Origin of the sequence: Edwardsiella sp. A.80236, assembly GCF_044540725.1 — a bacterium.
Taxonomy (GTDB): Bacteria; Pseudomonadota; Gammaproteobacteria; order Enterobacterales; family Enterobacteriaceae; genus Edwardsiella; species Edwardsiella tarda.
Map to the genome: position 1 here is coordinate 1 of NZ_JBIUCY010000013.1, position 57,671 is coordinate 57,671.

Sequence of the window (57,671 nt, forward strand, 5' to 3'; positions counted from 1 at the left end):
ACGGTAGACGGTAGACGGTAGACGGTAGACGGTAGACGGTAGACGGTAGACGGTAGACGGTAGACGGTAGACGGTAGACGGTAGCGGATGCGCTGGACAGGGATGCGCGCGGCACCAGGCCGCGCGTCAGCCCCAACAGACGCCGTCGCGCCTGTTGGGTGGCAAGGCTTATTTCAGGCCGGCCGCTTCGCGCAGCAGCGCCGCTTTGTCGGTCTTCTCCCACGGGAACTGCTCGCGCCCGAAGTGGCCGTAGGCTGCGGTCTGGCGATAGATCGGCTGGATCAGATCCAGCATCTGAATCAGGCCGTACGGGCGCAGATCGAAGCATTCGCGGACCAGTTGGATCAGCTGTTCTTGCGCGATTTTCTCCGTGCCAAAGGTCTCTACCATGATGGAAGTCGGCTCGGCGACGCCGATGGCGTAAGAGACCTGGATCTCGCAGCGGTCGGCTAGGCCCGCGGCGACGATGTTTTTGGCGACATAGCGCGCAGCATAGGCGGCTGAACGGTCAACCTTGGACGGATCCTTACCGGAGAAGGCACCGCCACCGTGACGTGCTGCGCCACCGTAGGTGTCGACGATGATCTTACGACCCGTCAGGCCGCAGTCGCCCATCGGGCCGCCGATGACGAAACGCCCGGTCGGGTTGATGAAGTATTTGGTGGCGGCGGAGAGCCACTCGGCCGGCAGGACCGGCTTGATGATCTCTTCCATCACCGCTTCCTGCAACTCTTTCTGACCGATGCTATCGGCATGTTGAGTGGACAGAACCACCGCATCGATACCGGCGATCTTGCCGTCGTCGTACAGGAAGGTGACCTGGCTCTTGGCATCAGGACGCAGCCACGGCAGGGTGCCGTTCTTACGCACCTCGGCCTGACGCTCCATCAGACGATGCGCGTAGGTGATCGGAGCTGGCATCAGCACTTCGGTTTCGTTGGTGGCGTAACCGAACATGATGCCCTGGTCGCCGGCACCCTGTTCCAGCGGGTCACAGCGATCGACGCCCTGGTTGATGTCCGGAGACTGCTTACCGATGGCGCTCAGTACCGCGCAGGAGTTGGCATCGAAGCCCATGTCGGAGCTGACATAGCCGATATCGGCTACGGTCTTACGGGTCAGCTCTTCGATATCGACCCAAGCGTTGGTGGTGATTTCACCGCCGACCAGTACCATCCCGGTCTTAACGTAGGTTTCACAGGCGACGCGTGCCTTGGGGTCCTGTTCCAGGATGGCATCCAGTACGGCGTCGGAGATTTGGTCGGCGATCTTATCCGGATGTCCTTCAGAGACGGATTCGGAGGTGAAAAGGTGTTTGGCCATTGTGTTCTTTACCTTCAAAAGACGGGTTGATTCTACTGCGCTGCGTTGACACTGCGTGCTGCGTGGGGTGAGTCATCAGGGGGAGACATCGTGCGCCCCCTCTGCTGTCTGATGCTTCCTGCAACGCCCCTCAGGCAAAGCCGTTAAGCAGTTTATCGGTTAAAAAGTATAGATGGATTAACATCTGGACGGCTATTCTAGGTCAAGGCACTAGGTTTTTTCCACCCCTTTTTTTGCGGAAACGCACGATAACGGCGCGTCATCGCCCACGCGATGCCGGTGATCGAGGAATCGATATAATTTCATTTTGCTTTTTTGTCTGGTTGTCGGTATAAACGGCGCGCGGCTTACCGGTACATAACGCTTTAACCGGCTTGTTGCTGTTTTTCGGCGTCGATCGCGACGTCGGGCGGCACACTCCGGGGCGGCTATGTGTCCCACTTCCGGCCGAGGAGGGTATGGGTTATCCCTACTGTCAGTTCTATCATGCTGTTAACTTTGAAGTGCTGTCGTGCCAAATGGCAGCGGTGGAGGTGGTTCAGGTAATGATCCGTGTTGAGGCTGTGGTGAAACGAGCTGCTCCCGGCAGCGTCTTGCGTCATGATGACGCGTTTTGCGCAATGCGCCTTCCTTCCTTTTTATCCTCATTTCTTGCTTTTGCCCGATGTTATTTATCCTTGAGATGAAGGCTTGGGTGTACCTCAGGATTCGTGCGCCGTTTACGGCATCTGATGACTGAACAAGGGTAACCTGTGGCGTTCGCTGCAGGCATTTATTCATAGGGGTTGTGCCGTTACAGGCGGTTTCCCCGACCCACGGAGTCAACGACGTGTTTTGTTCTTATGCTGATATCGGCCCGGCATTTCGTCCGGCGCTGAGCTTTGTGGTCACGCCAAAAATCCCGGCGTGTGGGTTGTTCTATGCAGATGATGCTGCGATAGTGACTGGCGCAAAGGTTAGCCACACTGCCATCGAAGGAGTCGCTCGTGTCTGATCTGATTGCACAGTATCCGCAGGATACGGCGGATACTTCCCCGTTGCGTTCCATGCAGGAGGTCGCCATGAGCGATAGTAATGCCAGCAAGATGCTGAGCACCTACAACGTCGCCTATTGGGGTGGCAACTATTACGATGTGAATGAGCTGGGCCACATCTCCGTGTGCCCCGATCCCGATGTGCCGCAGGCGCGCGTCGATCTGACGGCGTTGGCATTACAGATCCAGGCCGATCGCCAGCAGCGCCTGCCGGCGTTGTTCTGTTTCCCGCAGATCCTGCAACATCGCTTGCGCTCGATTAACGCCGCCTTCCGTCGCGCGCGCGCCTCGTTTGGCTACCAGGGGGATTACTTCCTGGTCTACCCGATCAAGGTGAATCAGCAGCGTCGAGTGATCGAGTCGTTGGTCAACTCCGGCGAACCGTTAGGGCTGGAGGCGGGTTCGAAGGCTGAGCTGATGGCGGTGCTGGCCCATGCCGGGATGACGCGTAGTGTCATCGTCTGCAATGGCTATAAGGACCGCGAATACATTCGTCTGGCGCTGATCGGCGAGAAGCTGGGCCATAAGGTTTATCTGGTCATCGAGAAGCTGAGCGAGATCGACCTGGTGCTGGAGGAGGCGCAGCGCCTGAATGTGGTGCCGCGTCTCGGCGTGCGGGCGCGTCTGGCCTCACAGGGCTCCGGTAAGTGGCAGTCTAGCGGCGGCGAGAAGTCTAAGTTTGGTCTGTCGGCGACCCAGGTGTTGCATCTGGTGGAGACACTACGCCAGGCCGGGCATCTGGAGAGTCTGCAACTGCTGCATTTCCATCTCGGTTCGCAGATGGCCAACATTCGTGACATCGCCACCGGGGTGCGTGAGTCGGCTCGTTTCTACGTCGAACTGCATAAGCTGGGTGTGAACATCCAGTGTTTCGACGTCGGCGGCGGCCTGGGGGTCGACTACGAGGGAACCCGTTCCCAGTCGGACTGCTCCGTCAACTACGGTCTGAACGAGTACGCCAACAACGTGATCTGGGGCATAGGCGATGCCTGTAATGAGCATGGCTTACCGCATCCGACGGTGATCACCGAATCGGGACGGGCGGTGACGGCACACCATACGGTGCTGGTCTCCAACATCATCGGCGTGGAGCGTAATGAATTCCCGCAGCCGCAGCAGCCGGCCAGCGATGCGCCGCGTGCGTTGCAGAGCCTCTGGGCCACCTGGGAGGAGATGCAGACGCCGGGCGGCCGCCGCTCGCTGCGCGAATGGCTGCATGACAGCCAGCTCGATCTGCACGACGTCCACAGCCAGTATGCTCACGGCATTCTCAGCCTGAGCCAACGCGCCTGGGCCGAGCAGCAATATTTGGCCATCTGCAATCAGTTGCAGACTCAGTTGGACCCGAGCAATCGCGCCCATCGCCCGATCATCGATGAACTGCAAGAGCGGATGGCCGACAAGCTGTACGTCAACTTCTCGCTGTTCCAGTCGATGCCGGATGCCTGGGGGATCGATCAGCTGTTCCCGGTCCTGCCGCTCAGTGGCTTGGACAAGGTGCCGACGCGCCGCGCCGTGTTGCTGGACATCACCTGCGACTCGGATGGCACCATCGATCACTATATCGATGGCGACGGGGTGGCGACCACCATGCCGATGCCGGAGTACGATCCGCAGGATCCGCCGCTGGTGGGCTTCTTCATGATCGGCGCCTACCAAGAGATCCTCGGCAACATGCATAACCTGTTTGGCGATACCGCCACGGTCGACGTGTATGTGTTCGAGGACGGCAGCGTCGAGGTGGATGAGTCTTACGACGGCAACTCCGTGGCGGAGATGTTGGAGTACGTGCAGCTCGATCCGCAGGTGTTGCTGACGCACTTCCGCGATCAGGTGCGCGCCGCGCAGCTGGATGAGGGCTTACAGGCGCAATTCCTGGAAGAGTTCGAGGCGGGGCTGTACGGGTATACCTACCTGGAAGAGGAGTAAGCGCCGCCGGCGTGCGGTGTGGCAGCGACGTAGGTTGGCGGGCTTGCAGTCCCGCCAGCTTGCCGCCATAATCGACAGCAATACGCTATTTAGCGAACTGATAATCCCTTCCTCGTCGGGCCAACGACGCGGGAGGGATTTTTTTTTCATCGCGACGCCGCCAGTCCGTCGGGCTTCAGGCCACGGCGGCGGGACTTATAATGAGGAGCGAGTATGTGTACTCTAGGGCATAAACCTGATAACTCTTTGGTATCCAACGCATTCGGTTTCCTGCGCCTACCGCTGGACTTCATGCCGTACGACGGCGACGCCGATTGGGTGATCACCGGGGTGCCGTTCGATATGGCCACCTCTGGCCGCGCCGGTGCGCGTCATGGACCGGCGGCGATCCGCCAGGTCTCGACCAATCTGGCCTGGGAAGGTAAGCGTTGGCCGTGGAACTTCGACATGCGCGACCGCCTGAAGGTGGTGGATTGCGGCGATGTGGTGTTCAGCTTCGGCGACGCCCAGGAGATGAGCGATAACTTACAGGCGCATACCGAGCGTCTGCTGGCCAGCGGCAAACGCTGCCTGACCTTCGGCGGTGACCACTTCGTCACCCTGCCGTTGTTGCGCGCCCATGCCAAGCACTTCGGTAAGATGGCGCTGGTACACTTCGACGCGCATACCGATACCTACGCTCACGGCAGCCAGTTCGATCATGGCACCATGTTCTTCCATGCACCCAATGAAGGGTTGATCGATCCGCAGCATTCGGTGCAGATCGGCATTCGTACCGAATACGATCACGACAACGGCTTCACCGTGCTGGATGCCGCTCAGGTGAACGACAGTGGCGTCGAGACGATCCTGGCCGAGGTGAAACGCATCGTCGGCGACATGCCGGTCTATCTGACCTTCGATATCGACTGCTTGGATCCGGCCCATGCGCCGGGCACCGGCACGCCGGTCATCGGCGGATTGACCTCCGATCGCGCCCTGAAATTGGTGCGCGGCCTGCAAGATCTGAACATCGTCGGGATGGATGTGGTGGAAGTGGCGCCGGCCTATGACCAGTCGGAGATCACCGCCCTGGCGGCGGCGACCCTGGCGCTGGAGATGCTCTATATCCAGGCGGCGAAGAAGTAATCCTGCACCAGAGAACGCAGAGGCCGGGCATTGCCCGGCCTTTTTTATGTCTTGCTCCTCTCCGATTATGCCGGGGAATATGTATTCCCGCGACGCCGCCGAGAGGGCCGAGTCTGGTCGCGGCGGTTAACCCGCGCCGCCGTAGGAGGCGCGAGCCTGGCGGTAGAGCGCAAGCCGCACCTCGCGCGCCTTCTCGAACTCCTTGTCCATGATCAGCGGGCGGATCTCCTTCTGGTAGACCTGAATGCTGGTCTCTCCCCGATGGTGCTGATAGCCGACAGGATGGCTACGCCAGCGTCGATCGATGATCGCCTCCTGGCTGTAGAAGGGATCGACCTGGTTACGCACATAGTCGTCGAAACGCGCACGCAGGGCGCGCCGCTGCTCCTGATGCTGCGGCGAGCGAGCCAGGTTGCGGGTTTCGCCCGGATCCTGCTGGAGATCGTACAGTTCTTCTTCCTCATTCTCTTTATAGATAATGTACTTGTAGCGATCAGTACGCAGCATGCGGGCGGGTTGTACGTCCACGTTGCGATCGGTATTCCACTGGGTAATGACCTCATCGCGCCACGCGGCTGGCTGCTCGCCGCGCAGGATCGGCAGCAGCGAGCGGCCATATAGGCCGGGCGGTGGGGTGATCCCGGCGTAGTTGCACAGCGTCGGCACGAGATCGCACAGGGAGGTGAGATGATCGCTGCTGGCCTGCGGGCGGATGCCGGGGCCGGCGAAGACCAGCGGGACGTTGGTCGACTCCTCATAGAACCAGTTCATCTTGGCCACCAGGCGGTGCGCACCCATCGCGTCGCCATGATCGGCGAAGAAGACCACCAGGGTATCGTCGCCGTGGCCGCTGGCACGTAGCGCCGCCAGCACCTGGCCGATGCAGTCGTCGGCTAAGGCGGTAAAGTGGTAGTAGGCCTTGAGATACTGGCGGAAGTTGAGTTCGTTCCAGTTGGCGGACTGCATCACGCGGTTATGGGTGCAGCAGGCGTACTGGATGGCTTGCGGCCGGTTGGGCAGATCGGCGGCGGTGTCGAAGTTATCCAATAGCGGCGGCAGGGGACCCAGCCCGTCGATCTCGCCATGGGGGCCGGCGAAGGCGCCGGTCCAGCCGTTGATGTTATGGGGATTATTGAATTCGATCGCCAGCATAAACGGCGCATCGGCGCCGCGCCCCTTCAGGGTGTCGATATACTTGAGGCTCTCCTGCAGGCAATAGACATCCTCGCGGGTGTCGTAGTCGACCGGATAGGCGGCGGGGCTGTCATAGGGCAGCTCGATCTGTTCGGCACAGTCGAAGCCCTTGAGCGAGCCGTAGTCATGGCGCTTGCCGAAGTGGCGGCACTCATAGCCGGCCTGGCTGAACAGCTCGCCCAGCGTCACCATATCTTGTGGAATGTTCGGGCTGTCGTTGGCGATCACCCCGGTCTGATGCGGCAGGCGTCCAGTCCAGTAGCAGGCGCGCGATGGCGCACACAGCGGGTAGGGGCAGTAGGCGCGTTCGAAGCGAGTGCCGTGGGCGATCAGGCTGTCGATGGCCGGGGTCGTGACCTGCGGGTTGCCATAGCCGCCAACGGCGCGGCGCGCCAGCTGATCGGCGGTGATGATGACGATGTTACGCGGGGGCGTCGCCCGTTGTGGTGCGTTATCTGCGGCACCGTCAGCGGCCAGCGCCGGTGCGCCGAGGGCGACGCCGGCGATCCCGCCGGCGGTACGCTGCAAAAACGCGCGTCGTGAGAGTGTCATAATCGATTCCTTTTTATTGTTCGAAAGCAAAGATAACAATTTGAAACATTGTTTTACCGCGATTGTGATCGCATAACGTACAATCAAAAGGAAAAGAAAGCTTTTTGCTGAGAAAAACGTGGCGATAAGACAGCGGTGGGAAAACCGCCATTTGCGCAATGCAGGTCAATAAAATGCCGCACTTGCGCAATTGCTGCGCAGCACTCAGCGGCGGGGCGAGGAGAGTATGTTACGCTACGCGTCATACGATAAGCCGTAACACATCGCGCGCTCTACTCGGCGGCGTGCATACGCCGGATCGTGGATTTGTGCTCTCCCTCCCTGGCCGCGCCACGATAAGGATTGCCGTTTTCACTCCGAGTCTGAGACAATACGGCGAACCCTTGTTTTCATACAATCCGACTTGGAGTAGAACATGTCCTCTCGTAAAGAGCTTGCCAATGCTATCCGTGCCCTGAGCATGGATGCGGTGCAGAAGGCCAAATCCGGTCACCCGGGCGCCCCGATGGGGATGGCAGATATCGCCGAAGTCCTGTGGCGTGATTACATGAACCATAACCCGGCCAACCCGCACTGGGCCGACCGCGACCGTTTCGTGCTGTCCAACGGCCATGGTTCTATGCTGATCTACAGCCTGTTGCACCTCACCGGCTATGATCTGCCGATGTCCGAGCTGGAAAACTTCCGTCAGCTGCACTCCAAGACCCCAGGTCACCCGGAATACGGTTATACCCCGGGCGTCGAGACCACCACGGGTCCGCTGGGCCAAGGCATTGCCAACGCCGTCGGCATGGCCATTGCCGAGCGTACGCTGGCGGCGCAGTTTAACCGCCCGGGGCATGATATCGTCGACCACTTCACCTATGCCTTTATGGGTGATGGTTGCATGATGGAAGGCATCTCCCACGAAGTCTGCTCCTTAGCCGGTACCCTGAAGCTGGGCAAGCTGATCGCGTTCTACGATGACAACGGGATCTCCATCGACGGCCACGTCGACGGTTGGTTTACCGACGACACCGCCAAGCGTTTCGAAGCCTATGGCTGGCATGTGGTACGTGGCGTCGATGGCCACGATAGCGCCGCGATTAAGGCCGCTATCGAAGAGGCGCGCAGCGTGAGCGATAAGCCGTCTCTGTTGATGTGCAAAACCATCATCGGTTTTGGTTCACCGAACAAGGCCGGTACCCACGATTCCCACGGTGCGCCGTTGGGTGATGCCGAGATCGCTGCGACCCGCGCGCAACTGGGTTGGAACTACCCGCCGTTCGTCATCCCGCCGGAGATCTACGCGCAGTGGGATGCCAAAGAGGCCGGTCTGGCGAAAGAGCAGGCATGGGACGTGCGTTTCGCCGCCTATCAGGCCGCCTTCCCGCAGTTGGCCGCCGAATTCAAACGCCGTATCAACGGCGAACTGCCGGCCAGCTGGGACAGTGAAGCGCGTAAGTTCATCGAGCAGTTGCAGGCGAACCCGGCTAAGATCGCCAGCCGTAAGGCCTCCCAGAATGCGCTGGAAGCCTTCGCTAAGCTGCTACCGGAATTCCTGGGTGGCTCCGCCGACCTGGCACCGAGCAACCTGACCATGTGGTCCGGCTCCAAGGCCCTGAATGAAGATGCCGCAGGCAACTACATTCACTACGGTGTGCGCGAATTCGGCATGACCGCCATCATCAACGGTATCGCGCTGCACGGCGGCTTTATCCCCTACGGTGCCACCTTCCTGATGTTCATGGAATATGCCCGTAACGCCATGCGTATGGCGGCACTGATGAAGATCCGCAACATTCAGGTCTACACCCATGACTCCATCGGTCTGGGCGAAGATGGCCCGACGCACCAGCCGGTCGAGCAGATGGCTAGCCTGCGCACCACGCCAAATATGAACACCTGGCGTCCGTGTGACCAGGTCGAGTCTGCGGTGGCATGGAAGAAGGCCATCGAGCGTCTGGATGGGCCGTCTGCGCTGATCTTCTCTCGTCAGAACCTGACACAGATGGATCGCTCGGCTGAACAGCTGGCGAATATCGAGCGCGGCGCCTACATCCTGCAGGATTGCGACGCACAGCCGGAGCTGATCTTCATCGCTACCGGTTCCGAAGTGGAGCTGGCGATGAAAGCCGCCGCGCAGCTGAGCGCCGAAGGGCGTCAGGTTCGCGTGGTCTCCATGCCGTCAACCGAAGTGTTCGACAAGCAGGATGCCGCCTACCGTGAAGCGGTACTGCCGTCTGCCGTCAGCGCCCGCGTGGCGGTCGAGGCGGGTATCGCCGACTTCTGGTACAAGTATGTCGGTCTGAACGGCGCCGTCGTCGGCATGACCACCTTCGGTGAGTCTGCGCCGGCCGAACAGCTGTTCGTTGAGTTCGGCTTCACCGTCGATAATGTGTTGGCGAAGGCGCGCGCGCTGTTAGGCTAATGCGTCGTTGACGTCGCAGCATGAGAGAACGGGGCTATGGCCCCGTTTTTTTTGGCTCGCGGGTTATCGCCGGGCTGCCCTTTCCCACTTTTGCGCTAAATTTGTGATGGGATGCACGTTTCTATTCAAATTCTCGCTCAAGTCACGCGCTTTTCTCCTACCGTATTTTCTTTGCCCGAGGTTTGGTTTATTCTTAGCTGAAGCGTTTCAGTTGATGGGGCAAGCGGCGACGAATCGATGGGGACAGTGGTGTTTTTGCTGCATAAAGCGATCCTCATGTCGCGGGCATCGATTACTCTGGATCCTCTTTTGCGGATGAGGAATTGAGTGAGATGTCCTTACGTATCGCCATCAATGGTTTTGGGCGCATCGGTCGCAATGTACTGCGGGCGTTGTATGAGTCTGGGCGCCGGGCGCAGATCCAGGTCGTCGCGATTAATGAGTTAGCGGCGTCGGAAGGGATGGCGCACCTGTTGCAGTATGATAGCTGCCATGGCCGCTTTGCCTGGCCGGTGCGTCAGCAGGATGATTGGTTATGGGTCGGGGACGATCGTATCCGCCTGTTGCATCAACCGCAGATCGCGGCGTTGCCGTGGGACGCGTTGCAGGTGGATGTCGTTCTGGACTGTAGCGGCGTTTATGGCAGCCGGGCGGATGGTGAAGCTCATATTCTGGCGGGGGCTGGGAAGGTGTTGTTTTCCCACCCCGGCGGCCATGACCTCGATGCCACGATAGTGTATGGCGTGAATCAGGAGAGTCTGCAGGCGGCGCATCGCATCGTCTCCAATGCCTCCTGTACCACCAACTGTATCATCCCGGTGATTAAGGTGTTGGATGATGCCTTCGGCATTGAATCGGGGGCGGTGACCACCATCCACTCCTCGATGAATGATCAGCCAGTGATCGATGCCTATCACCCGGATTTACGCCGTACTCGCGCGGCCAGCCACTCGATTATTCCGGTGGATACCAAGCTTGCGGCGGGTATCGCACGTGTGCTCCCCCAGTTTCGCGATCGTTTCGAGGCGATCTCGGTACGGGTGCCGACACTGAATGTGACGGCTATCGATCTCAGCGTCAGTGTGCGGGCGGCGGTGCAGGTCGACGAGGTGAACCACTTGCTGCAAAAGGCGGCATCCACCTCATTTCATGGTATAGTTGACTACACAGAATTACCGCTGGTCTCGACCGACTTTAATCACGACCCGCACAGCGCCATCGTGGACGGTACTCAGACGCGGGTGAGTGGTCGGCATTTGATTAAAACGTTGGTCTGGTGTGACAACGAGTGGGGCTTCGCCAACCGGATGTTGGATACCACGCTGGCGATGTCTCAGGCAGTTTCTAATGCGTCGTAGCCGTGCGCGGCGACACAGCTTAAAGCAACTTTTAGAGAATCAATGAGAGGATTCACCATGTCTGTAATTAAGATGACCGATTTGGATCTGGCGGGTAAACGCGTCCTGATCCGTGCGGACCTTAACGTTCCGGTTAAAGACGGTAAAGTGACTTCTGATGCGCGTATCCGTGCGTCCCTGCCGACCATTGAGCTGGCGCTGAAACAGGGTGCGTGCGTGATGGTGACTTCCCATCTGGGCCGTCCGACCGAAGGCGAGTACAACGAAGCGTTCTCTCTGCTGCCGGTGGTGAATTACCTCAAAGATCATCTGAGCGCGCCGGTACGCCTGGCTAAAGATTACCTGGACGGCGTCGATGTCGCACAGGGCGAGCTGGTGGTGCTGGAAAACGTCCGTTTCAACAAAGGTGAGAAGAAGGACGACGAGGTCCTGTCTAAGAAGTATGCCGCACTGTGCGACGTCTTCGTGATGGATGCCTTCGGTACTGCGCACCGCGCCCAGGCGTCTACCCACGGTGTGGGCAAGTTCGCGCCGATCGCCTGTGCCGGTCCGCTGCTGTCTGGTGAGCTGGAAGCGCTGGGCAAGGCCCTGAGCAACCCGGCTCGTCCGATGGTCGCTATCGTCGGTGGTTCTAAAGTCTCCACCAAGCTGACCGTGCTGGATTCCCTGTCCAAGATCGCCGATCAGCTGATCGTCGGTGGCGGCATCGCTAACACCTTCATCGCGGCCGAAGGCCACAATGTGGGTAAATCTCTGTACGAAGCCGACCTGATCCCGGAAGCGAAGAAGCTGCTGACCACCTGCGACATCCCGGTTCCGACCGATGTACGTGTGGCGACCGAGTTCTCTGAAACCGCACCGGCGACCATGAAATCCGTCAGCGAAATCAAAGATGATGAGCAGGTTCTGGATCTGGGCGACGCCTCTGCCGAGCAGCTGGCCGCTATCCTGAAAAACGCGAAGACTATCCTGTGGAACGGCCCGGTCGGCGTCTTCGAGTTCCCGAACTTCCGTAAAGGGACCGAAATCGTGGCTAACGCCATCGCCGAGAGCGACGCGTTCTCTATCGCGGGTGGCGGTGATACGCTGGCGGCGATCGACCTGTTCGGCATCGCCGACAAGATTTCTTACATCTCCACCGGCGGCGGCGCCTTCCTGGAGTTCGTAGAAGGCAAGAAATTGCCGGCCGTGGTGATGCTCGAAGAGCGCGCCAAGCAGTAATACCCGTTAACGGGAGGCCCTCGCGCCTCCCGTTGTTTTATCGCGCCCTGGCGCGCGGTAATGTTGTTCCGATTGGAAAACACTCACGCCCACGAAACAGGACGATTAGACATGTCTAAAATCTTTGATTTTGTTAAACCGGGTGTCATCTCTGGCGATGACGTTCAGAAAGTATTCCAGGTAGCGAAAGAGAACAAATTCGCTCTGCCGGCAGTCAACTGCGTCGGTACCGACTCCATCAACGCGGTTATGGAAGCGGCTGCTAAAGTTCGCGCGCCGATCATCGTTCAGTTCTCTAACGGCGGCGCTGCCTTCATCGCCGGCAAAGGGCTGAAGCTGGAAGGCCAGCAGGCGGCCATCCTCGGTGCGATCGCCGGTGCACACCATGTTCATCAGATGGCCGAGCACTACGGTGTTCCGGTTATCCTGCACACCGACCACTGCGCCAAGAAACTGCTGCCGTGGCTGGACGGGCTGCTGGATGCGGGCGAGAAGCACTTCGCCGCGACCGGTAAGCCGCTGTTTTCTTCTCACATGATCGACCTGTCTGAAGAGTCTCTGGAAGAGAACATCGAGATCTGCTCTCAGTACCTGGCACGTATGGCCAAGATCGGCATGACCCTGGAGCTGGAACTGGGTTGTACCGGCGGTGAAGAAGATGGCGTGGACAACAGCCATCTGGACAACTCCGCGCTGTATACTCAGCCGGAAGATGTCGATTACGCCTACACCAAACTGAACGCGATCAGCCCGCGTTTCACCATCGCCGCCTCCTTCGGTAACGTACACGGCGTGTACAAGCCGGGCAACGTGCAGCTGACGCCGGTGATCCTGAAAAACTCTCAGGAGTATGTTTCCAAGAAACATAACCTGCCGCACAACAGCCTGAACTTCGTCTTCCACGGTGGTTCTGGTTCAACCGCCGCAGAGATCAAAGAAGCGGTCAGCTACGGTGTGGTGAAGATGAATATCGACACCGATACTCAGTGGGCGACCTGGGAAGGCGTGCTGAAGTACTACAAGAAGAACGAAGGCTATCTGCAGGGCCAGCTGGGTAACCCGGAAGGCGACGATAAGCCGAACAAGAAATACTACGATCCGCGTGTATGGCTGCGTGCCGGCCAGACCGGGATGATCGAGCGTCTGGAACTGGCGTTCAAAGAACTGAACTGCATTGACGTACTGTAATCGTCGCGACGCGTTGAGAAACCCCGCCTAGGCGGGGTTTTTTTATGCGGCGCATCCGCCGCGGCTATGCCGAGGATGAATAAAAATTAGTAATTATAAGTTTTTATTTTCAGATTTTTAGTGTGAATGAAAAGTGGAGTCTCTCGCTATTGTTAGCTACTCTGAAGCTGTTTTGGGCCGCGATCTGTGGCCTGCTTTTGCCTGTGCCGTCGACGAATGGGCCGCGGGCAGACAATGATATTGGAGGTTAAACAATAAGATGAAAGAATTGGATGTGGTAGATGGGATTCAAAACGCCGGTGGCTGGATCCTGCGTAATCAGGATCTGCTGTTGAGCTATGCCGTCAATCTGGTCGCCGCGGTGGTGATCCTGATCGTCGGTTCGTTGGTCGCGCGCGGCATCTCTTCGACGCTGACCCGCTTGCTGAAGGCGCGCGGCCTGGATGTGACGGTGGTTCACTTCCTGGCGGCGATGGTCCGTTACGGTATTTTAGCGTTCACCATTATCGCCGCCCTGGGGCGTCTCGGCGTACAGACCACCTCGGTGATCGCGGTACTCGGCGCCGCCGGTTTGGCTATTGGCCTGGCGCTGCAAGGCTCGCTGTCTAACTTCGCCGCCGGTGTCCTGCTGGTGCTGTTCCGCCCGTTCCGCGCCGGTGAGGTAGTGGATTTAGGCGGTGTGGTGGGGACGGTGCGTGAGGTGCAGATCTTCTCGACCACCCTGGCGACGGCGGACAACAAGATTATCGTGGTGCCTAACGGTAAGATCATCGCCGGCAACATCATCAACTTCTCGCGCGAACCGAAACGGCGCGTCGATATCACCGTCGGGGTGGCGTATGACGCCGATATCGATGTGGTGAAGCGGGTGCTCGGCGAGGTCGTCGCGGCGGATACGCGTATTCTGCATGACGATGGCGTGACCATTCGCTTGAACGAGATGGCGGCCTCCTCACTCAATTTTGTGGTGCGTGTCTGGAGTAATAACGCCGACTACTGGGCCATCTATTTTGATCTGATGGAGAACTTTAAGCGCGCGTTGGATGCCAATAATATCGGCATTCCCTTCCCACAGATGGATGTGCACCTCTACCGTAGCCAGGTTAGCAAGGCTCGCGCCGAGTAACCGCCCCCGCTTGCTGGCCGGGCCTGCCCTGGCCAGCAACGATAAGCCCGCCTAATCGCCGATAAGAAATCCCCATTTCCGCTCTCCTACGCAGTTGATTATGATGTCTCGCATCCGCTCATTGTGCTAATTGCTCAATTTTTAAGGAAATATTCATCATGTTCTCCATCTTTGCTCAGGGCTTCGCCCTGGGTGCGGCCCTGATTTTGCCCTTGGGACCGCAGAATCTGTTCGTGCTTAACCATGGCATCCATCGTCACCACCATCTGACCATTGCCAGCCTGTGTGCCCTGAGCGATTTGCTGCTGATCTGCGCCGGTGTCTTCGGTGGCAGTGCGCTGTTATTGCGCTCGCCGCTGTTGTTACAGGGGGTGACTTGGGGCGGGGTGGCCTTTCTGTTGTGGTATGGCTGGGGCGCTTGGCGAGCCGCCTGGCGTCCGGCGACGACGGAGCGGGACGATAGCCTATTACAGCAGGGGCGCTGGCGTATCATCGTCACCCTGTTGGCCGTCACTTGGCTCAATCCGCATGTCTATCTGGATACCTTCGTGGTGTTGGGCAGCTTGGGGGGGCAGCTGTTGGCGGAGCCGCGTCGCTGGTTCGCCTTCGGCGCGGTGAGCGCCTCGGTGGTGTGGTTCTTTAGTCTGGCGCTGTTGGCCGCTTGGTTGGCACCCTGGCTGCGGCGTCCCCGGGCGCAACGCGCCATCAATCTGTTGGTCGGTGCGGTAATGTGGTTTATCGCGCTGGAGCTGGCGCGCCAAGGATGGGCACAGTAGGCAATTATCCGATACCCGTCATGCCGTTGGCGCGCTATGCTATTTGGGAGTCTACCGCTACGGCGGTGGGAAATGGCCGGGAGGTACGCTATCCCGGTGTGTGGCACAGGGCGACTCCCCTGGCAATGAGGCAGTAAAGCGGAGGATAAGCGTGAAACTAACAGTATTGGCCTTGGCCGCAATGATGGGTGTCGGTGGGGTAGCGTTGAATGCGCAGGCGGCCGAGATGCCAGAAGGTCCGCATGTGGTGACGTCGGGCACCGCCAGCGTCGACGCCGTTCCTGATATGGCGACCCTGACCTTCCAGGTCAGCGCCAGTGCCAAGGATGCCGCCGGTGCCAAGTCGCAGGTTGATCAACGCGTGGCGAAATATTTCGACTTTTTAAAGCGTAACGGTATCGAGACGCAGGATATCAGCGCCGCCAACCTGTATACCATGCCGGAGTATGATTACCAGAAGGATGGTAAGAGCCAGCTGAAGGGCTATCGCGCGGTGCGTACCGTGCAGGTCACACTGCGTCAGCTCGATAAGTTAAACAGCCTGCTGGATGGCGCCTTAAAGGCGAACCTCAACGAGATCCGCTCCGTCGAGCTGGGTGTCGCCAAGCCGGAGGTGTATCGCGAGCAGGCGCGCCAGATGGCGATCAAGAATGCGATCTCCCAGGCCGAGTCGCTGGCGCAGGGCTTTGGCGTCAAGCTGGGGCCGGTGTATAGCATCCGTTATCATGTTTCCAACTTCCAACCGGAGCCGGTGACGCGCATGTATGCGGCGGCCCCTTCGGCGAATCAGACCTCGGCGGCGCAGACTTATGAGCAACAGACTATTCACTTCGACGATCGCGTCGAGGTGGTGTTTAATCTGAATAAATAACGACTGGTCGGTGAGTGACGGGATCGAATGCGATCCCGTTTTTTTTATGTGTGCTTATGCCTACTCCGTTTCGGCCTGATGGCGACGCCGAAAGCGGAGGATCAGTCCTGGCGCAGGACGTTACGGCCGTGGCTGAGCAGCGCATCGGTGACGCGGCGCATCAGGCGGCTCTCCGGGGCGAAACGGTGCCAATAGAGCATGCGGCGCTGTACCATCCCGGGGGTCAAATCGACTAAGACGCCCTCGCGGAGCTCCCGCTCGACCTGCAGGTGCGGCAGCATACAGCAGGTGGTGCCTTGAAGCGCCAATTGGACGAAGGCCTCGGAGGAGTTGACGATGTGGCAGGGCACACTCCCCGGCGGCAGCTCGAAGTTTTGCTGCAGGAAGGCCTGGTGCATGTCGTCCAGATGGTCGAATGCCACCGCCGGCGCTTTGAGCAGGGAGGAGCGTGTCACTCCGTTAGGGAAGTAGCGCTCGGCGAAGGCGGGCGAGGCGCAGAACAGATAGTCTAAGGCGCCCAGGCGATCCACCAGGCAACTCGGCAGCGGCTGAGGCTGCAAACTCACCGCCCCGACCACCTCACCACGCCGCAGGCGTTCCTGAGTGCGACTTTCGTCTTCGACCTGTAGGTTGAGGCGCAACGGGGAGTCGGCTAAGACGGGTTTGAGCGCTGGCAGCAACCAGGTCGCCAGACTGTCGGCGTTGACCGCCAGAGAGAGCAGCAGAGGGCCATCACTGCTATTGTCGTTGCCCAGCCACTCCTCTTCCAACAATTCGACCTGATGCAGTAGCGCGAGGAGACGCTGTCCTTGCTCGGTCGGACGCGGCGGTACGGTACGCACCAGCAGCGGTTGACCAAAGAGATTTTCCAGTTGCTTGATGCGTTGCGATACCGCCGACTGCGTGATGCAAAGTTTCTGTGCCGCGCGTTCGAAGCCGCGCTCGCGGATGACAGCGTCCAGTGCCTGCAAGGTCCGGTAGTCCGGGCGTTTCATTATGGTCTTTATCCCCTTGGATCCATTTTTTGTTATCGGTAAAGCGCAATTGCTCACGTTGGAAAACGGCACAAGCGAACTATCCCCCTCGTGGAGAGGGAGGCTCGAGTCAGGCGCCGCGTGGCGGCTGGCGGCGTGGCCGTTACCGCAATATGCCACATTTTTCCGCTTGTCGCGGATAAAATCGGGGGGTGCAACGGGAAAAACACAGGACGAGGGCGTAAATTTGCGCTCCCATGGTGGGGTATTTTCGTGCGCTGCTCTATAATACGCACACGTTTTCGTAGCAAAGTCCATAGGATACGGTATGACGCAGGATGAATTGAAGAAAGCTGTGGGTTGGGCCGCATTGAAGTATGTGCAGCCCGGTACGATTGTTGGGGTTGGCACCGGCTCCACCGCCTCTCATTTTATTGATGCGCTGGCGACCATGAAGGGGCAGATCGAAGGCGCAGTCTCTAGCTCCGATGCCTCCACCGCCAAGCTGAAGAGCCTGGGGATCCCGGTATTCGACCTCAATGAGGTGGATGCGCTGGATATCTATGTGGATGGCGCGGATGAGATCAATCACGCGATGCAGATGATCAAGGGCGGCGGCGCGGCGTTGACGCGCGAGAAGATCGTCGCCGCGGTGGCGAAGAAGTTTGTCTGTATCGTCGATGCTTCTAAGCAGGTCGATATCCTGGGTAACTTCCCGTTGCCGGTCGAGGTGATCCCGATGGCGCGCTCCTACGTGGCGCGAGAGCTGGTGAAACTCGGTGGTCAGCCGGTATACCGCCAGGGGGTGCTCACCGATAACGGTAATGTGATCCTGGATGTACACAATCTGCAGATCATGGAGCCCTGCAAGCTGGAAAACGCCATCAACGCCATCGCCGGTGTGGTGACGGTGGGGCTGTTTGCCAATCGTGGTGCCGATGTGGTGTTGGTCGGCTGCGCGGAGGGGGTGAAAACCCTGACGGCCTGATCGTGTCGGGGTGCCCTCGCTGGATGGGGCACCCTAGTCGCTACACCCATTTTTTTCTGCACGCCGAGAATTCGGTGACATCTATCACAGAATTGCCGCCATTCAATTTTTCCCGCTGATAGCTCGTTGTTTATTAAAATTTTCCGCAACTTTTCGCTACCCCGTCGTGCGCATTCGTCGGAGGCCGACTCCTGCCATGGCTTGCCGCCGAGGTAAATTTTGTTATGTTGACTAGAGTTTAAACAAACCATCTGCATAACACACATACGCTTTTCTCGGACAGTAGGGTAGATCATGGCCAAAGTTTCTATGGATAAGGATAAGATTAAGTTTTTGCTGGTAGAGGGCGTACATCAAAGCGCCGTCGAGGTGTTACGGGCCGCCGGTTATAACAACATCGAATACCATAAGGGCGCGCTGGATAGCGCAGCGTTGTGCGAGGCGATCCGTGACGCGCACTTTATCGGCCTGCGTTCGCGGACTCAGTTGAGCGAAGAGATGTTCGCCGCGGCAGAGAAGCTGGTGGCGGTAGGCTGCTTCTGCATCGGCACCAACCAGGTCGATCTGGCGGCGGCACAGCGCCGTGGGATACCGGTATTTAACGCCCCCTTCTCCAACACCCGCTCGGTGGCGGAGATGGTGTTGGGAGAGATCCTACTGTTATTGCGTAATATTCCCGAGGCCAATGCCCGCGCCCATCGTGGCGAATGGAACAAGCTGGCGGCTGGCTGCTATGAGGCGCGCGGCAAGAAGCTAGGGATCATCGGCTATGGCCATATCGGTACCCAATTGGGGATCTTGGCGGAAGGGATCGGTATGGATGTCTATTTTTATGACATCGAAGGCAAGCTGCCGCTGGGCAATGCCACCCAGGTGCGCCATCTGTCTGAGCTGCTTAACATGAGCGACGTGGTGTCATTGCATGTTCCGGAGACGGCGTCGACCCGCAATATGATCGGTGAGGCGGAGCTGGCGCGTATGAAGCCGGGGGCAATCCTGATCAACGCGGCACGCGGCACGGTAGTGGATATCGATGCGCTATGCCAGGCATTGGAGAGCCGCCATCTCAGCGGGGCCGCTATCGATGTCTTCCCGACGGAGCCGGCCACCAACAGCGATCCCTTCACCTCACCGCTGTGCCGTTTCGATAACGTGTTACTGACGCCGCATATCGGTGGCTCGACGCAGGAGGCACAGCAGAATATCGGGGTCGAGGTGGCCGGTAAGCTGGCGAAGTATTCCGATAACGGTTCGACACTGTCGGCGGTAAATTTCCCGCAGGTTTCGTTGCCGATGCATGAGGAGCATGTCAGCCGCCTGCTACATATTCATGAAAACCGCCCCGGGATGTTGAAGGCGATCAACCAGATCTTTGCCGAGGAGGGGGTGAACATCGCCGCTCAGTATCTGCAAACGACACCGACCATCGGTTATGTGGTGATCGATGTCGAGACGGAGGTCGAGCGCGCCGAAGCGGCGCTACAGCGTATGCGCGCCATCCCCGGCACCGTGCGGGCCCGTTTATTATACTAAGCCCCTTAAGGCCGTCGCGGGAGTGGCGGCCTCAGCGTTAGCCCGGCGAGGGCGCGGCGTGAGGCGTGTCCTCCATTGCTCCGGCCTGAGGCCAGCGGTAGTGCGCCGATGGCGTGATGATCTCCGGCAGGGGGACATCCCAGTCGGCTACGGGCAGGGTTGCTACACGCTGGCAGTCGTGTGCGATCCCAATCGGATAGGGCCCCAATCCCCGTTGTCGCCGTGGGCGCCAATGGGCCAGGGTTCGATCGTAAAAACCGCCGCCCATGCCGAGCCGGTTGCCCGCGGTATCGAAGGCGACCAGTGGTGTCAGCATCAGGTCTAGCCGTGCCAAGGGGACGACGCGTGTCGCATCCAGGCAGGGCTCGTGGATGCCAAACGCGTTGCGGCGCATCGCCGTTTCCGGCGTGTAACGCAAAAAGAGCAGTTGGCCACGGCTGAAGGGGTGTAATACCGGCAGGGCGACCTGGTGGCCGCGTTGCCACAGGGCGGTGATCAAGGGTCGCGTATCGGGCTCGCCATCAAAGGGAAGATACAGGGCGATGTGACATGGACGGGCCAGATAGGGCAGCGCCAGTAGGCGATCCTTCAGATCCAAGGCGGCTTGATGTTGCTGCGTCGGCGACAGCGAACGTCGCAATGCGCGTTGGCGTTGACGGAAAGCGTGACGGGATGTGAACGCGAGGTCCTGAGGCATGGAGTCGACTCCGTGGCAGGATTGGCGTATTAGGGAATCTCCGAGGTGCCGTAGCAGGCTGTAACCCTTGAACCCGCGGTTCAAGGTGAACGTAACGTCGCAACTTTAAGGCTTCTCGGAGACCGAGCATGCTCACCGGTTGTGGAGCGCCACATTCTTAAGGTTTGAAATATCGGCTCAGGGGACTGGCCCGCGCACGAACACCTCAGAGAAATTTGGAATCTTGCTGTTTTCTTACTGTTTATACTAACACAACTTGCACTTTATGGAACGCTTTTCTTTGTAAATTTTGTTGTATAATCAGTAAGTTAATTTTACTCAAAAGAAGTACCGGGACGCTCGGTAATGCGTCCTTGCTCCAGCAGCGCCTGCTCTATCGTCTGCTGCAACATGCGGATCCTTTGCTCCATATTGGCGGCATAATCGCGGGTTTTCAACCGCTCCTGTGCCAGTTCGTGACACACATTCAACGCCGCAATGAAGACCAGTTGTTCCGTATTGGTGACTCTAGTGCGAACTTTTAGATCTTGCAACCGCTGATTCAGATCCTCCGCGGCCTGGTTCAAAGCATCCAGTTGTTCTGGCGGACAATTAACACGCAGTGCGCGGCCAAAAATTTGAATATCTACCGGCTGTGCAGACATACTACCTTCCCGCTCAATTTTGCGCCGCGTCCCCCCGGGAACGCTGTGGGCGCTAACTATATCTACCCCGCTATGCAGTGACAAGCCCTCGGCTTGCGATACGGCCCTTTCTGGTATAGCGACTCATCTTAGTGGTAGCATAACACGAACTTTACCTGTCAACGATGACCAATACGTATGTCTACAGAGAATAGCTTGGCGGATTACGCCGTACTGACGCAGGCCTTACAGCAACAGGGGGTGGCACTGACCGCCGCCGAGATGCATGGCTTAGTGAGCGGATTGTTGTGTGGCGGCAACCGTGATGCGAGCTGGCTGACGCTGGTACATGATCTGACGAATGAAGGGGTGGCCTTCTCCCAGTCACTCGCCCAGCCGCTACAGGCGCTCTATGCGCAGACGCGCGCGACCTTAGAGGGTGACGAGTTCGCTTTTCAACTGTTGCTGCCCACAGAAGAGGAGGCCTCGGTGTTCGTGCGTGCCGATGCCTTGGCTGGCTGGGTGAACCACTTCCTGTTGGGATTGGGCATGATGCAGGCCAAGTTGGGCCAGGTGAAGGGCGAGGTGGGTGAGTCGATCGACGATCTGCGCAGCATCGCTCAACTGGGCTACGATGAGGACGAGGATCAGGAGGAGCTGGCTCACTCGTTGGAGGAGGTGGCCGAATATGTGCGTATGGCCGCCATGCTATGCCACGGTGAGTTCCACCAACAGGATGCGGCGCCGGCACAGCCTCAACTGCACTAATCTCCTCGCCGCCACGGCGCAATGCCGTGGCGTGTCAGCGTAACCGCGGCGTAGATCTTCATCATCGCTGTCGGCGCCTGATTGGATCGCTGCCGCCTTTCCTTAGGGAGTCGACGCCATGGGCTGTCGATGCTATTTGCCTTACCCTTTGTTTTTCCTATCGTGGTAGTCTAGACCCAATGCGTACTGTTCACGCGCGCACGGACGGATTAGGCGCCATGGCACGCACAGCCTCCTTTATCCAATGACCGCTACAGGCTTGTGTCGTGGGGCACGACGCGTAGGCGTCGCGCCAGCCGTATCATTTACTAGCCGATTTTCAGGAGATGGATATGACCCCGCAAGAGTATCAGCGTCGCCGTCAGGCGTTGCTGGCGAAGATGCAGCCGGGCAGTGCGGCGCTGTTTTTTGCCGCCCCGGTTCATTGCCGGAATGCTGAGAATGAATACCCCTATCGTCAAAATAGCGACTTTTGGTATCTGTGCGGTTTCAATGAGCCGGAAGCGCTGTTGGTGCTGATCAAGAGCGACGAAAACCATAGCCACAGTGTGTTATTCAATCGGGTGCGTGACGTGACGGCGGAGGTCTGGTTTGGGCGTCGACTCGGGCAAGAGGCGGCGCCGGCGCGCCTGAATATCGATCGGGCCTTGCCGTATGGCGATGTGGCGGAACAGTTACCGTTACTGCTGAATGGCCTGGATGTGGTGTACCACGCCCAGGGCGTATATGACTTCGCCGATGAGCAGGTGTTTGCCGCGTTGGAAACCCTGCGCCGAGGTGCTCGCCAGAATCTGCGCGCGCCGGCGACGCTGACGGATTGGCGCCCCTGGGTGCATGAGATGCGTTTGTTTAAGTCGGCGGAGGAGATCGCCGTGATGCGGCGTGCCGCCGAGATCACCGCCATGGGGCACACCCGGGCGATGGAGAAGTGCCGTCCGGGAATGTATGAATATCAGTTGGAAGGCGAGCTGTTGCACGAGTTTAACCGGCATGGCGCCCGCTCTCCCTCGTTTAATACGATCGTCGGCAGCGGTGAAAACGGCTGCATCCTGCATTACACCGAGAATGAAAGTGAGCTGCGCGATGGCAACCTGGTGCTGGTCGATGCGGGAGCCGAATACCGCCACTATGCCGGGGATATCACCCGCACCTTCCCGGTCAGTGGACGTTTCAGCGAGCCGCAGCGCCAGATTTACCAGCTGGTGTTGGATGCGATGGAGGCGGCCATCACCCATTATCGTCCCGGCAGCAGTATTCGCCAGGCCCAGGAAGCGACAGTGCGTGTGATGGTGCAGGGGCTGGTCGCATTAGGGATCTTGCAGGGTGACGTGGAAACGCTGATCGCCGAACAGCAATACCGCGCCTTCTTTATGCATGGCCTGGGGCATTGGCTGGGACTCGATGTGCATGATGTCGGCGACTATGCCACCCCGGCGCGTGACCGAGTGCTCGAAGCGGGGATGGTGCTCACCTGTGAGCCGGGATTGTACATCGCGCCGGACGCCGACGTTCCGCAAGCCTATCGTGGCATCGGGGTGCGTATCGAAGATGACATTCTGATCACCGACACGGGGTGCGAGATCCTAACGGCGGGCGTGGTCAAATCGATCGAGGAGATCGAGGCGTTGATGGCGGCGGCGCGGGTTACCGCATGAGTATCATCATCGCCGGAGGCGGCATGGCGGGCGCGACGCTGGCCCTCGCGCTGTCGGCGTTGAGTGCGGGGCGTTGTCCGGTCACGCTGGTGGAGTCGATTGCGCCGGGGAGCGGGCATCACCCCGGCTTCGACGCGCGATCCATCGCGTTGGCGCAGGGCACCTGCCAGCAGTTGGCGCGGATCGGCATCTGGCCGGCTTTGGCGTCGCATGCCACGGCCATCAATCAGGTGCAGATCAGCGATCGGGGTCACGGCGGCGCGCTGTGGCTGGATGCGGCCGCCTACGATCTGCCCGCCTTGGGGCAGGTGGTGGAGCTGCATCGTGCCGGCGAGCAGCTGTTTCGGCTGTTGGCGACGGCGCCGGGCGTGACGCTACACTGCCCGGCGACGGTGGTGCGGGTCGAACGGCAGGCTGAAGGCGTGACGGCTTGGCTGGCGGATGGGCGTAGCCTCTCCGGCCAGTTACTGGTGGCGGCCGATGGCTCTGCCTCGGCGTTGGCGACCCTGTGCGGTATGCGTTGGCAGAGCGAGTCCTATGCGCAGGCGGCGCTGATCGCCAACGTCGCCAGCAGCGAGGCGCATGCGGGTCGCGCCTTCGAACGCTTTACCGCCGACGGGCCGTTGGCGTTGTTGCCGATGAGCGAGGGGCGTAGCGCCCTGGTGTGGTGCCTACCGCCTGAGCAGGCGGCACAGGCGGCGCAGTGGGACGAGGCGACCTTTTTGGCGCGCTTGCAACAGGCGTTCGGTTGGCGCCTGGGGCGTTTTACGCGTACGGGGCGGCGTGACTGCTATCCGTTGGCCTTGCGCCAGGCAGAGGCGCATGTCAGCCATCGTCTGGTGTTGGTGGGGAATGCGGCGCAGACGCTGCATCCCATCGCCGGTCAGGGCTTTAATCTGGGACTGCGCGATGTGATGACGCTGGCGGAGACGTTGAGTCGCGCCTGGTGCGCGGGGCAAGATCCCGGCAGTTACGCGACCTTGGCCGATTATCAGCGTCGTCGCCGGCCTGACTGTCAGGCGACGGTGGCCTTGACCGACAGTCTGGTGCGCCTATTTGCCAATCGCCTGCCCCCGTTGGTGGTGGGGCGGAATCTGGGCCTGATGACCTTGGCACTGTTGCCCGCGTTGCGTACGCCGCTGGTGCGACGGATGTTGGGTCAGGTCGCACGCTAAGCCTTTTTGCTTGGGAAGACAGTAAGTTATGCAATCATTCGATCTCATTGTCGTCGGTGGCGGCATGGTTGGGCTGGCGTTGGCCAACGCCCTTTCGGGCAGCGGGCTGCGCATCGCCCTCGTCGAGCCGCAGCCCCCTCGGCCAGCGCTGGCGGAAGACGGGCGTGTCTCGGCGCTGAATATCGCCAGCGAACGCCTGTTACAACAGCTTGGCGTATGGCCGGCGATCCTGGCACAACGGGCGAGTGCCTGTCGCGGCATGGAGGTGTGGGAGGCGGATAGCTTCGGCCGCATCGCCTTCGACGCCGAGGCCTATGGTCATGCTCATCTGGGGCACATCGTCGAGAATCGGGTGGTGCAGCAGGCATTGTGGCAGCGCGCCGAGCAAGATAAGGCGATCACCCTGTTGGCGCCCGCCCGTGTGGCGCAGGTGGCCTGGGGGGAGAATGAGGCCTTCTTGATCCTGGAGGGAGGGACCATGCTCAGTGCGCGGCTGCTGGTCGCCGCCGATGGCGCCCACTCTCAGCTACGTCAGTTGGCCGATGTCCCCTTGACCTTTTGGGATTATCAACAGCATGCCTTGGTGGCGACCATCCGTTGCGCGCAGCCGCACGCCGGGATCGCGCGGCAGATCTTCCGCCCGCAAGGTATCCTGGCCTTCCTGCCGCTGAGTGATGAGTCCCACTGCTCTATCGTCTGGTCGCTGCCGCCTGGCGAGGCGCAGCGCCTGCAGGCGGCTGACGATGAGACGTTCGCCCGTGAGCTGACGATCGCCTTCGATCATCGTCTCGGTCTGTGTCGTTGTGTCAGCGAGCGGCAGGTATTCCCGTTACGAGGACGCTATGCGCGCAGTTTTGCAGGCCATCGCCTGGCCTTGATGGGGGATGCGGCGCATACCATTCATCCACTGGCCGGGCAGGGGGTCAACCTCGGGTTGATGGATGCGGCGGAGTTGGCCGGTGAGTTGCGTCGCCTCCAGGCTCAGGGTAAGGATATCGGTCATCACCTCTACCTGCGCCGGTATGAGCGGCGACGCAAGCAGAGCGCGGCGGCGATGTTGGCGGCGATGCAGGGTTTCCACGATCTGTTTGCCGGAGCCAATCCGGCGAAGAAGCTGCTGCGTGACGTGGGACTGACGCTGGCCGATCGCTTGCCCGGCATCAAGCCACAGCTGGTGCGTCATGCCATGGGGCTGGTGGATCTGCCCGCACTCCTCCAAGCGCACGACAACGAGACGCGCTAAGCGCCGGGGCGGCATCGGCCGCCCTCGCGTGAAATATTCTAATGTCATGTCTCCTTTCGCATTAATTTTTCTTGCCCCGCCTTACCTTGCTCTTGCCGTTTTATGCTGCTTTTTAAGTCGACAAGGTTATTTATCGGCAATGAAAATGCAGCATAAATGTTAATTGTGTGCATCTGTGCGCATTTTTCCGGCGCAATATTCTGCATCATCGTTTGCGTGCATCTATGCACGCTAGACGCATTACACCTATTTTATCTTATGGTTAATCCCATTTTTCGGTGCTACCGTCGGAGCGATGTCATCGTTTGCGTATGGCGGCGCCATGCCTGGGGGCATGCCTGCGCGTGCGGCGTAAGCCGCGTTACTCAGTCGAGGATGAGAATGACAAAACAGACCGTGCTTTATGAGCAACATGTGGCCGATGGCGCACGTATGGTGGACTTTCATGGCTGGTTGATGCCGTTGAACTATGGTTCCCAGTTGGAGGAGCATCATGCCGTGCGGCGTGACGCCGGGATGTTCGATGTGTCGCACATGACTATCGTCGATCTACACGGCCCCAATGTGCGTGCCTTCTTGCGCTACTTGCTGGCCAACGATGTGGCACGACTGACGCAGCCGGGTAAGGCGCTGTATAGCGCGATGCTTAATGCGAGCGGGGGGGTTATCGACGATCTGATCGTCTACTTCCTGGCGGAGAATTATTTCCGTCTGGTGGTCAACTCCGCCACGCGCGCGCGCGATCTGGCCTGGATCGGCGAGCATCTGCCCCCGTTCGGCGTCGAGTTACGGGTCCGTGATGATTTGGCGTTGATCGCGGTGCAGGGGCCGAATGCGCGTCAGCGGGTGGCGGAGTTGTTGGATGCCGAGCAACGTCTGGCCTTGGCCGATATGAAGCCCTTCTTCGCCCGCCAGATTGACTCACTGTTTATCGCCACCACCGGCTATACCGGGGAGGATGGCTATGAGATCGCCTTACCGCTCGCCGAGGCGGTGCCCTTCTGGCGGCGTCTGGAGCAGGCCGGGGTGCGTCCCTGTGGTTTGGCGGCACGCGACACGCTGCGTCTGGAGGCGGGCATGAACCTGTATGGCCAAGAGATGGATGAGCAGGTCTCGCCCTTGGCGGCCAATATGGCGTGGACCATCGCCTGGGAGCCCGAGACGCGCGATTTTATCGGCCGTGATGCCTTGATGCGTCAGCGTCATCAGCCGCATGCGCAACTGGTTGGTTTGCTGATGCGGGAGAAGGGGGTGCTGCGTGCCGGGATGACGGTGAGCCTCTACACGGAGCAGGGCGAGGCGGTGCAAGGGGTGATCACCAGCGGTACCTTCTCACCGACGCTGGGGTGCAGCATCGCACTGGCGCGCGTACCACAGGGCATCGCGGGTGAAGGGCGCGTCAATATTCGTGGGCGCGAGGTGGCGGTCACGTTAGTGAAGCCGAGCTTTGTCCGTCAGGGCTGCAGTCTGATTTAACCCGAGGCGCCGGGGCGTCTCAGTCGACAAACAAGCTAGACAGTACTCAATTCCAGGAGAGGATGGCGATGAGCAATGTACCGACAGAGTTGAAGTATAGCGCGTCTCATGAGTGGGTGCGTGCCGAGGAGGCGGGGGTCTTTTGCGTTGGCATCAGCGATCATGCCCAATCCCTGCTGGGGGATATGGTGTTTGTGGATCTGCCCGAGCTGGGGGAACACGTCGAGACCGGTGCCGATTGCGCCGTGGCCGAGTCCGTTAAGGCGGCATCCGACATCTATAGTCCACTGGCCGGGGAGATCGTGGCGGTGAACGAGGCGCTGGTGGACGCGCCGGAGCTGGTGAATAGCGAGCCCTATCAGGCGGGGTGGTTGTTTAAGATCCGTGCCGACGATCCTACCGAATACGCGGCCTTACTCAGCGCCGACGAGTATCAACGCGCGCTGGAGGCGTAGCGCGCCAACTCCAGGGCCGCCCTCGTTGGGCGGCCCTGGCCTATGATATGCCGGGCGCCGGGCGGCGGCGCAACCAAGGAATGCATAAGCTATGACGCAGACTCTCTCTACGCTGGAAAACGGTGAGGCGTTTATTGCCCGCCATATCGGGCCGACGCCGGCCGAGCAGCAGCAGATGCTGGCGGAGATCGGGGCGCCGGATCTGGCGACGTTGATCGCACGCCTGGTTCCCGTCGACATTCAACTTCCAGCCGCACCACCCATCGGTGCGCCCTGTGATGAACAGCAGGCGCTGGGTGAACTGCGGGCGATCGCCGAGCAGAATCAGATCTATAAATCCTTTATCGGGATGGGGTACTACGGGGTGAAGACGCCGCCAGCGATCCTCCGCAACATGCTGGAGAATCCCAGTTGGTACACCGCCTATACCCCCTACCAGCCCGAGGTCTCTCAGGGGCGGTTGGAGGCGTTGCTTAACTTTCAGCAGATGACGCTGGATCTCACCGGCCTCGATCTGGCCTCCGCCTCGTTACTGGATGAGGCGACGGCCGCCGCCGAGGCGATGGCGCTGGCGCGGCGCGCCAGCCGGCTGAAGCAGGCTTCGGTGTTCTTCATCGCCCAGGATGTGCATCCACAGACGATCGATGTGGTTTGCACGCGGGCACAGACTTGTGGCGTCGAGGTGGTCATCGGCGATCCGCGGCATGCCGTCGATCATCGCGATCTGTTCGGTGTGCTGTTGCAACAGGTCGGTAGCGAGGGGCAGCTGCATGACTACCGCGCGCTGATGGCGGCGCTGCGTGAGCGGGAGGTGATCTGTTGCATGGCCGCCGATCCGCTGGCGCTAGTGTTGTTGCAGGCGCCGGGACAGCAGGGGGCCGACGTGGTGTTCGGCTCGGCTCAACGCTTTGGCGTGCCGATGGGCTATGGCGGGCCGCATGCCGCCTTCTTCGCCTGCCGCGAGGCGTTTAAACGCGCCATGCCGGGGCGCATCATCGGGGTGGCGCGTGATGCCGCCGGTAATCCGGCGCTGCGCATGGCGATGCAGACGCGCGAGCAACACATTCGGCGTGAGAAGGCCAACTCCAACCTCTGTACCTCCCAGGTACTGCTGGCCAATATCGCCGGGATGTATGCGGTCTACCATGGCCCACAGGGGTTGCGGCGTATTGCCGAGCGGGTACATCGTTTGGCGGATATCTTGGCGTTGGGGCTACAACAAAAGGGCGTGACGCTACGTAATCACAGCTGGTTCGATACCCTGACGGTCACGGTGGCGGATAAAGCGGCGGTGTTGGCGCGGGCGCAGGGATTTGGTATCAACCTGCGCGCCGATCTGACGGGGGCGGTAGGGATCGCCTTCGATGAGTGCAGCACGCGCGACGATCTGGAGGCGCTGTTTACCATCCTGCTTGGCGATGACCATGGCTTGGACATCGATACGCTGGATACCTTGGCGCAGGAGGCGAGTGAAGGCAGTATTCCCGCCGCACTGTTACGTAGCGAGCCGATCCTGACACACCCGGTGTTTAACCGTTACCACAGCGAAACCGCGCTGATGCGTTATATGCATCGTCTGGCGCGGCGCGATCTGGCGTTGGATCAGGCGATGATCCCGCTGGGATCCTGCACCATGAAGCTGAATGCCGCCGCGGAGATGATCCCGATCACCTGGCCGGCCTTCGCGGAGCTGCATCCCTTCTGCCCGCCGGAGCAGGCGCGTGGCTACCAGATCCTGCTAAACCAATTGGCCGGTTGGCTGACGCAATTGACGGGTTATGATGCGGTCTGCCTGCAGCCCAACTCTGGCGCGCAAGGGGAGTATGCCGGGTTGCTGGCTATCCGCCGTTATCATGAGAGCCGTGGCGAGGGGCAGCGCACCCGCTGCCTGATCCCGGCTTCGGCCCATGGCACCAATCCGGCCTCGGCACAGATGGCCGGGATGGAGGTGGTCGTGGTGGCCTGTGACGAGCGCGGCAACATCGATCTGCACGATCTGCGGCGTCAGGCCGAGGCGGCGGGCGAGACGTTGGCGGCGATCATGGTGACTTACCCATCGACGCATGGCGTCTATGAGGAGACCATCCGCGAGGTGTGCCAGATCGTGCATCAGTATGGCGGCCAGGTCTATCTGGATGGTGCCAATATGAATGCTCAGGTCGGTATCACTACGCCAGGTTATATCGGCGCCGATGTTTCGCACCTCAACTTGCATAAGACCTTCGCCATTCCTCACGGCGGCGGTGGTCCGGGGATGGGGCCGATCGGCGTTAAGGCCCATCTGGCGCCTTTCGTTCCCGGCCATACGGTGGTGCATATCCCCGGCATGACGACACGCCAGGGCGCGGTCAGCGCCGCCCCGTTCGGTAGCGCCTCGATTCTGCCCATCAGCTGGATGTATATCCGCATGATGGGGGCGGAGGGACTGCGGCGCGCCAGCGCGGTGGCGATCCTTAACGCCAACTATATCGCTCAGCGTCTGCGCGCCGCCTACCCGGTGTTGTATAGCGGGCAGGATGGTTATGTGGCGCATGAATGTATTCTGGATCTGCGTCCACTGAAGGCGAGCAGCGGCATCAGCGAGATGGATATCGCCAAGCGCCTGATCGACTATGGCTTCCATGCACCAACCATGTCGTTTCCGGTTGCCGGGACCTTGATGGTGGAGCCGACGGAATCAGAGGATAAGCGCGAGTTGGATCGTTTTATCACGGCGATGCTGGCCATTCGTGGCGAGATTGCTCGGGTCGAGACGGGTGAGTGGCCGTTGCAGGATAACCCGCTGGTCAACGCCCCGCATACCCAGACGGAGCTAGCCGGAGAGTGGACGCACCCCTACAGTCGCGACGTGGCGGTGTTCCCGACGCCCGAAAGCCGTGACAATAAGTACTGGCCGGCGGTGAAGCGCTTGGACGATGTCTATGGCGATCGTAATCTGCAATGCGCCTGTCCACCGGTGAGCGACTGGGCATAGGTGTAAGGCGACCGGGGGAGTGTACCCGGTTGCCCGCCTATCGGCTACGTACCGTGTATCGATTTGCCAGAGGGGCGCGGCAATGTTATGGTTGCGCCCCCTGATACGCCTTGAGGGCGTCATCACGTATCTGATTTCACCTGGTTGCGCGTCCACGTACCATTTTCTCGAATGAAATATTCTAATTCATTTCTCTCTCGCCGCCGAACGGCGTAATCGCCGCTTTTTTGAATAAAACTCATTATAAACATAGTGTTATATTTTTATTGGCTGTTATTACTTTCACTTATCATCACTTTTATTCATGCATCGCTGGCTCACTTCCTCGGCTATTCCTCCCGATAAAGTGTGATAGAGTTCTCATCGTGAGCTGTTGCCATTCCCTGTAGAGGCTTCCTGCGCTGCGGCGGCGACGCACAATTCCTGCGTTTATTCGGTTGAGATCACCGCGCCCGTTCATCGGGCGACGGCGGCATGCTATTCCCCGTTAAACGCCCTATACACCGACAGGTAAAAATAAAAACGGGTAATGACAGGTATGGACTTTTTGGCACAGTGGGTTAATCGCATCAATAGTCTGTTGTGGGATGAGCTTTTGATCTTTTTACTCTGTGGCACGGGGATTTATTACACCCTGCGTCTGGGCTTTATCCAGATCCGTCATTTCGGATCCGGTTTCCGTGCCCTCTTTGGGGGAATGTCGTTGTCCGGTGCGAAGGCGGATAAGCAGGGGATGAGTTCATTCCAGGCCGTCGCCACGGCGATCGCCGGTCAGGTGGGGACGGGTAACTTAGCCGGTCCGGCAACGGCGATCGTCGCCGGTGGCCCGGGCGCCATCTTCTGGATGTGGGTCTCCTCATTTCTGGGTATGGCGACCATCTATGCCGAGGCGATCCTGGCGCAGAAATATAAGTCTTTCGATAAACAGGGGCACGTGGTCGGTGGCCCGGCTTATTACATCGAGCAGGGACTGAAATGCAAATGGTTGGCGGCGCTCTTCTCCGTCCTGATCATCTTCGCCCTGGGTTTCATCGGTAATATGGTGCAATCCAACTCGATCGCCGCCGCCTTCGAGGGCTCTCTCGGGGTTTCCGGTTGGATCGTCGGGGTGGTGTTGGCCTTGTTGACCGGTGGGGTGATCATGGGGGGGTTGCGTAGCATCGCCTCCTTCACCGAGAAGGTCGTGCCGACCATGGCGATCTTTTATCTGGTGGGGGCACTGCTGATCTTGGGTTTGAACGCGCATTACATCCTGCCGGCCTTTAAGGCGATCTTCGTCGCTGCCTTTAACCCGCAGGCGGTACTCGGCGGCGGGGCAGGTATCGCCATTCAGCAGGCGATGCGCTTTGGTATTGCCCGGGGGTTGTTCTCTAACGAGGCCGGGATGGGGTCGACACCGCATGCTCACGCGGTGGCGAAGGTGAAACACCCCGAGCAGCAGGGCTTTATCGCCATGATGGGGGTCTTCGTGGTGTGCGTGATCGTCACCCTGACGGCGTTGGTGATCATTACCTCGGGGATGGCTATGTGGCAGCAGGGCGGCCAGACTCAAGCCTCTTTCCTCGGCGTCTTCTCTGGCCAGGGGATCGCGGTGACTCAGCAGGCTTACTCTTATGTCTATGGCCACTTTGGTAGCCTGTTTATTTCGGCCTCGTTGTTCTTCTTCGCCTTCTCGACCATCATCGGTTGGTACTACTATGCGGAGACGAACGTACGTTATCTGTTTAACTCGCAGAAAGCGGTACGGGTCTATCAGCTGTTGGTGATCGTCTTTATTTTTATCGCGTCGTTCTTCCATGTGGAACTGGTATGGAACATGGCCGATATGTTTAACGGCCTGATGGTGTTGCCGAACCTGGCGGCGTTGTTACTGTTGTCTCCGGTGGTGATCCGCCTGACGCGTGAGATTGCGACGCGTCGTCATGGTGAGGTGGCGACGGAAGGCGAATAAGCGGCATCGCAGTGATCTTGATGGTGTGATGTCGAGGCGAGAAGACGGCGGACGGGGTAACCCGGCCGCCGTTGTCGTTGTTAGAGATAGAGATAGATAGCGAAGAAGTGGCAGGCGCTGCCTCCCAGGACAAAGCCATGCCAGATGGCATGGTTGTAGGGGATGCGTTTGCAGACATAGAAGATGACCCCCAGAGTATAGATGACTCCCCCTAAGGCCAGCAGGGTGAGTCCGCCGCCGGAGAGACGTAGCGCCAGCTGATAGATGACAATCAGCGATAGCCAGCCCATGGTGAGGTAGGTGATCAGTGACACCACCTTGAAGCGATGGGCGAAGGCCAGTTTAAAGATGATCCCCGCCAGCGCCAGCGACCAGATCACCGCCATCAGACCACGAGCGAGTGGTGAGTCTAAGCCGACCAGTAGGAAAGGGGTATAGGTCCCGGCGATCAGGAGATAAATGGCGCAGTGGTCGAAGATCTTCAACCAACGTTTGGCCGTCGGATGTGGAATGGCGTGGTAGAGCGTCGAGGCGAGAAACAGCAAGATCATGCTGCCGCCATACAGACTATAACTGGTGATCGCGGTGGCGTCGGCACCACTGTCGATAGCTTGCACCAGCAGGAGCACCAAGCCGACGATCCCCAAGATAAAGCCAATGCCGTGGCTAATGCTATTCGCCACCTCTTCCGCCAAGGAGTAACTCGATAGGGGGGCGCTGACTGTTGTCATCGTTAGTAACCTCGCAGGGTGAGAGTCGGCCCTAGGTTGTGTGCGACCGACCCAAAATTCACGCCCTCTAGGTTAGCTGAGAACAATTCCAGTGTACACGTGTACGCTAAAAAAGAGTCAGGCTGTCTGGCATCCTCACCTCGGCGCGATGTGGCTAGAATCACATATAATCACCATGATTATTATTTTTACAACAGCGTAAGGTGTGCATTAGCGGGGTGTACGCCGCGAGAAAAGCATAACCGGCGCAGATATTTTTATCTTATTGAATTCATTGAGCTGATTTTTAAGTGAAAACTAGACATTTTGCACAGAAAATCGCCAAGTTATTAATTTGATAAGAGTCCCAATTAATGTATCATTTCTACGAACTATTTCGCCGCAAACGTGAACGCAATCGATTACGCTTTTTAAAAACTATTGCTGGATCACGGTTTCTGTATCTGGTTATTTCTATAATGCGCGTGGCCAGCGAGCAGGCATTAGAGCGAGTGATGGCTGATTTGTGGCGATGTTGACATGTTGTCGTTGTCTCCCTCTGCGCGGGGGAGCTTTTTAAGGTATGTGGCACTCATATGAAAAAAACAATTTTAGCTGCGGGCGCGCTGTTATCCTGTCTTACCACCACCAGCATGAATGCAACGGCGGCAGACAACAACGGCGAGTATCTTTCTGATTGGTGGCACCAGAGCGTCAACGTGGTAGGCAGTTATCACACTCGTTTTGGGCCGTTCCGTACCAATGACGTCTATCTAGAATATGAAGCCTTCGCCAAGAAGGATTGGCTCGACTTCTATGGCTATGTCGACGTACCGAAGTTCTTCGGGGCCGGTAACAGCGTCGATAAGGGTATCTGGGACAAAGGCTCTCCACTATTCATGGAGATCGAGCCGCGTTTCTCCATCGATAAGCTGACCGGCTTGGACCTGGGTTTTGGACCGTTCAAGGAGTGGTACTTCGCGAACGACTATGTCTTCGACATGGGGCATAACAGCGCTAACCGCCAGAACACCTGGTATATGGGTCTGGGGACCGACATCGATACGGGCCTGCCGATGAGCCTGTCACTGAACGTGTACGGCAAGTATCAGTGGGAAAACTACGGTGCAGCCAACGAGAATAGCTGGGACGGCTATCGGGTGAAGGTGAAATACTTCGTGCCGTTGACCGAGCTGTGGGGCGGTAACCTGAGCTATATCGGCTTTACCAACTTCGACTTCGGCTCTCGTCTGGGCGACAAGTCTGGCGTCGGTTCTAACGGTAACCAGTTGCGCTCCAACAACTCCATCGCCTCCAGCCATATCCTGGCGTTGAACTACACCCATTGGCACTACTCGGTGGTGGCGCGTTACTTCCATAACGGTGGTCAGTGGAAAGAGGGCGCGGCGCTGGGTGAAGATCTGCATCCGACCGGTTGGGGTTACTACCTGGTGTTGGGTTACAACTTCTAATTCCTCTATTTCCGGTGATCTAGGCCCCGTCTCGACGGGGCCTTTTCTTTTTTTGCCTGCGGAGGTGCCGTATCCGCCGGCGATTCGCCGCTTATGTCTCCACCGAAAGGGGGAACTGGCGTGGAAAATCGAACCGTTTTTTCGCGATCGGTTTTACGCGATGATGGTGGCCGTCGTCTAGCACACATTTTCCCTCTTTAAGGAGCAATCATGACCCGACACCTCAGCAAGGATACCCAGTTGTGCATGTCATTGGCGGCACGTCCAGGTAACTTCGGTACCCGCTTTCATAACTACCTGTATGATGCTCTCGATCTCGACTACCTGTATAAGGCCTTTACGACGCAGGATATCGTGGCCGCCATCGGCGGTGTACGAGCATTGGGGGTACGCGGTTGCGCCATTTCGATGCCCTTTAAGGAGGCGGTGATCCCATTAATGGATGAGATGGATGCTTCGGCGGCGGGGATTGGCTCGGTGAATACCATCGTCAATAGTGACGGTTGGCTCAAGGCCTATAACACCGACTATATCGCTATCGCTCAACTGCTGCGCCAGTATGCGCTCGATCCGACGCTGACGTTTGCCCTGCACGGCAGTGGTGGGATGGCCAAGGCGGTCGCCTGTGCCCTCAAGGATGCCGGTTTTACCCGTGGTTATATCGTGGCGAAGAACGCGGTAAGTGGCCAGCAGTTGGCGCAACTCTACGGTTATAGCTGGTGTCAGACGCTGCCTCCCGAGGCCTCGGTCGATCTGTTGATCAACGCCACACCGATCGGCATGCTGGGCAGCGAGTTTGCTGGCGTGCTCTCCTTTAGCCCGGAACGCATTGCCCACGCCAGCGCGATCTTCGAGGTGGTGGCACAGCCGATCGAGACCCCCTTGGTACAGGCGGCGCGTGCAGCCGGGAAGGTTGTGATCACCGGCGCCGAAGTCTTCGCCATTCAGGCGGTGGAGCAGTTTGTCTTGTATACCGGCATTCGACCAGAGCATGCCCTGTTCTTACAGGCTGCCGCCTATGCTCGAGGCGCGTGAAGCGCGAGCGTTGGCGCTCCCGTCACCCATCAGGGCGACGGGAGATTGCCGGTTACTCGGCTTCGTCGAGCCCATAGGGTAATGGGGCAATGGTCAGTTGACTGAGGTCGTCGTCGCGTACGCGCAATACGCTGTCGGCGGCGAGATCACTGCTTAAGACCGCCTGAATATAGACTTCACCGTCGGCGAGGCGCAGCGCGGCCAATACGGTTCCGCTGCGGCGCCAACTGTCGCCTAAGCGCAGTTCGAGATCCTCGCTGGCGTGTGGCAGGCGCCCGGCACTACCGCGCAACCAGAACAGGGCGCGCCGATTGGCGCCACGGAACTTGGCGCGCGCCACCATCTCTTGGCCGCTATAGCATCCCTTATTGAAGCAGATCCCGCCGAGGGCTTGGAGATTGATCGCCTGTGGCAGGAACTGGTCGCTGCTTGCCTCATCGATGATCGCGAGACCCGCCTCGATATCCAGAGCCAGCCATTGTGCGCCATCGCTGAGCCGTGCGCGGCCGCTTAACTGCTGGATGATGCGTTTGGCCTCCTCCTCATCGTCGCAGATTAACAGGTAGCGTGGCTGAGGTTCGGCGAGGAATAGCAGTTGACTATGTGCCGCTTGGCGCAACGGGCAGGTCGCGTCGGGCAGCTCGCTAAATAACTCACCGAGCGCCTCGCGTGCCTGAGCGCCGGCGAGGCCTAGCACGATCGCGTGCGGCTCATCGGCGAGGGTGACCTTAGCGAAGACGGCGTATTTCTTCAATTCCAGCAACTGAATTTCAGCTACGCTGCGACGCAGCAGGTAGGCGAAGCCATCTGCGCGCCGCCACAGGCGTAGCGTACTCCACAGTTTGCCCTTAGCGTCGCAGTGCGCACACAGAGCATGTTGTTGCGCCGTGAGGGCCGGGACATCAAGGGTGAGCTGGCCTTGCAGGTAACTCTGCGCATCCGCGCCACTGACGCCGACCAGTTGCCAGTCTGTCAGAGCCATCAGGGTGAGCGGGAGTTGTGCGGCGGCCAGTACGGGCTGCGAGGTGAATTGGGCGTTAAGGTTCATGATAGTTCCCTGTAAGGTCATATCGGAAGTAGTGTCCATGGTAAGAAAGCCGGCTCGCGATGCCAATGGTTAATTGCATCCAGGCCACGTCTTGTTCAAGCATTCCCGATCGTGTGTGCCTACGCCGGGTAACCACGGAGCCTCGTTAGTGAAGTGGGCGGACCCTATCGTGGGCCAGTCGTACGGTGTCGCGCCAGGTGATGCGTGTCTTATGGCCGTAGCCGGGGCCGCTATGTGGGGTCATGGCCGCGTCGCGTCTGAGTTTGCTCACCGTGAATGATGAGAGATGCTAACCGAATAGCGTCATCGTCAGAAATAATCCGTAATTTGAGGATAGTATTGCGTAACGTATTACAACTGCAGAATAAAAGCGCACAGATAACAAATCTTGTCGTGCTGAAGTAAGGCAAAATATGACAGAGTATGAAGGGATTCCCGCAATGAAGTGTTTTTTCACGCTAGAATAGAGAGCGATTAGCGACGGGCATAAACCAGGCCGCCACGTGGGGAGGTCCCCCGTCTTTTGTTAGCCGTAGAAAAATTTAAATATAAAGCCGGAGTGAATGAGTCATGGATATCAATAATAAAGCACGGGTTCACTGGGCATGCCGCCGCGGAATGCGTGAGCTGGACATCGCCATTATGCCCTTCTTCGAGCATGAGTATGATGCGATGAGTGACGCCGATAAGCAGACGTTTGTCCGCCTGCTGAACTGTGATGATCCCGAGCTGTTCAAGTGGCTGATGAACCAAGGCGTGCCGGAGGATGCCGATCTGGCACGGATGATTACCCTGATTCAGACGCGAAATAAAGCACGTGGCCCCATGGTGCTGTAATGTCCATGTCTCCTGGCGCACCCAGGTGATCGCGTTGTTGGGATATGGTGCGCTGGTGTTGACGATCCTCCTGGCCCCCTGGCCTGAGAGTTATGGCGTCAGCGCTTTCTGGTTGCTGCTATTGGTGGTGGTGATCTTCGAGTGTATCCGTAGCCAGCGCCGTATCGCGCGTAATCGCGGGGAGTTGCAATACAGCGCTACGGGAGAGTGGCGTTGGCAACAGCGTGAGTGGCGGCTTGCCCGCCGGCCGTGGATCAGCGATATGGGCGTATTGTTATTGCTACAAAGCAGCGCCGGGCCGGCACGTCGACGCCGCCTGTGGTTGGCGGCAGACAGTATGAGCCAGGAGGAGTGGAGTGAGTTACGGGCCCTGTTACTGAACGCTCCCGAGACCAACGACTGAGCGTCGGTATCGTCAAGGGGCCCATCGTTCTTCTCGTGTTTCTTCCAGCGGGGGGAGCGCCTCGGGTATGAGGGGGGCGGGGGTTAGAGTAGTTCCGCCGCCTCCAGCATGATCTGTTGGCACCATTGCTGCAGGCGTGCATCGCTGAGGTCATACTGGTTGGCCTCATCCAAGGCGAGGCCCGCGAAGAGGCGCCCCTCGTCCAGGGTGGCGCGTGAGGCGCTAAACTCGTAGCCCGCCGTCGGCCAATAGCCGACCATGTTGACCCCTAAGGGCAGCAGTTGGTCGTGCAACAATCCGAGTGCATCCTGGAACCATTCACCATAGCCTAACTGATCGCCCAACCCATACAACGCCACGATCTTGCCCTGTAGCGGTAGGGTCGGCAGGGTGTCCCATACCGCCTGCCAATCTTCCTGTAACTCGCCGAAGTCCCAAGTAGGAATGCCGAGGATCAGCATGTCGTACTGGGTCATCGCCGTGATCGGCGTCTCTTTGATGTTATGTAGGGTGACCAGATCGGCGCCGAGGATATCGCGAATTTTCTCTGCTGCCATCTCGGTGTAGCAGGTGCTGGAGCCGTAAAAAAGACCGATTTTCATTGTGCATTTGCCATGGTTGCCAAAGCGGATAACGTCAGTGTAACAGATTTGAATCCACTGCCGGCATCATGTAGGCTGGCCGACAACGACGCGCCGCACGCGCTGCGCAAGGTTATCATGGGGATTGAGGAGTCGGAGTGCACGAGCAGGATCAGGCGCTGATCGAACAATTTTTGGATGCGTTATGGCTAGAGAAGAATCTGGCCGAAAATACCTTGGCCTCTTACCGCCAGGATCTGCGTACCCTCGCCGAGTGGCTGGCCTATCATGACCTCTCATTGCTGACGGCGTCGCCCGGCGACCTGCAGAATTTCTTCGCCCAACGCGTCGATGGTGGCTACAAGGCATCCAGCTCTGCGCGTCTGCTGAGCGCGCTGCGCCGCTGCTACCAGTATCTCTATCGTGAGACGTTGCGAACTGACGATCCAAGCGCACAGCTGGCGGCGCCGAAGCTGCCGCAGCGGCTGCCGAAAGATCTCTCCGAAGCTCAGGTAGACGCCTTGCTACAGGCACCGGCGATCGATAATCCGCTAGAGCTACGCGATAAGGCGATGCTGGAGTTGCTGTACGCCACCGGTCTACGCGTTTCCGAGCTGGTTGGCCTGGGGCAGGAGGATGTCAGTCTGCGCCAAGGGGTGGTACGGGTGATCGGCAAGGGAAACAAGGAGCGCCTGGTGCCGTTGGGCGAAGAGGCGATCTATTGGATCGAATACTATCTGGAGTATGGTCGTCCCTGGCTGGTGAATGGCCAGACGGTGGCGGCGCTGTTTCCCAGTAATCGTGCGCGCCAGATGACGCGCCAGACCTTTTGGCATCGCATCAAGCATTATGCCGTGTTGGCGGGTATCGATACGCAGCGCCTGTCGCCGCACGTATTGCGCCATGCTTTTGCCACCCATCTGTTGAACCATGGCGCGGATTTACGTGTCGTACAGATGCTCTTGGGGCACAGTGATCTTTCTACCACCCAGATTTATACCCATGTCGCGACGGAGCGGCTCAGACAGCTACATCAACAGCATCATCCCCGCGCTTGAGCGGAGGGCAATGCAAAGGAATTGGTTATGAAAAAAAGCGTGATTTGGTTGGCATTACTGGCGGCATCCGTCAGCGGCCTGGCCCGGGCAGATGATGCCACTATCCAACAGTCGTTGAAGAAGCTGGGGATCCAGCAGACACAGATCCAGTCTTCGCCGCTGGCGGGTCTAAAGACCGTCTTCACCGAGGGTGGCGTGCTGTATGTGACGGATGACGGCAAGTATATCCTGCAAGGGCCGATGTATGATGTCAGCGGCGCGGTGCCGGAAAATGTGACCAATCAACTGCTGCTCCAGCGTCTCAATAAGCTGGAGCCCGAGATGATCGTCTATAAGGCACCGAAGCAGAAGTATGTGATCACCGTCTTTACCGACATCACCTGCGGCTATTGCCATAAGTTGCACTCGCAGATTAAGGAGTATAACGATCTGGGGATCACCGTACGCTATCTGGCCTTCCCGCGTCAGGGATTGGACTCGAAAGCGGAGAAGGATATGCAATCCATCTGGTGTATGGCCGATCGACGTAAGGCCTTCGACGAGGCGGTAAAAGGGGAGGCGATCTCGCCGGCCACCTGTGACATCAATATTAAGTCTCACTATGAGTTAGGCGTACAGTTTGGCATTCAGGGGACGCCGGCGATCGTCCTGAGCAATGGGATGGTGATCCCGGGTTATCAGGGGCCGAAAGAGATGCTGGCGATGCTGGATGCCCAGGCGCAGATGAGTCAGAAGAAAGGTTAAGGCATTGGCGATCAAGACACGGTTATGCCGGCGTAAGGCGGTGGCAGAGAGCCAATTGCCGGATGCGTTGCCGCCGTTGCTGCGTCGTCTGTACGCGAACCGCGGGGTGCGCAGTGCTACTGAGCTGGAGCGTGGCGTCAAGGGGTTACTCCCCTATGCGTCGCTGAGCGGTATCGAGGCGGCGGTCGCGCTGTTGCAGGAGGTGCTGGAGCAGCGTCTGCACCTGGTGATCGTCGGCGATTTCGACGCGGATGGGGCAACCAGTACCGCGCTCTCGGTACTGGCATTGCGCGCCATGGGCTGCGACCGCGTGCAGTATCTGGTTCCCAACCGTTTCGAAGATGGTTATGGCCTCAGCCCGGAGGTGGTCGCTCAGGCCGCCGAGATGGGCGCCGAGATGATCATGACCGTCGATAATGGCGTCTCCTCCCATGCCGGGGTGGAGGCGGCCCATGCGCGCGGTATCCGCGTGCTGGTGACCGATCACCACCTACCCGGTGAGACACTGCCGGCGGCAGAGGCCATCGTCAATCCTAACCTCGCCGATTGCGCCTTCCCCTCGAAGTCACTGGCGGGGGTCGGGGTCGCCTTTTACCTGATGTTGGCGCTACGGCGTCATCTGATCGATCAGGGCTGGTTTGAGCGACTCGGGCGTCCGGCGCCCAATCTGGCCGAGCTACTCGATCTGGTGGCGCTGGGGACGGTGGCGGATGTGGTGGCGCTCGATAGTAATAATCGGATCCTGGTTCATCAGGGATTGAGCCGCATTCGCGTCGGCCGTTGCCGCCCGGGGATCCGCGCCCTGCTGGAGGTCGCCAAGCGCGATGCCGCCCGTCTGACTGCCGGTGATCTGGGGTTTGCCCTGGGGCCGCGTCTGAATGCGGCGGGGCGGCTGGATGACATGTCGCTCGGGGTGGCGCTGTTACTGAGTGAGGATATGCCGCAGGCGCGGGCATTGGCCTGCGACTTAGATAACCTGAATCAGACCCGGCGCGAGATTGAGCAAGGGATGCAGAGTGAGGCGTTGGCGATCTGTGCCTCGCTGGAGCGTACGCTGACCGAGCTACCCTATGGCTTGGCGTTGTACCATCCCGAGTGGCATCAAGGGGTGGTCGGTATCGTGGCCTCACGCATCAAGGAGCGTTTTTATCGTCCGGTGATCGCCTTCGCACCGGCGGGGGATGGCCTGCTGAAAGGCTCCGGGCGTTCGTTGCCTGGGTTGCATATGCGCGATGCCCTAGAGCGTCTGGATACCTTGCATCCCGGATTGATGTTGAAGTTTGGTGGTCATGCGATGGCCGCCGGACTGACCATTGAGGCGGATCGTTTCGAGGACTTCCGCCGCCACTTCGCAACCTTGGTCGGCGAGTGGCTCGATCCGGCGCAGTTGGAGGGGGTGGTCTGGTCGGATGGTGCGTTAGGGGGAGACGAGTTGACGTTGCCGGTCGCCGAGCAGTTGCGCGAGGCTGGCCCTTGGGGCCAGGCGTTTCCCGAGCCGACCTTCGACGGCTGTTTCCGCATTCTCCAGCAACGGCTGGTGGGAGAGCGCCACTTGAAGTTGATGTTGGAGCCGTTGGCGGGCGGGCCGTTATTGGACGGCATCGCCTTTAATGTTGATACCACGTTGTGGCCGGACGCGAGCGTGCGTGAGGTAGAGCTGGCCTACCGTCTCGATGTCAATGAGTACCGTGGAAATCGCAGTGTACAGTTAATGATCGAGCACCTCTGGCCGCGTTGAGGCAGAGTGCACAAAATCATGTATTGTAGAGGGGTGATATTTATCACCCCTCTACTTTATTAGCATAATTAATAACGAGGGCGCGCAGATTAGTAAATTCGTTGAACTGCTGCGTTAAGTGCCGGATTTTATAGCAACAGTGCAGGATCTCGCTGTAAGGTCTGCCATTTCGCTAAACGAGTTGCTATAGTCTGTAGAGATAACGCGGGCAATTATGCCACCCATCCGCTATCACATGGTTGGATATCCCGTTGCTTTGCGTTTTTCCATCTTGGCCGGGGCGTAGGGCGGTAATCGTTTTTCCCGGTCGGTGTACTTTTTATAGAAGATAACAGCATATGTTTGAAATTAATCCGGTAAAACACCGTATTCAGGACCTGTCTGCGCGGACAGATGTTCTGAGGGGGTATCTTTGACTACGATGCCAAGAAAGAGCGCCTAGAAGAAGTTAACGCCGAGCTGGAGCAGCCGGACGTATGGAATGAACCGGAGCGTGCACAGGCACTGGGCAAAGAGCGTTCCTCCCTGGAGAGTATCGTCAATACCATCGACGAGATGCATCAGGGATTGGAGGATGTATCCGGATTGCTGGAGCTGGCCGTCGAAGCCGACGACGAAGAGACCTTCGATGAGGCCGTCGCCGAATTGGATCAGCTCGAAGTAAAACTGGGGCAACTGGAGTTCCGCCGTATGTTCTCTGGCGAATACGATAGTGCCGATTGTTACCTGGATATTCAGGCCGGTTCCGGGGGCACCGAAGCCCAGGACTGGGCCAGCATGCTGCTGCGTATGTATCTACGCTGGGCAGAAGCCAAAGGCTTCAAAACCGAAATTATCGAAGAATCCGAAGGTGAAGTGGCCGGCTTGAAGTCCGCCACCATCAAAATCAGCGGCGACTATGCTTACGGTTGGCTGCGTACCGAAACTGGCGTACATCGCCTGGTGCGTAAGAGCCCATTCGACTCCGGCGGTCGCCGTCATACGTCGTTCAGTTCCGCCTTTGTTTATCCTGAAGTGGATGATGATATCGATATCGATATCAATCCGGCGGATCTGCGTATCGATGTTTACCGCGCCTCCGGTGCCGGTGGTCAGCACGTCAACAAGACGGAGTCCGCCGTGCGTATTACCCATATTCCGACCGGACTGGTGACGCAATGCCAGAATGACCGTTCACAGCATAAGAACAAAGATCAAGCCATGAAGCAGATGAAAGCTAAGCTTTATGAACTTGAGGTGCAAAAGAAAAATGCTGAACGTCAACAGATGGAAGAGAACAAGTCCGATATCGGTTGGGGTAGCCAAATCCGTTCTTATGTGCTGGATGACTCCCGCATTAAAGATTTACGTACCAGCGTTGAGACACGTAATACACAGGCCGTGTTAGATGGCGACCTGGATAGGTTTATTGAGGCAAGTTTAAAAGCCGGGTTATGAGGAAACACTATGTCTGAACAACAGCAACAAGGCGCCGAACAGGCTCTGGACTTAAACAACGAAATGCAGGCTCGCCGCGAGAAGCTGGCAGCCCTGCGTAAGGAAGGCGTCGCTTTCCCTAACGACTTCCGTCGTGATACCACTTCCGATAAGCTACACAGCCTGTACGATGGTAAGAGCAAGGAAGAGCTGGAAGCACTGGACATTGAAGTTTCCGTCGCCGGGCGCATGATGACTCGCCGTATCATGGGTAAAGCCTCCTTCGTTACGCTGCAAGATATGGGCGGCCGTATCCAGTTGTACATCGCACGCGATGACCTGAAAGATGACGTGTATAGCGAGCAGTTTAAGAAGTGGGACCTGGGTGACATCATCGGTGCGCGCGGTAAACTGTTCCGTACGCAGACCGGCGAACTGTCTATTCATTGCCACTCTATCCGTCTGCTGACCAAGGCGCTGCGTCCGTTGCCGGACAAGTTCCACGGCTTGGCTGACCAGGAAACCCGTTATCGTCAACGTTACCTGGATCTGATCGCGAACGAATCATCCCGCGAGACTTTCCGTACTCGCTCCAAGATTCTGGCGGCTATCCGTAACTTCATGGTCAACAAAGGCTTCATGGAAGTCGAGACTCCGATGATGCAGGTGATCCCGGGGGGCGCCTCTGCCCGTCCGTTCATCACTCACCACAATGCGCTGGACATCGATATGTACCTGCGTATTGCGCCGGAACTGTATCTGAAGCGTCTGGTGGTCGGTGGCTTCGAGCGTGTGTTCGAAATCAACCGTAACTTCCGTAACGAAGGCGTCTCTCCGCGTCACAACCCTGAGTTCACCATGATGGAACTCTATATGGCTTACGCGGATTATAAAGACCTGATCGTTCTGACCGAAGAACTGTTCCGTACCATCAGCCAGGATGTGTTGGGCAGCAGCGTGGTGCAGTACGGTGATCAGACCTTCGACTTCAGCAAGCCGTTCATCAAGATGAGCATGAAAGAAGCCATCTGCCACTACCGTCCGGACATCGCCTCTGCCGATCTGGATGACATGGAGAAGGCGTGCAAGATCGCCGAATCTCTGGGCATCAAGATCGAGAAGAGCTGGGGCCTGGGCCGCGTCCAGTGCGAGATCTTCGACGAGACGGCAGAAAGCCAGCTGATCCAGCCGACCTTCATCACCGAATACCCGGCGGAAGTCTCCCCGCTGGCGCGTCGTAATGACGAGAACCCGTTCATCACCGACCGTTTCGAATTCTTCATCGGCGGCCGTGAGATCGGTAACGGTTTCTCCGAGTTGAACGATGCCGAAGATCAGGCCGAACGTTTCCAGGATCAGGTGAAAGCCAAAGATGCCGGCGACGACGAAGCCATGTTCTACGACGAAGACTATGTGACCGCGCTGGAGCACGGTCTGCCGCCGACCGCCGGTCTGGGCGTGGGTATCGACCGTATGATGATGCTGTTCACCAACAGCCACACCATCCGTGACGTCATCCTGTTCCCGGCGATGCGTCCGCAAAAATAAGCGTTATCTTCATCGCTTATCAGCCCCGGCTATGCCGGGGTTTTTTTTATCGTTTCTTGACCCGCTTACCAACCATAGGCGATACCCGCCCCGCTCACCTCACCATCACGATTATCCCATGCCGAAGCCAGACGGATATCGGTACGGGGTGTCAGTCGATACTGAGCGCCGATGGCCACGGCGTTGGCGTTACGGTAGTTGGCGACACCGAGACCGGTGCTAAAGGTTTGTTGGTTGGTATAGGGGATATCGGCCATCGCCGCGACGGAGGCGATCCCACCGTTGCTCTGGTTATGTTGTTGCGTCATCTGCTGTTGGCGATGGGCTGTCTGCCCACTGAACAGCTTGCCGAGATGGTCGATACGGGTATTGGCCGAGCGAATATCATCGTGTTCGATGGTCATCATCGCGCGATGGCTATTGCTCATCTGTGCGACATTAACCGCATCGCTGGCTTGTGTCCCCGCGCTCAGATCGGTGAGTTGACGGTGATTACCCGCTGCGCCGAGGGCGCTGGTCGCGCTGCCGTGGGTACGGCTACTACTGCCCAACGCCGTATTGTAATCGCCTGGGCCGCAACCGCTGTTGTTCCCTAAGTGGAGGTTGAGTTCGCTGCGTGTATTGATCGCCGAGAGGGCGGTGGGGGGAGTGTGCATATTGCACGGGCTCTTATTGCCGGAGAGGGCGTAGGGGGGCTAAGGTCAGGCCGTGTGCTTGTCGCCGACCCGCTTAGTCGATGGCGGTTCCTACGTCTGAGATGAGATGTTCTATGATATATGTTGAAATATTCATCACTTAGCATCATTGCCTCTTGCTGCGCCGGCGGAAGTGATTATAATGGTCTGCATATCGCGGGCGTAGTTCAATGGTAGAACGAGAGCTTCCCAAGCTCTATACGAGGGTTCGATTCCCTTCGCCCGCTCCAAATTAGCAACCCTCGCCTCGGCGGGGGTTTTTGCTTTTCGGGTTCCATGTACGGTCAACCGATATCCCCGGCATCGCTCGTGGTTTTCACGAGATAAAAAAAGGGACAGGCCGTCGCCTGTCCCATCGCGTCAGAGAGGATTAGTTAAACCATCCGCTGGCCTTGTCTGCGGCGGCCTTGCCCGCATTCTCAATCCCGCTTCCCATCCGCTCCTTGAGGTGCTTATCGCCCTCGCTCTCGTTGCGAATGGCGTCACCGACGGCGGACTTGTTGCTGATTTCAGCGCGTCGTTCAGCCGCATCCAGCTGCATCTGGTTTTTCTGCTCTTCATCCACCAGCTTGCTGCGGGCATGATTACGGGCTTTGGACAGCTCCAGCTCCGCGCGGCGCGCATCCATCTCCATTTTCATGTTTTCCAGCTCCATCTGCCGCAGCTGATCTTGGTAGGACTGCTCGCGCTGCTTATCGGCCATCCGCTCTTGATGCGCCTCCCGCTGTGCGGCAAGCTGCTGCTGTTCCCGCTTGAGGCGGGCCTGTGCGGCGGCATGCTGGCGCTGTGCGGCGACGGCCTGTTCATGGCGTAGATGAGCCTGGCGGGCGGCCTCTTCCTGAGCCTGCCTGCTGGCCTCCTCCCTCACCCCCTGCTGCTCGGCGGCGGCGACCGCGTTTAGCTGGGATGAGAGGGGACTGGCGCAGGTCAGCGTCGGTATCGCCAGCAACAGGGCGATTAATGGCTTGCGCATGTTAGACCCCGCTTATGACTTTTTCGGGCAGGCCGCGTTTGGCTGGATGCGGGTTTCCCCTTGTTCCATGGAGATCACCAGCGCGATACCCGGCTGGAACTGGCAGGTTTCGCCAACCTGAGTCGAGGTGTAGATCTTGCTGCCCTCTTTGTAGGTCAGGGAGACGCCGTGCACCAGTACCTTGTCTTTGACCAGTGAGCCCGCCGCGGCGCCAGTTGCTGCGCCAGCAGCACCACCGGCAACGGCGCCTGCCTTGGAGCCATGTCCCAGATTGTAGCCGCCGGCGGCGCCAGCAACGGTGCCCAGGATCGCGCCGACGGTTTGCGCCATTTCTTTGTTCTCTTTATTATCTACAGCAACCTTGGCCGGCAGAATAGAAATAATATTGACGGTTTTGCTCTCCTGTTTCTGATTTAGCTGAGTTGGATTATAGACATCAGCAGCATATTGATCTGCATTATTCATACAACCGGAAAGGAATAAAGAGGAGGATAATGCCAGCAGTGCACAGGAAGTTTTTACTTTCATTTAATATACCATTCTCTGTCAAAAAACGCATGGCGGCACGAAATGCCGCGGCGGAATATCGTTACGCAAGAGTTCCTTCGCCGTCTGTGACGGTGAGTGAGAGAAAGAGGATTTGGACAGTCTAATTATTCTGCTGATTTGATTATAAAAGCTGATGCATTTACATGCTAGGCGATGATGATCGTCCCTACACGCCGTGCAAGGAACAACAGATTAATTCATAACTGATTGGATTTAACGCTTTTTATCTTGCGGGAGAGAGTCTATGACCGATATCTCATGCTGTAAACCCTGAGGCTGGCTCATTGCACTTTGGAAAACACTTAACATTTGACTTAGTACGCTATCACTGGCTGATGATTTGGCTTAGTTCGCCGTGCTGAGGTAGATAAGAGGGAATATATAAAATGAGTTAATGTGTTTGTCGTGTATTTAGCGATAGAGATAAACTGTTAGTTTATTTGATGATGGTCAAACTGGAGGCCGTAATAGTATAAAAAGTGGGTTAATGTTGGTCTGGTTTTCTCAGTTTATTGCATTCCTGTTGTCTGATTTTCTCTATTACACGCTGTGTTGTTATTTTATGTTGTATAAATGAGTGCATTACGCGTTATTGCCGAGAGACGATAGGCGCTTCTGTTTGTTAACCCGGCAGCGAGGGTCTATCAGGATATCAACTGCCGGGTAAACGATGCCGTGAGCGGTATAACCTAACGGGTATACAGTGACGGCATGCCCTCTGGGCGGGTCTTAAAGCGGCGGTGTAGCCACAGGTATTGTTCTGGCGCGCGCAGGATCTCGCGTTCGACAATCCGGTTCATGAAGGTGGCGGCTTGTACCATGTCGTGTGCCGGGTAGCCATCCAGTTCTGGCTCGATGATCAACTGATAGCCTTGGGCACCGGGTTTACGGATCAAAACGGTGGTCAGCATGACGGCATTCGACAAGCGCGCCAGCGTGGCGGTGCCATTGGTGGTGGCGGCGTTGCTGACGGCAAAGAACGGGGCGAAGGAGCTGCCGCGTGGGCCATAATCCTGATCGGGGGCGAACCAGACCGCCTCGCCGCTTTTCAGGGCCCCGACGATGCCCTTCAGATTCTTACGATCCAGCATCTGCTTATTGCCGCGCGAACGTCCTCGGGTTTGCAGATACTCTAACACCGGGTTGTTGTGCGGACGGTAGACCGCCATCATCGGGTTGCACAGTCCCATCACGCGACCGCCGAGGTCGAGCGACATAAAGTGGACGCCGACCACTAACACCCCTTTCCCTTTTTGCCGTGCCGCCTGCATGTGCTCCAAGCCGGAAACGTTGAACCAGTGCCGGATGCGGCGATCCGACCAGAACCAGGCGATGCCGAGCTCAAACAGCGAGATCCCCAGGGATTTAAAGTTTTCCCGCACGATATGGGCGATCTGCTCAGGACTCTTCTCCGGGAAGCATAGCGTGAGATTCTGGCGGGCGATGGAGGCGCGTCGCGCCATCAGGCGCATGGCGCAGAGGCCGAGTAGGCTACCCAGTCCACAGATCCAGCGGTAGGGCATCTGCACCAGCAGATAGAGTAAGCCGATGCCTAACCACAGCATGAAATAACGAGGGTGTAAAAATTCCCGGCGGAAGTGAAACGTTTTTTTCATTGTTACCTGATAATAGTGGGTAAATTATTTTTTATTTGATCGTGGCCTCTGACCGAGTTGACACAACCGCGGCCATAACACCTTGATATTATTTTTGATATGAATAAGTCATCCTGGCGAAAGCCCTTTTTGCCCTATCTTTCCGATCGTCATTGACGGTGTGTGCGTGGATGCCTGGCATGAGCTTGCTCACAGGGAGCGCGTAGGTGCGAAGCCATAGCACGCTTGGATCGTGCGTCAATTCTCGATTTTCGGCAGTATCCTATGTTCATTCGGGAACAGCGGCCCAGCGAGTGGAGGCCGATCACGGAAAAAGGCGGATGCTGAACGGGGTGAATGGCTGCGTTAGGGTTGCCTTGTTGGTCAAACCAGTGTTGGCATTAACTCATGGGGCCAGGCTTTTCGCAAGCGCTATTTTATTGTGACGAAGAGGATTAGGAACATGACTTATAATGTAATAATCGTTGCCCAAGTTATTTATTAAATGTGTTTAAGTCATGCGAGTTATTTTATTTCATCGGTAATATATATTGCGTGGGAGAGCGGCCCCCGTAGGGGCCGTGGTGACGCTTAGCTGCGTGTTAAGGTGAGGGCGAGCGGGTGTGCCGCCTGGGTCGTCACACGTAGCAGCGTATTGCCATCCTGGTGTTGCAGATGCGCGCCGGCGATCGGCTGAGCCAGTTGCCAGCGCCCTTTCAGCGTCAGTTGGGCATGCTGCGGCGTGGGTTCGCTGCTACGCCAGGGGCGCGAATAGATGCTGACCTCGCGCTGCTTACCATCGGCGCCGATCTGATCGGGATCCTGTCCTGCGTACAACGCCAGATCCGGGTTGACGACGCTCAGGCGTAGCGTATCGCCTTGCGGGGCGAGTAGTGCCATTACCGGTGCATCGCTGGCGAGCAATAGACCGTCACGCTGAAGGCGTGTGGGCTGGAAGAAGGCGTATCCCTCTTGGCCGCTGGCTTGATCTCGGACGGCGTGTAGGCGGTTATCCTTCTGCAGTACCTGGTAGTCCGGTGCCGTCGCCTCGGGTGCATCGATGGTGATGGCATACTCATATCCCTGCTGTTGCGGCGCATTGCCATGTAGCAGGCTGGCGACGGCGAATAGCCCTTCGGTCGGCGCATCGTTACGGTCATCGACAGAGTGTTGACGCTGGTAGCTGACGCGGAGCTGCTGACCCGCCGGTAGCCAGTAGCTGTTGCCTGCCGGGTCGACCAGATGGCTGGCGCCTTGCAATACCTGCTGGCTGCCTAACTGGTTGATGCTTTTCCCGTTGACCTGGATGGCTTGCTGTTGTGGCACGGCGAACTGGAACAGCGTCGTCTCTGTCGGATGACGGCGATCCTCGTTGCTGATCCCCGAGCCGAGGGCGATCACCCGATTATCAAACAGGAAGTAGGATTTGTTAGCACGCAGGCTCTCTTGGCCATACTTACTGTGGCCATGCAGCTTCATCGCAAACATGCTGTTGCCATCCAGGGTATTGGCACCGACATAGCGCTCCGTCGACAGCAACATCTCCTCGATCCCGGCTCCCGGCAACTGATTAAGCTGAGCCTTCAGCAGGGGATAAGGCAGGATCACACTGGTGGTACCCGGATAGCGGTTCCAGTCCCAGCCCGCGTGGCTAAAGCCTTGGCGCTTCGCGTCGGCCGGAATGATCTCTAACTGTCCATATTGCAGATAGCGGCCATAGCGGTTGTTGTTCTGGTAGCTCTCGTTGCCTACCAGATAGCGGCTGAAGCCACGGGCAATGGCGAGCCAAGAGCGCCCCGGATCTTGTTGTCCGGCGCGGCGTTGGATGGCCATCGCCGCGTAGTTCATCGCCCAGGCACCGCTAGGTTCGGCTTCGGCAGGGATATCGGCGAAGCGCGCCTCGCCAGCCAGGCGCGCGTAAGCGGCGGCCAGTTCAGGATCGACCGTTTGACTACCATCCGGCGAACCGGCTAACGCCATCCATTTAAACGGCGCGATGGTGATGGCGTGCAGCCCGGTGGGATGGCGCCCGCTGAGTGTCAACGGGATCTGGGTCTCCTTGGTGTAGATCCGCATCTTCAACAACACCTCTTTCAGGCGTTGATGCGCCTCTGTCGGGAGGCGGAAGGGAGACTCGCTCAAGGCATAGACCGTGGGCGCCAGTCCGCCGAAGGCATCCTTGGCATAGGCTGGATAGTGCTGCGAATGATGGAAGATCGAGCCATCCGGCTTGAAGCCGCCGCTCACGCCTTGAGAGCGCAACACCGTCTTGGCTAACCATTCGCGAGTCTGGTTGAGCAATGCGTCGCGTTGGGCGGGATCGGGCAGCATCAGAATACTCTTCACCATCCATTGCAGCTGGGTGTTGAGGATATCCACGTTGGCATCGACGATCTGGGCATCAGGCTCGAAGATGCGCCCTGTGGCGTTGTACCACATCATCGCCTGTTGGGTCGGCGCCAATAATTGGTGTTGTGCCAATAGATTACGCTGGATGAACCAGGCATCGAATAGTTCACGCGTCTGGTAGCCGACATGGGTGATGATCTGGTAGCCACTCCCCCGTGCAAAGCCCTGGTCGAGGACATAGCGAGTGGTATCAAGGAATTGGCGTTGTAGGGCATCGCGCTGTTGGGCACTCAGGGTATCGCTTCGCAGGTAACGGGCGGTCTGCAATAGGATCTTGCCGACGTTCCGAATCGCGTTGGCATCGGTGATGGCTTCAAGCGTCTGCGGGGTAAACACGCCTTTCACTTTCATGAAGTGCTGACGGTTAGGGTGGTCGAGCGGGCGTCCACCGATGGTGCCGTCGGCCAGCGGATGGATACCCAACTGGCGGTAGGCCGCCAGGTTCTGCGCCACCTGCTCGGCGCTGACCGGACTGTCGTGTCGAATGCCATGGTAGTCGTCGAAGCGGCGATAGATTGGGGCGCTGGGACCACGCTGATCGTCGAAGGGGACGTCGAAGTTGAGGGTGGGGAAGCGCTGGCTCAACATCTCGTCATACATCAACAACGCGCTCCAGTTCTTGCTGACCATCTCGTTGACGGCGGTGTTGGCGAACGGCGTGGTGTAGTCAGGCAGCGGCCAACGGTTATCGACCGGCACCCCCAACATGATCTGATCGAAATAGAGCGTGCCGGCTTGAGCCGGTGCCGTGATGGTGACGCGGTCCATCTGGGCGCTGGGTTTTCCCTGCATGTCGCGGTAAGGCACGGCGATGCCCCGCCAGCCACTAAAGTTCAGTTTGGCCTGGAAACTGGCCGCTGCGCGATCGCCCTGGGCGAAGCGAAAGGTCAGGACATCGTCTACCGGGCGCTCGTTGTAGATCCAGGCCATAAAGGTCAGCGGGGTGGCGCTGTCGGCCGCGTCACGATAGACGATCGGTGACCGGATGGTTAGGGTCGCGGCGGGTTCGTGCTGCCACTTCAGGGCGTGTGTCCCATCTTTGGCTCGTTGGTCACTGATGCTGATGACGCCATGCTGACTGCTTAGCGAGTCCGGCACGGTCTGTTCGAATAGATAGACCGCGTTGCCGCTGGGCTCCTGACTGACGGAGGGGAGGGCGGCGGCGAGGGGCGCCGACAGGCAGGCCAGCACACCGAGGGTAATGAGATTGATACCGTGATGGTTTTGCATGGGCGGGTATTCCATTATCAAGCGTGGAACAAGGCAGGCGAGGGGAGGCCCCTCGCCCGCGCTGCGTTTAGGGCAGTTTCTTCAGCGCAATCTGTTGGGGAATGCCGAAGTCGATGCGGAAACGGAGTCGCGTCTCGTCGCCGCTGGTTGAGCAGTCGATGCCCTGCTCCGGCGTGGCCGGTTGCCAACGTCCTCGTAGGGTGACGTCGATGGTGACCGGTTTCGCCGCCTTCTGACGTGTCATGTTGAGATCCGGGGTTACCGCGCTGAGCACCAGGCCACCCTCTTGCGGACGGGTCATCACGATAGCCGGGCGGTTGACGCCGATCACCTCGCCCTCGTTGAGGCGTTGCGTGCGATAGAAGACATACCCCGTCACCTGGCTGAGGTTGTCGCGGATGACATGAACCCCGTCGTTACTGCGCAGGACGGTGAAGGGGGCTTTACCCTGCTTCAGCTGTTGCGCCAATTGGTTCATGCGTTGCGGGGTGGCGTCGAGCACCACCAGATACTGATAGGCGCCATTCTTGACCGCCTTGCCATGATTGAGCCAGGCGACGCTGAATTCCCCCTCCGTCGGCGCCATGCTCTTATTGTCGGCCGAGTGTTGTAACTGGCGGCGGACCTCCGCCGTCGGCCCCTTCACCAGCAGATAGCCGTTGCCGTTGGCATCGATCAGCCAGTCCCCGTTGTGCAGGCTACCCTGCCAGGAGGCGGCATCAATGCGCTGTCCGTTGACCCAGATGGCGCTGTCGCGTCCCGGTTGATTGGCCAGTTGGAACAGGGTGGTCTCCAAGTCGTGCTTGCTGTCGCTGCTCTTGAGATTGCTGCCGACCATGATCAGGCGATCATCGACGGCCAGGACGCTTTTCAGCGCGCTCAATGCCTGATCGAAACTGGGCTGATCACGCATTGGGCGCAGATCGAAGGCCAGCATGCCATAGCGGCCATCCAGCGATGAGGTGCCGCTGAAGGGGTGACTCCCGCGCTGCATCAGGGTATGACGATTGGGGCTGTTGAGTGCTTCCAACGGCAGATGCAGGGTGGTGGCTCCGGGCATCCGGTTCCAGTCCCAACCCGCCTGGCGATAGCCCTGATCCTCTTGCGAGCCCTGGTTGATGATCTGCACCACGCCATGGCTCTGGTAGCGACCATAGCGGTTATCTTTCTGGTAGATCTCGGAGGACCAGACGTTGCTGTTAAAGGCTTTCAACGTCACCATCTTGTCGTGCCAACGGTGGATGCCGAAGGCGCCGCCATTAAAGGCGTAGAAGCCTTGCGGTAAGGCTGCCGGCGGGATGGCGCTACCGAATAGCGCCTTGGCATCGGCCTCGCTCTTCCCCGCCAGGCGGAGGTAGATGGCCGCCAGGGTCGGATCGGGCTTTTTACCGTAGGCCATGGCCAGCCAGTAGTAGGCGTTGGTCAGGCTGGCGAGCGACGGCGAGTTGAAGGGGTGGCGCCCGGCCAGCGAGATCCCGGTCTGCGGGTTGCTGTAGATCCAGGCGGCGACCATCGCCTGCTTGAGCTTGTCCAGCCCCGCGCGCTGTAGGGCGAAAGGCGTATCGCGCAACAGGTAGGCGAGCTGAGCGGCGTTCTTAAAGGCCGGGAAGGAGTAGCCTGGGTAGTTCCCCTCATGGCGCCAGGCGGTGCCATCTGGGCGCAGGCCATCGTTACTGCCCGGCGGCGTCTGAGCCAGAGCTCCGCTGATGTAATGGCTGAAGGTGTTCAGCAAGTCGATACGCTGTTGCGGGTTAGGCTCCAGCAGCAGTAGGGCGAGATGCTGGCGCGACAGGGTATTGAAGTAATCTAGGTTACTGCTCTGCGGGCCGACCTTCATGTCGAAGCTAGCTTTAAACTCACGCGAATACCACAGCAGCGCATCGTAGACCTGCTGTGTCAATTTGGCCTGATCCAGCACCGGATTCATCAACAGTGCCGAGATGTACCACCAGCGGGCGCTATATCCCCAGTGGTGGGTCGTGACCAGGCCGCTGCCTTTGGCAAAACCTTGATCGAGCAGGTGACGGGTCATCAGCAGATACATGTCGGCCAACGTTTTCCGGGTCGCTGCGTCGTGACTCTGGAGGTAGGCATGGCTGATGTTGTACATCAGTGTGGTGTAGTCGCCCAGGATGACATAACGATCGAATTTCGCCTTATCTTGCGCGCTCAGATACTCCGGTTGATAGAGCACCTTCTGTTTGTCGGTGATCAGATGGCGTCCACTCAGCGTGCCATCGGCCGCCACGCGGATCTGCAACGCCTGGAAGGCGGCGCGTAGCTTATTGAGATCGGCTTCGGCCTTCAGGTTGCTGTCTTGTGGTCCATTGACGAACTCATCGATCAGTCGTTGGCGGATCAGATCGACGCCAGCCTGGTTCGCCGCCGTCAGCGCCAGCGTTGGCTCGGCGTGATGAAAGGCGATCTCCGGTTCGTCGTAGCGCGTCTTGACATGGTAGTCCGACCATTGATAACGCGCATCATCGACCGAGATCATCACGCGATCGATGAATAGGCGGCCGGACTTCTCCCCGGAGGGGGCACGGAAGCGGATGGTATCGATATGCTTACCGAGTGAGCGGCTGACGCTGGGTTCGCCGGCATCTTCGTCGCTGCGTACACCGACGCCGCTCATCTCCCGATTGGCCAGATCGTTGTTGAGCGAGACGCCGACGGCGCGCCAGCCCTGGAAGTTCAGTTTGACCTGAGTGCCCGCGTCGGCCTCATTGTTAGCATTAAGGCCGTTACCGAGATCGACGATAAGCACATCGTCGATCGGCTTCTCGTTGTAGATCCAGAAGGAGAGCACCGGCGTGGCGGAGCGTCCCCAGGCTTTGGAGACCTGAGCATCCGACGGGATCTCCATGTCGTGGTGCAGCAATAGGCTGGCGCCACGTTGCCAATCCCAGACCAGTGCGCGTTCGCCCATGATGGCGCGTTTATCGCTCAGCGCGACATGGGAGCCGGGGGTCGTGGTGATGTCAGCGAGATCGGCGGGCTGATCGAAGCTGTAGATCTGCGCGCGCATGATCTCGGCACGTTTCTTGGCGGCGGCGTCGTTCGGCGCCGCGTAGAGCGGGGCGTTGAGTAGCAGGGCGGCAATCGAGGCCGCCAGCAGGGTGCGATGCATGGATGACATGATAAATTCCCTTCTCAATAGCCCGATTAGAAACGGTTGCCCAGGGTCAGACCGATAACGCCCTCACCGTAGCGATCGTCGCGGTTGTAGCCCACACCGATGCCCAGATTGAGTGACTCGCTGATGTCGAGGCGAGCATTGGCATCGACACGTACCTGGTTACCGCCCACGCGAGCCCCGATGGTTTCGAAGGTGGAACCGCCGTTGTTGATCGACACCAGGGCATGGCGCTGGCGGATACGGCGGTCGCCATCGAGGTCATGCAGGTAGCTGGCCTGGAGGGACGGTGTTAGCGTGCCCCAGCCTGTGGCGAGTTGGGTCCAGGCACTCATGCCACCACCCAGGTGGTTCAGGCTATATTTTTGGCTGCTGTTGCTCAGTGACAGCACCGAACCGCTCTCACGCCAGGAGTTGAGATTGACCCACTGGTATTGGTAGGTCAGCATCGGACGTAGGTTGAAGCCTGCCACCTCCAGATTCAGACCGGCGTTGAGCTGATAGCCCGCTTGCATCCCCGTGTAATCACCGTTGGCCTGGGTCTCGCCCTGCCAGCCATTACCACCGTCGATACGGCGTTCGCTCTTGACGCGCAGGTAGCCGATATTGAGGTTACCATCGGCGAACAGCATGCCGCTGCGCCAACCGAGGTAGGGCATCAGCTCGACGGTATCGATGCGTTTGCTTTGATCGACGCCGCGGCTGTCGGCCTGGTTGTGGCTGTAGCCCAGGGCAAAGCCGAGCATCGCGCTATCATCGATCTCCTGATCGGCACCGAGGCTGATGCCATAGCGGTTCATCGTAAACCCGTTGGCATAGTCGTTGCCGCTCTGTGAACCGTGGCCATACAGGGTATTGACCCACAGGTTCCAGCCACTGTCGCGCTCTTGTGCTGGCAGTTGCCCCAGGTAGCCGAGCTGGCGCTGGGCGATGTGGTTACGCATGTCGCCGACCAATTGATTGGCGGCGCGGAGTTCGCTGCCATCGCTGTTCGGCGTCATTTGGTTGGCCAGGTTGGCGATGGAGCTCGCGTTGTTGCCGGCAGAGACCAGCAGTGCCAAGGCTTGATCGGAGGCGGCGCTGTGGGTGCCGTTAAACTCGTTGAGTACGTTGGGGACGATAAACTCGGTAGCGCGTAGGGCGTTCGCCGAGGCGCCACCCTGTTCGGCCAAGGTGGCAAAGGTGCTGGCCCCGCCATAGCTGACGCCATAGTTAACGATCAGCTTATTATCGCTGACGCCACCGTTTATCTGCGGTGGAGAGGATTCGATCCAGGAGTCGGTTGCCGTCAATAGCGGAGAGATATCCAGCTGGGTGCCATCCATACCGGCGATGGTGACCTTATCGGCATTGGTGATGCCCTGGGTGGCTTCGATCAGCACGATATCTTTATTGATAATGCTGGAAATATTACTGCCGTTGTAGCCCATGCTGACGGTACTGCCATCTTTATGCAGGGAGAGTTTGTCGACCCGCAGGATGGCATCATTCAGGTTGGTTTTATCATTAAGCAGGAAGACCAGGTTACTGCCTTTCTGGTTGACGAAGGTTCCCCCAAAATTGATCGTTTCATCCTGACCCATTATGGTCAGGGTTCCCCAGTTTTCGATCGTATTAAAACCGGTAATATTCTTACCATCAAAGGTGGCGCTAGAGTTATTCAGGGCAAAGTTGATTTTATTCCCTTTCCCCGTATCTCCATTGCCGAGGATATCGCCGATAATGGTACTGCCATCGGTGATATCCGCGCGCATCGCGCCGGTTGCCTGGCGGAAGTCCATGGCGATACCGTTGCCTTGGATGGTCGAGCCACCTTTCACGCTGATGATGCGACCGCTGGAGAACTGACCATCGACCTGAATGGCTGGGCCT

General features: G+C 58.5%; 43 protein-coding genes, 1 tRNA gene and 1 other RNA gene (1 of these 45 running past the window's edge). 29 read left to right on the forward strand and 16 right to left on the reverse strand.

Annotation, left to right across the window (positions count from 1 at the left end; all coding sequences use genetic code 11):
* Positions 1 to 168: 168 nt before the first annotated feature.
* Positions 169 to 1,323, reverse strand: coding sequence for a methionine adenosyltransferase (gene metK, locus ACEQFP_RS11775; RefSeq protein WP_005282174.1), 1,155 nt, complete (start codon positions 1,321 to 1,323; stop codon positions 169 to 171).
* 1,046 nt (positions 1,324 to 2,369) lie between these two features.
* Between metK and speA the strand changes: the two genes are divergently transcribed.
* Both speA and speB read left to right on the forward strand, forming a co-directional pair.
* Positions 2,370 to 4,286 (forward strand): biosynthetic arginine decarboxylase, encoded by a 1,917-nt coding sequence (gene speA / locus ACEQFP_RS11780; RefSeq protein WP_370547539.1) that lies wholly within the window; start codon positions 2,370 to 2,372, stop codon positions 4,284 to 4,286.
* Between the two features lie 213 nt (positions 4,287 to 4,499).
* Positions 4,500 to 5,414 carry an agmatinase gene (gene speB, locus ACEQFP_RS11785; protein ID WP_005282158.1) on the forward strand — a complete coding sequence of 305 codons (915 nt, stop codon included), beginning with the start codon at positions 4,500 to 4,502 and terminating at the stop codon, positions 5,412 to 5,414.
* 126 nt (positions 5,415 to 5,540) lie between these two features.
* Here the strand turns inward: speB and ACEQFP_RS11790 are convergent, their stop codons facing one another.
* Positions 5,541 to 7,160, reverse strand: a complete 1,620-nt coding sequence (locus ACEQFP_RS11790) for a sulfatase (protein WP_370547206.1) — start codon at positions 7,158 to 7,160, stop codon at positions 5,541 to 5,543.
* Between the two features lie 415 nt (positions 7,161 to 7,575).
* On the opposite strand from ACEQFP_RS11790, the gene tkt reads away from it, so the two are divergent.
* The 7 genes from tkt (at position 7,576) to ACEQFP_RS11825 (ending at position 16,110) form a co-directional block, all read left to right on the forward strand.
* Positions 7,576 to 9,570 (forward strand): transketolase, encoded by a 1,995-nt coding sequence (gene tkt, locus ACEQFP_RS11795; RefSeq protein ID WP_005282153.1) that lies wholly within the window; start codon positions 7,576 to 7,578, stop codon positions 9,568 to 9,570.
* A 332-nt stretch (positions 9,571 to 9,902) separates the two neighbouring features.
* Positions 9,903 to 10,928, forward strand: coding sequence for an erythrose-4-phosphate dehydrogenase (gene epd / locus ACEQFP_RS11800; RefSeq protein ID WP_035596549.1), 1,026 nt, complete (start codon positions 9,903 to 9,905; stop codon positions 10,926 to 10,928).
* A 57-nt stretch (positions 10,929 to 10,985) separates the two neighbouring features.
* Complete coding sequence (gene pgk, locus ACEQFP_RS11805; RefSeq protein WP_005296329.1) at positions 10,986 to 12,149, forward strand: phosphoglycerate kinase; 1,164 nt, start codon at positions 10,986 to 10,988, stop codon at positions 12,147 to 12,149.
* 111 nt (positions 12,150 to 12,260) lie between these two features.
* The gene (gene fbaA / locus ACEQFP_RS11810) at positions 12,261 to 13,337 is read left to right on the forward strand and encodes a class II fructose-bisphosphate aldolase (protein ID WP_005296332.1); all 1,077 of its coding nucleotides are present in this window, start codon (positions 12,261 to 12,263) and stop codon (positions 13,335 to 13,337) included.
* A 259-nt stretch (positions 13,338 to 13,596) separates the two neighbouring features.
* Positions 13,597 to 14,463 carry a small-conductance mechanosensitive channel MscS gene (mscS, locus tag ACEQFP_RS11815; protein WP_005282142.1) on the forward strand — a complete coding sequence of 289 codons (867 nt, stop codon included), beginning with the start codon at positions 13,597 to 13,599 and terminating at the stop codon, positions 14,461 to 14,463.
* A 158-nt stretch (positions 14,464 to 14,621) separates the two neighbouring features.
* A complete protein-coding gene (gene argO, locus ACEQFP_RS11820) occupies positions 14,622 to 15,239 on the forward strand; it encodes an arginine exporter ArgO (protein ID WP_005282141.1) in 618 nt (205 codons plus the stop codon).
* Positions 15,240 to 15,390: 151 nt separating this feature from the next.
* On the forward strand, positions 15,391 to 16,110 hold the full coding sequence (locus ACEQFP_RS11825) for an oxidative stress defense protein (protein ID WP_005296335.1): 720 nt from the start codon (positions 15,391 to 15,393) through the stop codon (positions 16,108 to 16,110).
* Positions 16,111 to 16,211: 101 nt separating this feature from the next.
* Here ACEQFP_RS11825 and ACEQFP_RS11830 read toward each other — a convergent pair whose 3' ends face one another.
* Complete coding sequence (locus tag ACEQFP_RS11830; protein WP_005282136.1) at positions 16,212 to 17,105, reverse strand: LysR family transcriptional regulator ArgP; 894 nt, start codon at positions 17,103 to 17,105, stop codon at positions 16,212 to 16,214.
* A gap of 307 nt (positions 17,106 to 17,412) precedes the next feature.
* Here ACEQFP_RS11830 and rpiA point away from each other — a divergent pair, with 307 nt between their 5' ends.
* Together rpiA and serA are read left to right on the forward strand one after the other, a co-directional pair.
* Complete coding sequence (rpiA, locus tag ACEQFP_RS11835) at positions 17,413 to 18,072, forward strand: ribose-5-phosphate isomerase RpiA (RefSeq protein ID WP_035603976.1); 660 nt, start codon at positions 17,413 to 17,415, stop codon at positions 18,070 to 18,072.
* A gap of 294 nt (positions 18,073 to 18,366) precedes the next feature.
* Positions 18,367 to 19,605: a phosphoglycerate dehydrogenase gene (serA, locus tag ACEQFP_RS11840; protein WP_035596552.1), complete on the forward strand. Its 1,239-nt coding sequence runs from the start codon at positions 18,367 to 18,369 to the stop codon at positions 19,603 to 19,605.
* Between the two features lie 37 nt (positions 19,606 to 19,642).
* On the opposite strand, the gene ACEQFP_RS11845 is transcribed toward serA, so the two are convergent.
* From ACEQFP_RS11845 to zapA, 3 genes are all read right to left on the reverse strand, one after another.
* Positions 19,643 to 20,302: a 5-formyltetrahydrofolate cyclo-ligase gene (locus tag ACEQFP_RS11845; protein WP_035596555.1), complete on the reverse strand. Its 660-nt coding sequence runs from the start codon at positions 20,300 to 20,302 to the stop codon at positions 19,643 to 19,645.
* Positions 20,303 to 20,335: 33 nt separating this feature from the next.
* Positions 20,336 to 20,517: non-coding RNA, 6S RNA (ssrS, locus tag ACEQFP_RS11850), on the reverse strand.
* A gap of 99 nt (positions 20,518 to 20,616) precedes the next feature.
* Positions 20,617 to 20,946 (reverse strand): cell division protein ZapA, encoded by a 330-nt coding sequence (zapA, locus tag ACEQFP_RS11855; RefSeq protein WP_005282128.1) that lies wholly within the window; start codon positions 20,944 to 20,946, stop codon positions 20,617 to 20,619.
* A gap of 177 nt (positions 20,947 to 21,123) precedes the next feature.
* On the opposite strand from zapA, the gene ACEQFP_RS11860 reads away from it, so the two are divergent.
* The 8 genes from ACEQFP_RS11860 (at position 21,124) to ACEQFP_RS11895 (ending at position 32,622) form a co-directional block, all read left to right on the forward strand.
* Positions 21,124 to 21,693 carry a YecA family protein gene (locus ACEQFP_RS11860; protein WP_035596558.1) on the forward strand — a complete coding sequence of 190 codons (570 nt, stop codon included), beginning with the start codon at positions 21,124 to 21,126 and terminating at the stop codon, positions 21,691 to 21,693.
* Between the two features lie 332 nt (positions 21,694 to 22,025).
* A complete protein-coding gene (gene pepP / locus ACEQFP_RS11865) occupies positions 22,026 to 23,348 on the forward strand; it encodes a Xaa-Pro aminopeptidase (RefSeq protein WP_005296340.1) in 1,323 nt (440 codons plus the stop codon).
* On the forward strand, positions 23,345 to 24,523 hold the full coding sequence (gene ubiH, locus ACEQFP_RS11870) for a 2-octaprenyl-6-methoxyphenyl hydroxylase (protein ID WP_005282122.1): 1,179 nt from the start codon (positions 23,345 to 23,347) through the stop codon (positions 24,521 to 24,523). Before pepP ends, ubiH begins: the two co-directional genes overlap by 4 nt.
* Positions 24,524 to 24,551: 28 nt before the next feature.
* Positions 24,552 to 25,766 carry an FAD-dependent 2-octaprenylphenol hydroxylase gene (ubiI, locus tag ACEQFP_RS11875; RefSeq protein ID WP_370555215.1) on the forward strand — a complete coding sequence of 405 codons (1,215 nt, stop codon included), beginning with the start codon at positions 24,552 to 24,554 and terminating at the stop codon, positions 25,764 to 25,766.
* Positions 25,767 to 26,147: 381 nt separating this feature from the next.
* Positions 26,148 to 27,242 (forward strand): glycine cleavage system aminomethyltransferase GcvT, encoded by a 1,095-nt coding sequence (gene gcvT / locus ACEQFP_RS11880; RefSeq protein WP_370547208.1) that lies wholly within the window; start codon positions 26,148 to 26,150, stop codon positions 27,240 to 27,242.
* Between the two features lie 68 nt (positions 27,243 to 27,310).
* Complete coding sequence (gcvH, locus tag ACEQFP_RS11885; protein ID WP_205437552.1) at positions 27,311 to 27,697, forward strand: glycine cleavage system protein GcvH; 387 nt, start codon at positions 27,311 to 27,313, stop codon at positions 27,695 to 27,697.
* Between the two features lie 91 nt (positions 27,698 to 27,788).
* Positions 27,789 to 30,671, forward strand: coding sequence for an aminomethyl-transferring glycine dehydrogenase (gcvP, locus tag ACEQFP_RS11890; protein WP_370547209.1), 2,883 nt, complete (start codon positions 27,789 to 27,791; stop codon positions 30,669 to 30,671).
* Between the two features lie 538 nt (positions 30,672 to 31,209).
* The gene (locus ACEQFP_RS11895; protein WP_370547210.1) at positions 31,210 to 32,622 is read left to right on the forward strand and encodes an alanine/glycine:cation symporter family protein; all 1,413 of its coding nucleotides are present in this window, start codon (positions 31,210 to 31,212) and stop codon (positions 32,620 to 32,622) included.
* Between the two features lie 80 nt (positions 32,623 to 32,702).
* Here ACEQFP_RS11895 and ACEQFP_RS11900 read toward each other — a convergent pair whose 3' ends face one another.
* Positions 32,703 to 33,353, reverse strand: coding sequence for a hemolysin III family protein (locus ACEQFP_RS11900; protein ID WP_077999838.1), 651 nt, complete (start codon positions 33,351 to 33,353; stop codon positions 32,703 to 32,705).
* Between the two features lie 575 nt (positions 33,354 to 33,928).
* Here ACEQFP_RS11900 and ACEQFP_RS11905 point away from each other — a divergent pair.
* Complete coding sequence (locus ACEQFP_RS11905; RefSeq protein WP_005282096.1) at positions 33,929 to 34,804, forward strand: nucleoside-specific channel-forming protein Tsx; 876 nt, start codon at positions 33,929 to 33,931, stop codon at positions 34,802 to 34,804.
* A gap of 210 nt (positions 34,805 to 35,014) precedes the next feature.
* Positions 35,015 to 35,839 (forward strand): shikimate 5-dehydrogenase, encoded by an 825-nt coding sequence (locus ACEQFP_RS11910; protein ID WP_005282094.1) that lies wholly within the window; start codon positions 35,015 to 35,017, stop codon positions 35,837 to 35,839.
* A gap of 52 nt (positions 35,840 to 35,891) precedes the next feature.
* Here ACEQFP_RS11910 and ygfZ read toward each other — a convergent pair whose 3' ends face one another.
* The gene (gene ygfZ / locus ACEQFP_RS11915; RefSeq protein WP_068870348.1) at positions 35,892 to 36,887 is read right to left on the reverse strand and encodes a tRNA-modifying protein YgfZ; all 996 of its coding nucleotides are present in this window, start codon (positions 36,885 to 36,887) and stop codon (positions 35,892 to 35,894) included.
* 570 nt (positions 36,888 to 37,457) lie between these two features.
* On the opposite strand from ygfZ, the gene sdhE reads away from it, so the two are divergent.
* Both sdhE and ACEQFP_RS11925 read left to right on the forward strand, forming a co-directional pair.
* The gene (sdhE, locus tag ACEQFP_RS11920; protein ID WP_005296359.1) at positions 37,458 to 37,724 is read left to right on the forward strand and encodes an FAD assembly factor SdhE; all 267 of its coding nucleotides are present in this window, start codon (positions 37,458 to 37,460) and stop codon (positions 37,722 to 37,724) included.
* Complete coding sequence (locus tag ACEQFP_RS11925; RefSeq protein WP_005296363.1) at positions 37,705 to 38,127, forward strand: protein YgfX; 423 nt, start codon at positions 37,705 to 37,707, stop codon at positions 38,125 to 38,127. The genes sdhE and ACEQFP_RS11925 overlap by 20 nt, the downstream gene beginning before the upstream one ends.
* An 83-nt stretch (positions 38,128 to 38,210) precedes the next feature.
* Here ACEQFP_RS11925 and fldB read toward each other — a convergent pair whose 3' ends face one another.
* Positions 38,211 to 38,729, reverse strand: a complete 519-nt coding sequence (gene fldB, locus ACEQFP_RS11930) for a flavodoxin FldB (RefSeq protein WP_005282086.1) — start codon at positions 38,727 to 38,729, stop codon at positions 38,211 to 38,213.
* Positions 38,730 to 38,866: 137 nt separating this feature from the next.
* Between fldB and xerD the strand changes: the two genes are divergently transcribed.
* The 5 genes from xerD (at position 38,867) to lysS (ending at position 45,212) form a co-directional block, all read left to right on the forward strand.
* Positions 38,867 to 39,766 carry a site-specific tyrosine recombinase XerD gene (xerD, locus tag ACEQFP_RS11935; protein ID WP_005282082.1) on the forward strand — a complete coding sequence of 300 codons (900 nt, stop codon included), beginning with the start codon at positions 38,867 to 38,869 and terminating at the stop codon, positions 39,764 to 39,766.
* Between the two features lie 27 nt (positions 39,767 to 39,793).
* A complete protein-coding gene (gene dsbC, locus ACEQFP_RS11940) occupies positions 39,794 to 40,510 on the forward strand; it encodes a bifunctional protein-disulfide isomerase/oxidoreductase DsbC (RefSeq protein WP_005282080.1) in 717 nt (238 codons plus the stop codon).
* 4 nt (positions 40,511 to 40,514) lie between these two features.
* Positions 40,515 to 42,248, forward strand: coding sequence for a single-stranded-DNA-specific exonuclease RecJ (recJ, locus tag ACEQFP_RS11945; RefSeq protein ID WP_370547211.1), 1,734 nt, complete (start codon positions 40,515 to 40,517; stop codon positions 42,246 to 42,248).
* A 338-nt stretch (positions 42,249 to 42,586) separates the two neighbouring features.
* A protein-coding gene (gene prfB / locus ACEQFP_RS11950) for a peptide chain release factor 2 (RefSeq protein ID WP_097364358.1) occupies positions 42,587 to 43,685 on the forward strand; the annotation gives its coding sequence in 2 pieces (ribosomal slippage) (positions 42,587 to 42,661 and positions 42,663 to 43,685; 1,098 coding nt in all).
* A 9-nt stretch (positions 43,686 to 43,694) separates the two neighbouring features.
* Positions 43,695 to 45,212, forward strand: a complete 1,518-nt coding sequence (lysS, locus tag ACEQFP_RS11955) for a lysine--tRNA ligase (RefSeq protein WP_005296369.1) — start codon at positions 43,695 to 43,697, stop codon at positions 45,210 to 45,212.
* A gap of 65 nt (positions 45,213 to 45,277) precedes the next feature.
* Here the strand turns inward: lysS and ACEQFP_RS11960 are convergent, their stop codons facing one another.
* Positions 45,278 to 45,868, reverse strand: coding sequence for a YadA C-terminal domain-containing protein (locus ACEQFP_RS11960; RefSeq protein WP_254654745.1), 591 nt, complete (start codon positions 45,866 to 45,868; stop codon positions 45,278 to 45,280).
* Between the two features lie 195 nt (positions 45,869 to 46,063).
* On the opposite strand from ACEQFP_RS11960, the gene ACEQFP_RS11965 reads away from it, so the two are divergent.
* Positions 46,064 to 46,137: transfer RNA gene (locus ACEQFP_RS11965), tRNA-Gly, on the forward strand.
* A gap of 140 nt (positions 46,138 to 46,277) precedes the next feature.
* Here the strand turns inward: ACEQFP_RS11965 and ACEQFP_RS11970 are convergent.
* From ACEQFP_RS11970 to ACEQFP_RS11995, 6 genes are all read right to left on the reverse strand, one after another.
* Positions 46,278 to 46,880: a DUF5384 family protein gene (locus ACEQFP_RS11970; RefSeq protein WP_005282062.1), complete on the reverse strand. Its 603-nt coding sequence runs from the start codon at positions 46,878 to 46,880 to the stop codon at positions 46,278 to 46,280.
* Between the two features lie 12 nt (positions 46,881 to 46,892).
* Entirely contained in the window at positions 46,893 to 47,408 is a 516-nt protein-coding gene (locus ACEQFP_RS11975; protein WP_005296376.1) for a hypothetical protein, read from the reverse strand.
* Between the two features lie 710 nt (positions 47,409 to 48,118).
* Positions 48,119 to 49,045 carry an LpxL/LpxP family Kdo(2)-lipid IV(A) lauroyl/palmitoleoyl acyltransferase gene (gene lpxL / locus ACEQFP_RS11980; RefSeq protein ID WP_068870341.1) on the reverse strand — a complete coding sequence of 309 codons (927 nt, stop codon included), beginning with the start codon at positions 49,043 to 49,045 and terminating at the stop codon, positions 48,119 to 48,121.
* Positions 49,046 to 49,615: 570 nt separating this feature from the next.
* Positions 49,616 to 52,663 carry a chondroitinase family polysaccharide lyase gene (locus tag ACEQFP_RS11985; protein ID WP_047059154.1) on the reverse strand — a complete coding sequence of 1,016 codons (3,048 nt, stop codon included), beginning with the start codon at positions 52,661 to 52,663 and terminating at the stop codon, positions 49,616 to 49,618.
* A gap of 67 nt (positions 52,664 to 52,730) precedes the next feature.
* Complete coding sequence (locus ACEQFP_RS11990; RefSeq protein ID WP_068870338.1) at positions 52,731 to 55,802, reverse strand: chondroitinase family polysaccharide lyase; 3,072 nt, start codon at positions 55,800 to 55,802, stop codon at positions 52,731 to 52,733.
* A 26-nt stretch (positions 55,803 to 55,828) separates the two neighbouring features.
* A protein-coding gene (locus tag ACEQFP_RS11995; protein WP_068870335.1) for an autotransporter outer membrane beta-barrel domain-containing protein crosses the window boundary here: on the reverse strand, positions 55,829 to 57,671 show its 3' portion. 248 nt of this gene lie beyond the right edge of the window; the window shows 1,843 of its 2,091 coding nt (coding positions 249–2,091); its start codon lies off the right edge, out of view; its stop codon occupies positions 55,829 to 55,831.

Coding starts and splice junctions, on each gene's coding strand:
- lysS (WP_005296369.1), top strand. CDS start 43,695: ATGTCTGAACAACAGCAACAAGGCGCCGAACAGGCTCTGGACTTAAAC.
- argO (WP_005282141.1), top strand. CDS start 14,622: ATGTTCTCCATCTTTGCTCAGGGCTTCGCCCTGGGTGCGGCCCTGATT.
- gcvP (WP_370547209.1), top strand. CDS start 27,789: ATGACGCAGACTCTCTCTACGCTGGAAAACGGTGAGGCGTTTATTGCC.
- lpxL (WP_068870341.1), bottom strand. CDS start 49,045: ATGAAAAAAACGTTTCACTTCCGCCGGGAATTTTTACACCCTCGTTAT.
- sdhE (WP_005296359.1), top strand. CDS start 37,458: ATGGATATCAATAATAAAGCACGGGTTCACTGGGCATGCCGCCGCGGA.
- ACEQFP_RS11960 (WP_254654745.1), bottom strand. CDS start 45,868: ATGCACACTCCCCCCACCGCCCTCTCGGCGATCAATACACGCAGCGAA.
- ACEQFP_RS11905 (WP_005282096.1), top strand. CDS start 33,929: ATGAAAAAAACAATTTTAGCTGCGGGCGCGCTGTTATCCTGTCTTACC.
- zapA (WP_005282128.1), bottom strand. CDS start 20,946: ATGTCTGCACAGCCGGTAGATATTCAAATTTTTGGCCGCGCACTGCGT.
- pepP (WP_005296340.1), top strand. CDS start 22,026: ATGACCCCGCAAGAGTATCAGCGTCGCCGTCAGGCGTTGCTGGCGAAG.
- ACEQFP_RS11895 (WP_370547210.1), top strand. CDS start 31,210: ATGGACTTTTTGGCACAGTGGGTTAATCGCATCAATAGTCTGTTGTGG.
- fldB (WP_005282086.1), bottom strand. CDS start 38,729: ATGAAAATCGGTCTTTTTTACGGCTCCAGCACCTGCTACACCGAGATG.
- ACEQFP_RS11845 (WP_035596555.1), bottom strand. CDS start 20,302: ATGCCTCAGGACCTCGCGTTCACATCCCGTCACGCTTTCCGTCAACGC.
- rpiA (WP_035603976.1), top strand. CDS start 17,413: ATGACGCAGGATGAATTGAAGAAAGCTGTGGGTTGGGCCGCATTGAAG.
- tkt (WP_005282153.1), top strand. CDS start 7,576: ATGTCCTCTCGTAAAGAGCTTGCCAATGCTATCCGTGCCCTGAGCATG.
- gcvH (WP_205437552.1), top strand. CDS start 27,311: ATGAGCAATGTACCGACAGAGTTGAAGTATAGCGCGTCTCATGAGTGG.
- ACEQFP_RS11910 (WP_005282094.1), top strand. CDS start 35,015: ATGACCCGACACCTCAGCAAGGATACCCAGTTGTGCATGTCATTGGCG.
- ygfZ (WP_068870348.1), bottom strand. CDS start 36,887: ATGAACCTTAACGCCCAATTCACCTCGCAGCCCGTACTGGCCGCCGCA.
- ACEQFP_RS11985 (WP_047059154.1), bottom strand. CDS start 52,663: ATGCAAAACCATCACGGTATCAATCTCATTACCCTCGGTGTGCTGGCC.
- ACEQFP_RS11860 (WP_035596558.1), top strand. CDS start 21,124: ATGTCTACAGAGAATAGCTTGGCGGATTACGCCGTACTGACGCAGGCC.
- fbaA (WP_005296332.1), top strand. CDS start 12,261: ATGTCTAAAATCTTTGATTTTGTTAAACCGGGTGTCATCTCTGGCGAT.
- ACEQFP_RS11900 (WP_077999838.1), bottom strand. CDS start 33,353: ATGACAACAGTCAGCGCCCCCCTATCGAGTTACTCCTTGGCGGAAGAG.
- mscS (WP_005282142.1), top strand. CDS start 13,597: ATGAAAGAATTGGATGTGGTAGATGGGATTCAAAACGCCGGTGGCTGG.
- ACEQFP_RS11990 (WP_068870338.1), bottom strand. CDS start 55,802: ATGTCATCCATGCATCGCACCCTGCTGGCGGCCTCGATTGCCGCCCTG.
- dsbC (WP_005282080.1), top strand. CDS start 39,794: ATGAAAAAAAGCGTGATTTGGTTGGCATTACTGGCGGCATCCGTCAGC.
- speA (WP_370547539.1), top strand. CDS start 2,370: ATGCAGGAGGTCGCCATGAGCGATAGTAATGCCAGCAAGATGCTGAGC.
- metK (WP_005282174.1), bottom strand. CDS start 1,323: ATGGCCAAACACCTTTTCACCTCCGAATCCGTCTCTGAAGGACATCCG.
- ubiH (WP_005282122.1), top strand. CDS start 23,345: ATGAGTATCATCATCGCCGGAGGCGGCATGGCGGGCGCGACGCTGGCC.
- pgk (WP_005296329.1), top strand. CDS start 10,986: ATGTCTGTAATTAAGATGACCGATTTGGATCTGGCGGGTAAACGCGTC.
- speB (WP_005282158.1), top strand. CDS start 4,500: ATGTGTACTCTAGGGCATAAACCTGATAACTCTTTGGTATCCAACGCA.
- ACEQFP_RS11970 (WP_005282062.1), bottom strand. CDS start 46,880: ATGCGCAAGCCATTAATCGCCCTGTTGCTGGCGATACCGACGCTGACC.
- epd (WP_035596549.1), top strand. CDS start 9,903: ATGTCCTTACGTATCGCCATCAATGGTTTTGGGCGCATCGGTCGCAAT.
- ACEQFP_RS11790 (WP_370547206.1), bottom strand. CDS start 7,160: ATGACACTCTCACGACGCGCGTTTTTGCAGCGTACCGCCGGCGGGATC.
- ACEQFP_RS11830 (WP_005282136.1), bottom strand. CDS start 17,105: ATGAAACGCCCGGACTACCGGACCTTGCAGGCACTGGACGCTGTCATC.
- ubiI (WP_370555215.1), top strand. CDS start 24,552: ATGCAATCATTCGATCTCATTGTCGTCGGTGGCGGCATGGTTGGGCTG.
- serA (WP_035596552.1), top strand. CDS start 18,367: ATGGCCAAAGTTTCTATGGATAAGGATAAGATTAAGTTTTTGCTGGTA.
- ACEQFP_RS11975 (WP_005296376.1), bottom strand. CDS start 47,408: ATGAAAGTAAAAACTTCCTGTGCACTGCTGGCATTATCCTCCTCTTTA.
- gcvT (WP_370547208.1), top strand. CDS start 26,148: ATGACAAAACAGACCGTGCTTTATGAGCAACATGTGGCCGATGGCGCA.